Source organism: Mycobacterium sp. IDUB_37 (genome assembly GCF_055419245.1).
Genome location: NZ_JBVAXG010000006.1, coordinates 1 through 57,047, shown reverse-complemented (window position 1 = coordinate 57,047; position 57,047 = coordinate 1). Strand labels below are relative to the sequence as shown.

The window sequence follows — 57,047 nt, the reverse complement described above, 5'->3', positions numbered from 1 at the left end:
GCCGAGTTGGACGGCAAACACCCCCGCGATCAGAACGGTAGCTGCCGCATTGTCGGCCGCCGGACCGGAAGCAGTGCCCGCGGCTGAGCTCGGCCAAGGCGGCCTACTGAGTTCAATGTCGTTGGCCGGCATGGTCGGAGCAGCCGTGGGAGCCGGAGCACCCGGCCCGTTCGCCCGTGCCGGCGTTCGAAGCCGCCTCACACCGGTCAAAGATCTCCAAGACCTCAAATCGCCGGAAAAGCTGCAACGCCTCGTCGCGCAGATCTCCGAGAAGCCCGAGAGTGTCCAGCACCACACCGTCGATCAAGCAGGTCTCGACAGCCTGCTCGAGCAACTGGCGAAGAAACCTGGGATCCATGCGGTGCATCTGGCAAAGAAGAAATCCACAGTCGTGCCACCGGATGCTCAGTTAGGTTGAGGGAGAGAGGATTCCATGTTGTCAATTGCGAAATACATTGCTAGGAAGGGAAAGTACTTCATCGGACTCTTCCTGGTGCTACTCGGTTTGTGTGCCGTGCTCGGCCTGCCGGCGCCGGCATCTGCCGACCCTGACGATGGCCCCGGTGATGACGACGCGGGATTTATTTCATCGCTGCGCAATGCCGATATCGGCGTCACCAATCCCGGTCAGGCGATCGGGTCGGCCCGAGCGGTGTGCACCTGTCTGAACAACGGCGAATCGGGCCTCGAATTGGTGCACGACTTGCAGACTCATAACCCTTCCTTGAATATGGACTCTGCTGCCCAATTCGCGGTGATTTCCGCGAAATATTATTGCCCCCATCATCTTTCCAAGAGCTGACACGAAGATAGAAATCAGAAAAGCCAGATCGAATTTGCCAGGACTGCAGCTATAGCCGCAGTCCTGGCTTTTTCATGTACGATGAGGGCTAGAACTCACCGTTGTCCTTCTTGCTGCCGAGGAGTCCGGTAACAAGGGCCATTCATTCGGGATGTTGCTGTGCTGCGCCACGCCGCCAACCGTAACCACGGTCAAAATCGCTGGTCGGGACGTATGGTTCGAGCACAATTGGGAAACCTGGTGAGTTTCATATGAGGTTAGCCGGTCCTCCGAACACGGCCGTTAACCCCACATTACGATGGCGGCCACAAAGGGGACCGGAGGTAACAGATGGACTTCGGGGCGTTGCCGCCAGAGATCAACTCTGGCCGAATGTATCTGGGGGCGGGATCTGGTCCGATGCTGGCCGCCGCGGCAGCATGGGACGCGCTTGGAGCGGAGCTTCATTACAGCGCGGCGTCCTACGGGTCGACGATCCAGGGTGTCACGGTCGGGTCGTGGATCGGCCCGGCATCGATCGCGATGACGACCGCCGCCGCGCCGTACGTGGCATGGATGACGGCGACGGCGACGCAAGCCGAGCAGACCGCCATGCAGGCCAAGCTCGCGGCGGGCGCATACGAGAGCGCATTCGCCGCGACAGTGCCACCGCCGGTGATCGAAGCCAACCGCGCGCTGTTGATGACGCTGATTGCCACCAACCTGCTCGGGCAGAACACGGCCGCGATCGCGGCTACTGAAGCCCATTACGCCGAGATGTGGGCTCAGGATTCCGCCGCCATGTACGCCTACGCCGGCGCGTCGGCCTCGGCAACTGTACTGACGCCGTTCACCGAGCCGCCGCAGACCACCGACCCGTCCGGGGTGGGCAGGCAGTCCGTCGCGCTCGCTGAAGCTGTTGGCGCCTCCGAGGTCCAGTCGCAGCTGGGACAGCTGATGAGTGCGATTCCCAACGTGTTGCAAACCGTCGGTCCCGCTGCTGCCGCCCCGGCAGCGACGACACCGATCGGGTCGGTCATCGAAGCCATCAATCCATTTGTCGTCGGTCTGCGTCCGTTTTTCGCCGCAATCACCGGTGCCTACAGCCCGATCGTTCCGTTTGTCCTGGGCGGCGGCTGGTGGTTGTTCGCCCTGCAAATCCTCGGTCTGAGCCAGAATGCGCCGGGCGTCGCATCACTGCTGAACACCGGCGGGAAACCGCTCGCCGGCCTGGCTCCACTGCGTGGCGGCTACGTAGCGTCCGTGACACCTGGCGGCGTTTCGGGGTCGATCGGGCATTCCACTCTGGTCGGATCACTTTCGGTGCCACAGAGCTGGGTGACGGCGGCGCCGGTGCTGAGGACGCTGACGTCCGTACTCCCCGGGGTGAGTCCGGGTGCGCTTGCCGCGCTTCCGGCGGCGGCCGAGGGCGGCTTGTTCGGTCAAATGGCCATGTCGAGCCTGGCCGGACAAGCGATGGCGGGAGCCACCGTGCGCACTGTCAGCAACGGTGCCTCCAGCATTACCGGAGGCGCGGTGGCAGCTGAGGAAGTCGCGACCACGGCGACCATCATTGTGATACCGGCGGACTGAGAGGCGGGGCTGATGAGTTTCGCGGTACGACCACCGGAAATCATCTCCGGTCAGATGTACACCGGCCCGGGCGCGGGCCCCATGATTGCGGCTGCCTCCGCCTGGGACGGGTTGGCGACCGAGTTGCAGGCCGCGGCGTCCTCGTACGGCATAGTCGTCGCCGGGTTAGCCGATGAAACATGGACCGGTCCGTCCTCGGTCGCGATGGCAGCGGCTGCGGCACCCTACGTGACCTGGATGTCGGCGACCGCGGCGCAGGCCAAGATGGCCTCCGACCAGGCGAAGGCGGCGGTGAGCGCCTATGAAGCCGCATTCGCCGCGGTGGTGCCGCCGCCGCAAATCGCGATCAACCGCAGCCAGTTGGCTTTGTTGGTGGCAACGAACATTTTCGGGCAGAACACGGGTGCGATCGCAGCTCTCGAGGCGCAGTACGGGGAGATGTGGGCCCAGGACACCGCGGCGATGTTCGCCTACGCCAGTTCATCGGCGGCCGCCGCCGAGCTGACGCCGTACACCGAACCCCCGCAAGTCGCCAATCCTGCCGGGCTGACCAGCCAACAAGCCGCGGTCGGGCAAGCCGGCGCCCTGGCAGCCGGCACCGCGGCGGCGACCGCCGCGCCGACCGCGGCACCGATCTTCCCGTTCGATATCGTCCTGCAGGTTTTGCAAGCTCTCGGCCAGGCCGGCACCTCGTATATGCAAGCTTTTGGCGAGGTGCTCAATGTCTTGGGCGGGACTCCGTTGGCAGCCTCGACGTGGGAGAACCTCTTCGGGATCGAAGCCGACATCGGCCGGTTCAGCACTGTGGCCAACAACGCAATGAGCGGGCCGAACCTCGGCATGACCGAGTTCAAGCTGTTCTGGAAGCCGCCTCTCGAGGACATCCCTAAGTCAGCGCTGGGGGCGGGGCTCGGGATGGCGCCGACTTCCGGCGTAACCAACCTGGCCAGTTCCGTGTCGGCGGGAACCGGCGAGGCCAACGTGGTGGGCAAGCTGTCGGTGCCGCCGAGTTGGGCCTCGGCCACGCCCGCCATCAGGATGGTTTCGAGTGCATTGCCGGCCGCCAGCATGGCCGCAGCCCCCGCGGCGGGCATGCCGGCGGACCTCGTCAGCCAAATGGCATTGGGGAGCATGACCGGTGGTGCCGCGGGCAGCGTCGGCGCCCAGGTCCTCAGCGGAAGCGGCGCGCGAGCCAGAGCCGGCGGGAAAGGCCCGGTGGAGCCGGTCAAGCTGGACAGCGTCATCGCGAAGCTGCAGAAGGAGCCTGAGTCGGTGCAACATTGGAACGTCGACAAGGCCGGACTGGACGGTCTGCTAGAGAAACTGTCGAAAAAGCCCGGCATCCACGCCGTGCACGTCTCCAAGGGGGACAAGCCGAAAATCATGTTGCCCGAGGGGCAGTAGCGATGGCTATCAGGCTCCTCTGCACAGTTGTCGGTGCCGCTTTGCTCGGCTTCGCGGCCCCGGCGCACGCCGACCCCGGCGGCGATACAGGCGGCAGCGACGCGTCGTTCCTTGCCGCCCTCGCCAACGCCGGCATCGCGGTTCCCAACCCAAGTCAGGCCATCACGTCAGCTCAAGCGGTATGCGGGTTGATGCGCAACGGTGAAACAGGTCTGCAGGTTCTGACCGACGTGAAGAAGCAGAACCCGGCGCTGACTCTGGACGGCGCCGCCCTGTTCACGGCCATCGCGTCGAGCACCTACTGCCCCGAGCACCTGGGACAACAAGAGGGCGGGTACTTCTAGGGAGACGTCGGTTTGCCTGTTCTCCACCTGGTGTTAACCCGTTTCTGATTACCTGCCGTAGCGATTGCGACAACCAGATCCGACAAGGAGAGGGGTAGCGCGGTGCAGCTTCTGAGCACTGCCGATTTCGCGCTCCGGCTAGGGGTCGGCGTCGGATGCGGTGCCCTCATCGGGCTCGAGCGGCAGTGGCGCGCCCGGATGGCCGGCCTGCGGACCAACGCCCTGGTCGCGGCGGGCGCCACGTTGTTCGTGCTCTACTCCGTTGCGACCGAGGACAGCAGCCCCACCAGGGTCGCGTCCTACGTGGTGTCCGGTATTGGCTTTCTCGGCGGAGGGGTAATCCTGCGTGAGGGCTTCAATGTCCGCGGACTCAATACCGCCGCCACCTTGTGGTGCTCGGCAGCGATCGGCGTGCTGGCCGCCTCCGGGCATCTGGTGTTCGCCGTGATCGCCACCGGCACCGTCGTCGCCATCCATCTGTTCGGACGCCCACTGGGCCGATTGATCGACCACGACAACTCCGGCGAAGAGGACGAGGGCTTGGAGCCCTATCAGGTCCAAGTGGTCTGTCGCCCCAAGTCGGCAAAGCATGCCCGCGCCGAAATCGTGCAGCACGCCAACCACAACGACATCATCTTGCGCGGTATCCACACCGGGCAGATCGAAGACAACGTCACGCTGACCGCACAGGTGTTGTTGAGTGGCCATTCGCCGGCGAAGCTGGAGCGCCTGGTGGGCGAGCTATCGCTGCAGCCAGGCGTCTCCGCGGTGCACTGGTACGCCGGCGAACATACGAACCCGGTACTGCCGCAGTCCGACTGACTATGTTGCGGGCCTGGTCTGCAGGTCTGGCGCGGCGGCGGCCAGCAGGTCCGCCCGAATTCGGGTCAGCGGCGGGTAGATCCGCCGGCAATTGATGGTCTGCTTGGTGGCCTTGGCCTGCGCGCCGCGGGCCACCACCGTGCGATCCCACCCCTCGGTATAAACCGCATCCGCTGGCCCGAGATCGAGAACTGTTACATACCAAGGGATTCGAAGTGGCAGCAGTGGCTTGGCAAACAAATCGCTGATCACGTTATAGCCCGCGTAGCGCCCCATCGGTCGTCCGTGTTGACACGACATGACCGACAGATGCTCATCGTCCATCCGGGCGGCGGCCACATCGCCGGCGGCGAACACCGAAGGCACTCCGACCACGCGGAGATAGTCGTCGACCTCGACTCGGCCGAGCCGGTCGCGGCTTACACCGAGTTGTTCGGTCAGCACACTGGCCCGCATTCCGGCACACCACACCACCGTGGCCGCTTCGAGTTGCTCGCCCGATGACAGCGACACCGTGTCCGGGCCGACCGCCGTAACGCCCACCCCGGTCCTGGTCTCAACACCGTTGTCTGACAACGCCTTTTCGATTACCGGACGCGCCGAGTCACCCATGTCTGAGCCGACCAGCGGGTTGTGGTCCACCAGCAGGACCCGCGGAGCAACGCCAAGCGCCCGCAATCTGCTGGGCAGTTCGCAGGCCGTCTCGATTCCGGTCAGTCCGGCCCCGACGACCACAACGGTCGCGGCCGAGCGCGTCGGTGGCCGGGAGCCGAGGGTCTGCAGGTGATGTTGCAACCGCATCGCGGCGTCATAGGTGTCGACATCGAAGCCGAACTCGCGCAGTCCCGGTAAATCGGGCCTGCTCACCCGACTGCCGGACGCGAGCACCAGGCGGTCGTAGCCAAATGTCTGACCGGTTGCGGTGCTGACGCTGCGGGCGTCAGTGTCGATCCCGGTCACCTCAGCGCTGACATGCTCGACGCCGGCGGGTTCGAGCACGTCAGCGATCGGGATGCGGCACGAGCTGAGGTCGGCCTCGTAGTTCCGGACCCGGATGTCGTGGAAAGGTGCCGCACTCAACACCGCGATATCGACGCTGCCCGTCGGGACAGCCAGCTCGTCGAGTCTTCTTGCCGCACCCAGCGCCGTCCACAGCCCGGCGAAACCGGAGCCGATCACCAGTACCCGGGTCACGCGGACAGCACCTGGCGAATCTGTCCCATCGTCACCTTGGCCTTCGGGCCGGGCAGCAGCATCCACGTATGCATACCGCCGTCGAGTTCGTACCAGCCGATGTCGAGACCCTCAGCCCTCGCCCGCCGATGAAAGGCACGGGCGTCGGGGTTCAGCACGTCATGGGTCCCGGTGAAGACCGTCAACCGAGGCAGTCCGTTCAGCGGTCCCACACTCGGGCTGAGCAGGGGCGTGTCCAGCGGATCACCTCCGGCGTAGCGGATGGCCGCGGCTCGCAGGTCATCGAGGTTGAGGAACGGGTCGATTTTTGCGACCGCCGGAACATCGGGATCCGGCAGGCCCAGATGCATCCAGGGGGACAGCAGCACCGCGTCGGTCGGCTGAGGCAATCCGGCGTCGCGCAGCGCGTGACACAACGCGAACGCCATTCCGCCCCCGGCTGAATCGCCCATGAATGCAACAGAACCCGGGTCTGCGCTGTCCAAGATGCGACGGTAAACCTGCAGTAGGAACGGAAACACCACGCGGTAACTGTTTTCCGGAGCGATCGGATAGATCGGCACGGTGATCGTGCGGCGCAGCGTCTGCGCCAGCCTCGCGATCGCGGGCCAATGGAAGTGCGGTAGCAGATCCAGCACATAGGCGCCGCCGTGCAGATAGAGCAGATGCCCGTTCAGATCGTTCGGGGCGACGTTCCGGGGGCTGACCTGATAGACGGCACGGCCGCCGATATCTGCCCGGGTGACGTCGACTTTCTTCAGCACCAGTTTTGTCGGCCGTCCGCTGTAGGGCTGCCGGGGGTGCGTGGCCCAGCGTTCCAGCTTCGCCGGCGGGAACATGCGATTGCGCACACCGCTGGCGCGCAGCAACCGTTGGGTGACGTGCGGCTTGCGTATCGGACGGATCATCGCGCTCACCAGCCAGTAGTCTGTCTCATGTGAGTGCTGCGACAGGCTTCATCTCCGCACTGCCCGCGGAGATGCGCGATCCGGTGTTGTTTGCCATTCCCTTTTTCCTTCTGCTGTTGACGCTGGAGTGGACGGCGGCCCGCAAGCTGGAGAAGTTGGATGCAGCCGCCGCGGTCGATGACTCACCGAAAGACCGACCGTCGTCCGGCGCTTACCTCACCCGCGATTCCATGGCGAGTATCTACATGGGGCTGGTGTCGATCGGCACCACAGCTGCGTGGAAGACGTTGGCCCTGCTGGGATACGCCGCGTTGTATACGTACGTCGCTCCGTGGCACCTCCCTGCGACCAAGTGGTACACCTGGGTCGTCGCGATCCTGGGTGTCGACCTGCTCTATTACTTCTATCACCGCGTCGCGCACCGCATCCGGCTCATCTGGGCCACCCATCAGGCTCACCACTCGAGTCAGTACTACAACTTCGCCACCGCGCTGCGGCAGAAGTGGAACAACAGCGGCGAGATCTTGATGTGGCTTCCGTTGCCGCTGCTGGGACTTCCGCCGTGGCTGCTGTTCTTCAGCTGGTCACTGAACCTGATTTATCAGTTCTGGGTGCACACCGAGCGCATCGACAAGTTGCCGCGATGGTTCGAGTTCGTCTTCAATACTCCGTCGCATCACCGGGTGCACCACGGCATGGACCAGCTCTATCTGGACAAGAACTACGGCGGCATCTTCATCGTCTGGGACCGCATGTTCGGCAGCTTCCAAAAGGAGCTGTTCCGGCCGCACTATGGGCTGACCAAACAGGTCGACACCTTCAATATCTGGAAGCTGCAGACGCGTGAGTACGTGGCGATCGCGCACGATTGGCGATCGGCAACGAGGCTGCGCGACCGGCTGGGTTACGTCTTCGGCCCGCCGGGCTGGACACCGAGTGCGACCGCAAAGGCCGAGCAAGCCGCGCGGCTGATCACATCTCGGTAACGCTGCCGACCTTCCGAGCGAAAGCTTTAGTGTTGTAGTTATATCGCCGTGACTTTTGTTGCGGCGCTTTCTCGACACGGCGGAGGAGAGCCATCGTGAGCGGCTTGACAGTGCGCGCATTCATCGCACCAGCAATTTTTGCGGCATTAGCCGGTGGGCTGTTGCCGCCGGCGACCGGTAACGCCGACCCGGTAACCGTGTACCCGGGCATGGAGATCCACCAGGACAACCATGTCTGCACGATGGGGTTCGTCGACACCAGGACCCGAATGGCGTATACGGCCGGACACTGCCGGGGTGGCGGCTTGGTCTACGACGTGAACAACAGTGTGATCGGCCGGATGACGACATTCCGGGACAACACACCCACCGGGTCAACAGTCGCCACCGACCAGTTGATCACCGACTATGAGGCGATTGCGCTGGCAGAAGGTGTCGGCGTGAGCGATGCTCTGCCCGGTGGCCGCGCACTGCACTCCGGCGGTGCGCCGGCGGCGCCCGGTCAGGCGGTCTGCCACTTCGGCATCGCCACCGGCGAAACCTGCGGGACGGTCGAGGGCGTGAACAATGGATGGTTCACCATGACCAACGGCGTGCAGACGCAGCAGGGCGACTCCGGCGGACCGGTCTACTTGGCTGCCAATGGACAGTTGGTCGGAATCTTCAACAGCGTCTGGGGAACGCTGCCGGCGGCGGTGTCCTGGCAGGCGGCCTACCAGCAAATGCGCGAGGACATGGGCGCCAACCCCAGCTAGCGACCAGTCTCAGCCCGGGCTCAGCGCGAACACCGGGATCGACGCGGAAGCCGCCCGCAACTCCTGGCCCCCGGACTGTGGGGTCAGTTCGCCGACGTAGTCCTTGACCTGCCAATACCACCTGCCCAGATACCTCTGCAGGATCTCGGGCTTGTCGTCGTCGGCAACCTCGCTGGCGGTGGCGCGGACACGCCGCCACCGGGGTCCGGTTTCGACAACGCCCGCTGCGCGGACGTTTCGCGCCCACTGGGTGTTACCTCGCGGTGAGACGAGGTAATCGACACCGTCGACGGTCAACAGGTTGACCACCACGTCGCGTGCCTGCCCGGTCTTGCGGCCCCGTACCCGCAGCGCGCGGGTTCCGGCGATGCTGATTCCCATTTCGGCGAGCCAGCGGACAAACGCGTTTGCGACGCGCGCTGCGCGATTCGGTTCCTGGTATTGCGTGGACATGAAGCCTCCCGACAGGTTCTGACGAGAGCAGTGCTCTCTCTTGTGATTACGGTGTCACACCCGTGACGGATAAGCAAGAGCGGTGATCTCGCTTGTGTCACACTTAGCCACGTGGGCAAACGCCAGGAATCGCGGGAGCAAATTGAGGCGCAGATCGTCGAACTCGGGCGCCGCCACCTGGTGGATCACGGCGCGGCCGGATTGTCGCTGCGCGCGATCGCCCGGGATCTTGGCATGGTCTCGTCCGCGGTGTACCGGTACGTAGCGAGTCGGGACGAGCTGCTGACGTTGCTGCTCATCGATGCCTACACCGACCTGGCCGAGACGGTTCGCCAGGTTCGCGAAGATACTGTCACCGACTTGTGGAGCGAAGACGTACTCGCCATCACGCACGCGGTGCGCCGCTGGGCGGTCGCTCACCCGGCCCAGTGGGCGCTGCTCTACGGCAGTCCGGTTCCCGGGTACCAGGCACCGGCGGACCGCACTGTCGCAGTGGGCACGCGGGTGGTCGCAGACTTGTTCGACGCGATTGCGGCCGGCATCACCACCGGCGACATCCTGCTGACAAAAGACGCCGCGCCGCAGCCTATGTCGTCGGACTTCGAGCGGATTCGGCATGAGTTCGGATTCCCGGGCGACGACCGCGTCATGGCCAAGTGTTTCCTGCTCTGGGCGGGCGTGATGGGGGCGATCAGCCTCGAGGTTTTCGGACAATATGGCGCCGATACGCTGACCGACCCGTTGAGCATGTTCGACACGCAGGTCCATCTTCTGCTCGACATGATCGGTCAGCGCTGAGGAGGAATTAGAACGTGTTCACCCGCCGTTGGCGAGCCCTCCCACGCCAGCGACGGCAAAGAGTTCGGCGCTCTTCCAGCCGACGGACGGACTGAGCTATCCTGCGAGGCGATGAACCTTCTCGTTCAGTCACCCATCCAGATCGGCTGGGTCACCTCCGACATCAAGGCCACCGAAACGGCCCTCACCGGGCTTTTAGGCGTCCGAAAGTGGGTTCGCATACCGGAGGTGCATTTTGCTCCCGACAGTTGCACCTTCCGGGGTGAGCCCGCCGACTTCTTTGCCCACATCTCACTTAGCTATCTCGGGGACATGCAGCTCGAGCTAATCGAGCCGATCCGCGGGGAGAATATCTATAGTGAGTTTTTGCGGGACCACGGCCAGGGTCTGCACCACATCTGCGTAGAAGCAGAAAGCCTGGACCGCTTCGACGCCGCACTCGCCGATGCCGCCAGCAACGGCGCGCCGGTGGTACAGCGGGGCGTGATGCCCGGCGGAATGCACTTTGCCTATATCTGCGCGCCCGAGGTGGGCGTGCCGTTCGTGGAGATCGCCTATCTCTCGCCAGAGATGAAAGCGTTCTACGACTACATAAAACAGGAGCAGCGGTGAGCACCGACATCCCAGCCACGATCAGCACCGACACAGTGGAGTCCTGGTCGGACGAGGTCGACGTGTTGGTGATCGGATTCGGCATTGCCGGTGGCTGTGCGGCCGTCACCGCGGCGGCCGACGGCGCCCGGGTGCTGGTATTGGAACGCGCGGCCGCGGCCGGCGGCACCACTTCGATGGCGGGCGGGCACTTCTACCTGGGCGGCGGCACGGCCGTCCAGGAAGCGACCGGCCATGCCGATTCACCGGACGAGATGTACAAATACCTCGTCGCCGTCTCGCGGGAGCCAGAACTCGACAAGATCCGCGCGTACTGCGACGACAGCGTCGAGCACTTCAATTGGCTTGAGGCACTGGGATTTCAGTTCGAACGCAGCTACTACCCCGGGAAGGTGGTCGTGCCGCCGGGAACCGAGGGGCTCAGCTATACCGGCAACGAGAAGGTGTGGCCGTACTGCGAGCAGGCGCAGCCCGCACCGCGTGGACATTCCGTGCCGGTGCCGGGCGAATTGGGCGGCGCAGCGATGGTCGTCGACCTACTGGTCAAGCGCGCCGACGAATTGGCAGTGCAGATCCGCTACGAGACCGGGGCAACCAACCTCATCGTGAACGACGACGGCGCGGTGGTAGGCGTCGCGTGGAAACACTTCACCGAGACGGGCGCGATCAAGGCCAAGGCAGTTATCGTCGCCGCCGGTGGCTTCGCAATGAACCCGGACATGGTTGCCGAGCACACCCCGGCGTTGGGCCAGCAGCGGCGGACCAAACACCACGGTCTGGTCGCGCCCTACATCCTCGGCAACCCGAACGACGACGGACTGGGGATCCGACTCGGCGTCTCGGTAGGCGGCGCGACCAAGAACATGGACGAGTTGTTCATCACGGCGGCCGCGTACCCGCCGGCGGTGCTGCTGACCGGGTTGATCGTGAACAACGACGGCAAGCGCTTTGTCACCGAGGACTCTTATCACTCGCGCACTTCCGCATTCGTACTCGAACAACCGGAGCAGACGGCCTACTTGATCGTCGACGAGGACCACATGCAGATGCCCGAGATGCCGCTGATCAAGTTCCTCGACGGCTACGAGACCATCGGTGAGATGGAGACCGCGCTGGGCATCCCTGCGGGCAACCTGGCCGCAGCGCTGGAGCGCTATAACGAGTCCGCGGCCAAGGGCGAGGACCCAGACTTTCACAAGCAGTCGGAGTTCGTAGCGCCGCAGGTCAAGGGGCCGTGGGCGGTGTTCGACCTGTCCCTCGGCCGGGCGATGTACTCGGGTTTCACCATCGGTGGACTCGCGGTGTCGCTCGATGGGGAAGTGCTCCGGGAAGACGGTTCAGTGGTGGCCGGCCTGTACGCCGCCGGAGCCTGCGCGTCCAATATCGCCCAGGACGGCAAGGGGTATGCCAGCGGGACACAGTTGGGTGAGGGGTCCTTCTTCGGGCGCCGCGCCGGAGCCCACGCGGCGGCTGCCGCGGGGGAGTAGGCGCGCTGACAGACCCTGCGCCGGAGCCCACGCGGCGGCTGCCGCGGGGGAGTAGGCGCGTTAGAACGTCCGCCCTACTCAGCCGTCTTGCTGATCGAGACGCCGCCTCCGGCCTTTTCGACCGGACCGAGGCGCCACTGCCCACCGCCGAGCAGTTCGAGGTGGCGGTCGTGATGCTGTTCGACCGTGGGTCGGTGACTGACGCTGACCACGACACAGTCCGGTAATTCGCTGCGCACCAACTGATACAGCGCAAATTCCAACCCGGGATCCAGCGCCGAAGTGGACTCGTCCATGAAGACCGCCTTCGGTTTTGTGAGCAGGACTCGCGCGAACGCGACCCGCTGCTGCTCACCGGGGGACAGCACCTTGGCCCAGTCCTCTTCTTCGTCGACGCGGGCGATCAGCGGCGCGAGCGCCACGCTGGTCAGCACGTCATGCAGGTCAGCATCGGAGACTTCCTCCGCGGCCCGTGGGTAACACACCACCGAACGCAGATTCCCCAACGGCACGTACGGCAACTGCGACAGGAACATCGTCTCGTTCTCGCCGCTCGGGCGACGAAGCGTCCCGGATGCGTACGGCCACAACTCAGCCAGACTGCGCAGCAGGGTGGTCTTACCGCCGCCGGACGGCCCGGTGATCACCAGCGACTGGCCGGCTTTCAGCCGAACGTCCAGCGGGTCGATCAGGCGGTCACCGTCCGGCTTGCGAACTTCGACGTTCTCGATCTCGACCGCACCGTCCTTACTGGATGTGGCCAGCACCGCCGGCAACGCACGTCCCCGCTCGTTGGCTTCGACCAACCCGTGCAAACGGATGATCGCCGCCCGGTAGGACGCAAACTGGTCGTAGGCATTGCGGAAGAACGACAGCGAGTCGGCGATGTTGCCGAAGGACGACGCCGTCTGGCTGACGTCGCCGAAGTCGATCTGCCCGGCGAACAGGCGTGGCGCCTGAATCACCCACGGCAACGGCGTGATCGCCTGGCTCACCGCGAGGTTCCAGCCATAGAAGCCGATGCTGCGGTTGACGTACTTCAGATAGTTCGAGATGACCGGGGCGAAACGTTTGGACAGCTGGACGCGTTCGGCCTGCTCGCCACGGTAGAAGCCCACGGCCTCGGCGGCATCCCGCAACCGCACCAGCGCGTAACGGAATGCGGCGTTGAGCTTTTCATTGCGGAAGCTCAGCCAGATCAGCGGTCGCCCGATGATGAACGAGACGACGGTGGCCACCACCACGTAAATGAGGACCGACCAGAACATGACGCGCGGGAAGGAAATGCCGAAGAAGGTCAGGGTGCCGGACAAGTTCCATAAGATCGCGGCGAAGGAGACCACCGAGATCGCCGACTGCACGGCGCCGAACAATAGGATGCTTGACGTCCCATTGCCCGGTTGGTTCGGACCGTTACCCGTTCCGGCCGTGAAGATGTCGACGTCCTGCTGGATGCGCTGGTCCGGGTTGTCGATGGTGTCATCGATGAACAGGTCGCGGTAGTAGGCCCTGCCGTCCAGCCAGTCCGCGGTGAGATGGTCGGTCAGCCATACCCGCCACCAGACAAGGAATCGCTGAGTCAGATAGACGTCGGCCATCAGCCTCGTTATGTGGATCACGGCCATGATGCTGAAAATGCCGATTGACATCCAAAAGCCATGCACCCCAGAGTTTTTGACGACATCATTGTCGCTGGCGGTGCCCTGGAACGCCTTCTGCAGGGCCGTGTACATGTCGTTGCCTTGGTAACTGAACAACACATTCAGCCGGACCGCGAGCACCACCGAAAGCAGCAGCACGCCCATCATCAGCCAGACGCGGATGCTCTTTCGGCCGACGAAGTACTGGCCGGTGATCCGCCAGAATTGCCGTCCCCACGGTGTCAGGTAGCGGAACAGAATCAGCACGACGAGCGTGCAGACGGCACTGATCGCCCACGCTTTGGCGCACCAAAAAAATGATTCCAGCAGCGCATTCGACCAGTCGATCGACGGCGTAAACGGCTTCGGGCCCAAGGTCGTTGTCTCCTCACAGACGAGGTCTTCGGTGCGGCTGCGCAACGGAAATCCTCCGGCGAACGTACCCGAAGCAGGTGGATAGGCTGCGAAGATGACCGCCCAAGCTGGTTCTGCGCAGAACATTCATGCCGGCCGACTCATTGCGCGGCGGCTCAAGGCCAGCGGTATCGACACCGTCTTCACGCTTTCGGGCGGCCACTTGTTTTCTATCTACGACGGCTGTCGGGACGAGGGTGTCCGGCTGATCGACACCCGCCACGAGCAGACGGCGGCGTTCGCCGCCGAGGGCTGGTCCAAGGTGACCCGTGTTCCCGGTGTGGCCGCGTTAACCGCGGGCCCAGGCGTGACCAACGGGATGAGCGCGATGGCGGCCGCGCAACAAAACCAATCACCGCTGGTGGTGCTTGGCGGCCGCGCGCCGGCCGGCAGGTGGGGGATGGGCTCGCTGCAAGAGATCGACCACGTGCCGTTCGTGTCGCCGTTGGCTCGATTCGCCGCCACCGCGCAGTCCGCCGCAGACGCCGGACGGCTGGTCGACCAAGCACTACAAGCGGCGGTGGGTGCGCGCTCGGGTGTCGGATTCGTCGACTTCCCGATGGACCACGCGTTTTCTATATCTGAAGATGACAACCGCCCCGGTGCGCTCACCGCGCTCCCTGCCGCCCCTGCGCCCGCGGCCGACCAGCTGGATCGGGTCGCCGACCTGTTGTCCAAGGCACAGCGGCCGGTGATCATGGCCGGTACCAACGTCTGGTGGGGGCATGGCGAGATCGCGCTGCTACGCCTGGCCGAACAACTGCGAATCCCGGTGCTGATGAACGGGATGGCCCGCGGCGTGGTTCCGGCCGACCACCCGCTGGCCTTCTCGCGGGCGCGTTCGAAAGCTTTGGGCAATGCCGACGTTGCGCTGATCGTCGGGGTTCCGATGGACTTCCGTCTCGGGTTCGGCAACGTCTTCGGTGAGCAGACGCAGCTCGTCGTCGCCGACCGCGCCGAGCCTGAGCGCAAGCACCCGCGTGCCGTCGCCGCAGAGCTGTACGGCGACCTGACGGCGATCCTGTCCGGCCTCACCGGATCCGCCGCGAGCGACCATCAGGACTGGATCAGCGAATTGCGGACCGTCGAGACCGCGGTGCGCGACCTCGAGAAGACCGAGCTCGCCGAGGACCGCATCCCACTGCATCCGATGCGGGTCTACGCCGAATTGGCTCCGATGTTGGACCGTGACGCGGTCGTCGTCATCGACGGCGGGGACTTCGGTTCGTACGCCGGTCGGGTGATCGACAGCTACCAGCCCGGATGTTGGTTGGACAGCGGCCCGTTCGGCTGCCTCGGCTCGGGCCCCGGCTACGCGCTGGCCGCCAAGCTGGCCCGGCCGGAGCGGCAAGTCGTGCTTTTGCAGGGCGATGGCGCCTTCGGTTTCAGCGGCATGGAATGGGACACCCTGGTGCGCCACAACGTGCCCGTGGTTTCGGTGATCGGCAACAACGGCATCTGGGGTCTGGAGAAACACCCGATGGAAGCGCTGTACGGGTATTCGGTGGTGGCCGAACTGCGCCCAGGCACCCGCTACGACGAGGTGGCCCGCGCGTTGGGCGGCCACGGCGAGCTGGTATCGGCGCCGGCCGAGCTCCGGCCCGCGCTGGATCGCGCCTTCGCCAGTGGTCTGCCGTCGGTCGTCAACGTCCTCACCGACCCCAGCGTCGCCTATCCGCGCCGGTCGAACCTGGCCTGATGAGGTCGACTCCTCTGCGCCCGCCCTGCGGCCGCGTCGTCGTCAACCTGGCCTGATCAGACCTGGGCTGTCGCGTACCGTTGGGCTGTGCCTAAGACCACCCGCTCTCAACCCGGCCGGCTGAGCAGCCGTTTCTGGCGCCTACTCGGCGCCAGCACGGAGAAGGACCGCAGCCGCTCCATGGCCGTCGTGACTGCTTCCGACGAATACGACAAGGAAGCCGCCGACCTCAGCGATGAGAAGCTCCGCAAAGCGTCCGGTTTGCTCAATCTCGACGATCTGGCCGACTCTACGGACATTCCGCAGTTTCTGGCGATCGCCCGCGAGGCAGCGGAGCGCACCACCGGGCTCCGCCCGTTCGACGTGCAGTTGCTCGGCGCGATCCGGATGCTGGCCGGCGATGTGATCGAGATGGCCACCGGCGAAGGCAAGACCCTGGCCGGGGCAATCGCCGCCGCAGGCTATGCGCTCGGCGGCCGGCACGTGCACGTCGTCACCATCAATGACTACCTGGCCCGCCGCGACGCGGAATGGATGAGCCCGCTGATCGAGGCGATGGGTCTCACGGTCGGCTGGATCACCGCGGAATCGAGCAGTGCGGACCGCAAGTCCGCCTACGACTGCGACGTCACCTACGCCTCGGTCAACGAGATCGGGTTCGACGTGCTGCGCGATCAGTTGGTCACCGACGTCGACGACCTTGTTTCACCCAACCCCGACGTCGCACTGATCGACGAGGCCGACTCGGTGCTGGTCGACGAGGCGCTGGTGCCGCTGGTCCTGGCCGGAACCAGCCACCGCGAGACACCCCGGGTCGAGATCATCAAGCTGGTCGGAAAGCTCACGGCAGAGGCCGACTACGACACCGACTCCGACAGCCGCAACGTCCACCTGACCGAATCGGGTGCGCGCAAGGTTGAGAAAGCTCTCGGCGGCATCGACCTGTACTCCGAGGAACACGTCGTCACCACCCTGACCGAGGTCAACGTCGCGCTGCACGCGCATGTGCTGTTGCAGCGCGATGTGCACTACATCGTCCGCGACGACGCGGTGCACCTGATCAACGCGTCGCGCGGCCGAATCGCGCAGTTGCAGCGTTGGCCGGACGGCCTGCAGGCCGCCGTCGAGGCCAAAGAAGGGATCGAGACCACCGAGACCGGCGAGGTGCTCGACACCATCACCGTGCAGGCCCTGATCAACCGCTACTCCACCGTCTGCGGCATGACCGGCACCGCGCTGGCCGCAGGTGAGCAGTTGCGCCAGTTCTACAAGCTGGGCGTCTCGCCGATCCCACCGAACAAGCCCAACGTCCGCGAGGACGAGACCGACCGCGTCTACATCACCGCTGCCGCGAAGAACGACGCGATCGTGGACCACATCGCCGAGGTGAACGAGACCGGGCAACCCGTCCTGGTCGGGACGCGCGACGTCGCCGAATCCGAAGATCTGCACGAGCGGCTGCTGCGTCGCAATGTCCCCGCGGTGCTGCTCAATGCCAAGAACGACGCCGAAGAGGCCGGGGTCATCGCGGAGGCCGGCCAGTACGGCGTCGTGACGGTGTCGACCCAGATGGCCGGGCGCGGCACCGACATCCGGCTGGGCGGCTCCGATGAATCCGACCATGACCGAGTCGCCGAGCTGGGCGGACTGCACGTCGTCGGCACCGGCCGACACCACACCGAGCGGCTTGACAACCAGCTGCGCGGCCGTGCCGGACGGCAGGGTGACCCGGGCTCGTCGGTGTTCTTCTCCAGTTGGGAAGACGACGTGGTGGCGGCGAACCTGGACACCAGCAAGCTGCCCACCGAAACCGACGAGGACGGCCGCATCGTCAGTCCCAAGACCAGCGGACTGCTCGATCATGCCCAGCGGGTCGCCGAGGGCCGGCTACTGGACGTGCACGCCAACACCTGGCGCTACAACCAGTTGATAGCTCAGCAACGCGCGATCATCGTCGAACGACGTAACACTCTGCTGCGCACCGAAGCCGCGCGGTCCGAACTCGAGGAGCTCGCGCCCAAGCGGTACAAGGAGCTTGCGGAGGATTCGTCCACCGAGAAGCTGGCGAAGATCTGCCGGCTGATCATGCTCTACCACCTCGACCGTGGCTGGGCCGATCACCTGGCGTATCTGGCCGACATCCGGGAGAGCATTCACCTGCGCGCGCTGGGTCGGCAGAATCCTTTGGACGAGTTCCACCGGATGGCCGTGGATGCGTTCGCGTCGCTGGCCGCCGACGCGATCGAGGCGGCTCAGCAGACCTTCGAGACGGCGAACATCCTCGAAGACGAGCAAGGCCTGGACCTCTCGAAGTTGGCCCGCCCGACATCGACGTGGACCTACATGGTCAATGACAACCCGTTGTCAGACGACACGCTGTCGACGCTGAGCCTGCCCGGCGTCTTCCGCTGACCACCGGGTGGGCGCGATCCGCCTCGCGGACCGGAGCATAGCGGCGATAGTGTCACGGCTCATGGAGCCAGTGCTCGCACAGAATCGGGTGCTGACGGTGCCCAACGTGCTGAGTGCCGTCCGCTTGGCGCTGATCCCGGTGTTCGTCTACCTGCTGTTGGTGGCGCACATCAACGGCTGGGCGGTAGCGATCCTGATGTTCAGCGGCTTCTCCGACTGGGCGGACGGCAAGATCGCCCGCGTGATGAACCAGTCGTCACGGCTGGGAATGCTGCTGGACCCGGCCGTCGATCGCCTCTACATGGTCACCGTGCCAATCGTTTTGGCGCTGGGCGGCATTGTGCCGTGGTGGTTCGTCATCATCCTGCTGGCCCGGGACGGGGCGCTGGCCGCAACCCTGCCGCTGCTGCGCAGCCGCGGACTCTCCGCGCTGCCGGTCAGCTATGTCGGTAAAGCAGCGACGTTTGCGCTGATGTCCGGCTTCCCGCTGGTACTCCTGGGTCATTGGGACGCGCTGTGGAGCCGCGTGGTGGGCGCTTGCGGGTGGGCGTTTCTGCTCTGGGGCATGTACATGTACCTGTGGGCTTTCGTCCTGTACCTGGTCCAGACGGTCCTGGTGGTGCGCCGAATGCCGAAGGTCAAACATGACCGAACCTGACCGGATGCTCGGTGGGTACGACCCCAACGCGGGTTACAGCGCCCACACCGCCCGGCCGAAGCGCATCCCGGTGCCGTCACTGCTGCGTGCGCTGCTTTCCGAACACCTGGACCCGGGGTACGCCGCGGCGGCGGCAGAACGGAAACGCCGCAGCGAATCGGGCGAACCCGAGAGCGCCGGTACCCGCGCATTCGGCTGGATGTGGCAGGCGCTGGCCGCGACACTGGTCGCCGCCGTGTTCGCCGCCGCGGTCGCGCAGGCCCGCTCGGTTGCCCCGGGCGTGCGGACGGCCCAACAGCTGCTGGTCACCAACGTGCGTTCGACGCAGACGGCCGCCACCAAGATGGCCCAGCAACGCAGCGCGCTGACGGCAAAGGTCGACCAGGTGCAGCGGGTCGCGCTGGCGGACGACGCCGAGGGCCAGCGACTGCTCAACCGGCTCGACGCGCTGAGTCTGGCGGCGGCCAGCAAGGCGGTGATCGGCCCGGGCCTGTCCGTCACCGTCACCGACCCCGGCGCCAGTCCGAACCTGTCCGACGCGTCCAAACAACGCGTCAACGGCAGGCAGCAGATCATCCTCGACCGCGACCTGCAACTCGTCGTCAATTCGCTGTGGGCAAGTGGAGCCGAAGCCATCTCGATTGACGGCGCCCGGATCGGGCCCAACGTCACCCTCCGGCAAGCCGGGGGAGCGATCCTGGTCGACAACAATCCGACCACCAGCCCGTACACCATCCTCGCGATCGGGCCGCCGCACGCCATGCGCGATGTCTTCGACCAGAGCCCCGGACTGCGTCGGCTTAGGCTGTTGGAGGCCTCCTACGGCGTCGGTGTGAGCATCAACAGCAGCGACGGCCTGGCCCTGCCTGCCGGCGCGGTTCGCGAAGTCAGATTCGCCACACAGATCGGGTCCTGAGAGAGAGAATCCTGTGCGGAATAGCGCTTTTCGGCAAACGTGGAGGGGAATCACGCGAGCATGATCGGAATCGCGGCACTTGCTATCGGCATCGTGCTGGGCCTGGTTTTTCACCCCAGCGTTCCCGAGGTCATACAGCCGTATCTGCCGATCGCCGTGGTTGCCGCGCTGGATGCGGTGTTCGGCGGTCTACGGGCCTACCTCGAGCGCATATTCGACCCGAAGGTCTTCGTGGTCTCATTCGTCTTCAACGTCTTGGTGGCCGCGCTGATCGTCTACGTCGGCGACCAACTGGGCGTGGGCACACAGCTGTCCACCGCGATCATCGTGGTGCTGGGAATCCGGATCTTCGGCAATGCCGCCGCGCTGCGGCGCCGCCTGTTCGGAGCGTGACATGAGCCAGGATGCGCCGCAGGAGCCCGAGCAGGCCGCCCGTCGGGGGCGCCACGAGCTGCCATCGGACCGACCGCGCCCGGAGATCGGGCCAGTGCGGCGGATGGGACTCAGTGCACTGTTTCGGGGTGGTCGGTCGCGACTCGGTTTCGGGGTGCTGGCGGTCCTGCTGTGCCTGGTGCTGGGCGTCGCCATCGTCACCCAGGTGCGCCAGAACGAGTCCGGCGACTCTTTGGAAACGGCACGCCCCGCGGACCTGCTGGTGTTGCTGGATTCGCTACGGCAGCGTGAGGCCACGCTGAGCACCGAAGTCGCCGATCTGCAGAACACCCTCAATTCGTTGCAGGCGTCGGGCAACACCGACCAGGCCGCAATCGAAAGTGCCCAGGCCCGGTTGGCCGCGTTGTCGATCCTGGTCGGCGCCGTCGGCGCCACCGGGCCGGGCGTCACAGTGAAGATCGACGATCCAGCTCCTGGGGTGGCACCCGAGGTGTTACTCGACGTCATCAACGAGTTGCGTGCCGCCGGTGCCGAGGCGATCGAGATCAACGACGGACACCAGTCCGTGCGGGTCGGAGTCGATACCTGGGTAATCGGTTCAGCGGGCGCGCTGACCATCGACAACAAGGCGTTCTCCCCGCCGTATTCGATTGTGGCGATTGGCGATCCGCCCACGCTGGCCGCTGCGATGAACATTCCCGGCGGCGCCGAGGACAGCGTCAAACGGGTGGGCGGCCGGATGTCTGTGCAGCAGGCCGATCACCTCGAGGTGACCACCTTGCGGCAACCGAAACCACACCAATACGCTCAGCCCGTCAAGTGAATTCGCCCAACTTCCAGCCGACCAGAACAGGACCATCGTGAGCGATATCCCGTCCGATCTGCACTACACCGCCGAGCACGAGTGGGTTCGCCGCAGCGCAGCAGACACCGTCCGGGTCGGGATCACCGATTTCGCACAGTCGGCACTGGGTGACGTCGTCTTCGTTCAATTGCCCGATGTGGGCACCGCGGTCGGCGCGGGCGATGCCTTCGGCGAAGTCGAGTCGACGAAATCCGTGTCGGACTTGTACGCGCCCGTTGCGGGCAAGGTGTCGGCGGTCAACGGCGATCTGGAGAGCTCACCGCAATTGCTGAACTCCGATCCGTACGGCGCGGGATGGTTGCTGGAGTTGCAGGTAGACAGCACCGAGGTCGGCGCCCTGGACTCAGCGATCGGCGAACTTCTGGACGCGGAGGCGTACCGCGGCACGTTGACCGAATGACGATTGCTAAGGTCCCGAATGCGTTGCGAGGCAGAACGCGGAAGTAATCTGCGGATCCTGGGGAGATCTAGGAGAAGCCGGGGTATGGGGCTTACGATCCTGCAGTGGTCGGCGGCACTGCGCACCTGTGCGCGGTACGGTCGAGACATCAGTGACTTTTGAGCAGCAGACAGCAGCACCGAGCAGTACACGCGATATATCCGATTGGAAAACCGGCCCGAACGGTCCGGTTAGGTAGCGCCACGGCGGCCAGTGAGGAGCAGCGGGTGACGGACATAAATAACGACCAGAATGAAGAAGTCACTGTAGAAACGACTTCGGTTTTCCGAGCCGACTTCCTCAACGAACTAGATGCGCCCGCTCAGACGGGCGGCGAGAGCTCGGTGTCCGGGGTTGAGGGACTTCCGGCGGGCTCAGCGTTGCTCGTCGTCAAACGTGGCCCCAACGCCGGTTCCCGCTTCCTGCTGGACCAGGCCGTCACGTCTGCCGGCCGGCATCCCGACAGCGACATCTTCCTCGACGACGTCACGGTGAGTCGGCGGCACGCCGAATTCCGTTTGGACAGCGCCGAGTTCAACGTCGTCGACGTGGGCAGCCTGAACGGCACCTACGTCAACCGCGAGCCGGTGGACTCCGCCGTGTTGGCCAACGGTGACGAAGTCCAGATCGGCAAGTTCCGCCTGGTCTTCCTGACCGGCCCCAAAGGTGACGACGACGGGGGATCCGGGGGCCAGTGAGCGCACCCGATAGCCCCGGGCTGGCCGGGATGTCGATCGGGGCGGTCTTGGACCTGCTGCGATCGGACTTTCCTGATGTCACAATCTCCAAGATTCGATTCCTGGAGGCCGAGGGGCTGGTCACGCCGCAACGTGCGGCGTCGGGCTATCGGAGGTTTACCGCGTACGACTGTGCGCGGCTGCGCTTCATCTTGTTGGCGCAACGCGATCACTATCTGCCGCTGAAGGTGATCCGGTCTCAGTTGGAGGCCCAACCGGACGGCGAGTTGCCGTCGATCGGATCTCCTTACGGTGTACCTCGATTGGTGTCGGTGCCGGGTGCCGACGGCGCACCCGACGCCGCCGCCGTCGGACCGGATCCAGGTGCCGTCGCGCCCACCCGGATCCGGCTCAGTCGAGACGATCTGCTGGACCGCTCGGGAGTGGACGGCGAGCTGTTGACGGCTCTGCTCAAAGCCGGGGTCATCACCACCGGACCGGGCGGTTTTTTCGACGAGCATGCCGTCGTGATTCTGCAATGTGCTCGGGCACTTGCCGATTACGGCGTCGAGCCAAGACATCTGCGGGCGTTCCGTTCCGCGGCAGATCGCCAGTCGGACTTGATCGCCCAGATCGCCGGACCGCTGATCAAAGCCGGCAAGGCGGGCGCCCGTGATCGTGCCGATGACTTGGCACGTGAGGTCGCCGCGCTCGCAATCACCTTGCACACCTCGCTAATCAAGTCGGCCGTTCGCGACGTACTGCACCGCTGAGGACTAGACTTCCTTCGACAGCTTGGTGTCCGACGGCGGGGTCGTTTTTTAGGTGTCCACCGCTTCGTTGCGCCGAGTGTGTATCGGACACGGCGGCATGTGCGGAGGACAGACACAGATGGGCGAAGTTCGTGTTGTCGGCATTCGCGTCGAGCAGCCGCAGAACCAGCCGGTGCTGCTGCTGCGCGAGACTGACGGTGACCGGTACCTGCCGATCTGGATCGGCCAGTCGGAGGCCGCCGCGATCGCTTTGGAGCAGCAGGGGGTTGAACCACCCCGGCCACTCACCCATGACCTGATCAAAGATCTCATTGCCGCGCTTGGGCATTCGCTCAAGGAAGTGCGCATAGTCGATCTGCAGGAAGGCACCTTCTACGCGGACCTGATCTTCGACCGCGACATCAAGGTGTCGGCCCGGCCGTCGGACTCCGTAGCGATCGCGTTGCGGGTCGGTGTGCCGATCTACGTCGAGGAGGCCGTGCTGGCTCAGGCCGGCCTGCTGATCCCCGACGAGGGTGACGAATCGGAGAGCAGCGCCGTCCGCGAAGACGAGGTGGAGAAGTTCAAGGAATTTCTCGACAGCGTGTCGCCGGATGACTTCAAAGCCACCTGATCGGGTACCCACCCAACGTCACGGATGCGTCTCATATCACATAACGGATTCTCGACACGCCTAGCAGATATCGCCGACTAATCGCTGCGACGGCCATACTTTGATCACGAGTTAATGATCGACCGAGAGCACGGCAGCCAGCCAACAGCGTATGCTCTCAAGCACTCGGGCCTGAGATTACGGAGCTGCTAGCGCAGCACGTGACGCAGCTACTGACCACAGCGCGATCGGCGAGAGGATGCACCGTGAGCGACCAGCCACGTCAAGGACAGCTGGATCTTGCCGAGCAATCGGGCAAGGCGGCTAGCCCCGCGCCCCGTGCGGCGGTACAGCAGGGGTTGTTCCCCGACGATTCCGTACCGGACGAACTAGTGGGTTACCGCGGGCCAAGTGCGTGCCAGATCGCCGGCATCACTTACCGCCAACTCGACTACTGGGCTCGTACATCTCTGGTGGTGCCCTCGATCCGCAGCGCGGCCGGCTCCGGCAGCCAGCGTCTGTACTCGTTCAAAGACATCCTGGTTCTCAAGATCGTGAAGCGGTTGCTCGACACGGGCATCTCGCTGCACAACATCCGCGTCGCGGTCGACCACCTACGTCAGCGCGGCGTGCAGGACCTGGCCAACATCACGTTGTTCTCCGACGGCACCAGCGTGTACGAGTGCACGTCAGCCGAGGAAGTCGTTGACCTGCTGCAAGGCGGTCAGGGCGTGTTCGGCATCGCCGTCTCCGGCGCCATGCGAGAGCTGACCGGCGTGATCGCCGACTTCCCGGGCGAGCGCGCCGACGGTGGCGAATCGATCGCGGCGCCGGAGGACGAGTTGGCCTCCCGGCGCAAGCACCGCGACCGAAAAATCGGCTGAAGCGCCCGACAGCGTAAACTAGAACCCGCATCGACCTCGCGCGGGAGAGTTCTGCAGTCGCCAGCTGCAGACGCCGAAGGAGCAATACCTCTCCATCAACCTCTCAGGCACCCGGACCGCGCCAGACAACGATGCCTCTGGAAAGCGGTGACAACTCTTCGTGGTTGTCGCCCGCCGATGGGGAAAGGCGCTTTCTATTGCGCCGAATCTCTCAGGCGCCCGGTGCACGGGTGAAGACAGAGGGAGAGGGCCCCTAGTCACGTCTAGTCGCGTCCTCTGTCAGGAGAAGCATGTCTGAGCCAACATTCGCCGACCGGCACATCGGCCTGAACGCCGACGCCGTCGCCACCATGCTCGCCGTGATCGGCGTCGACTCTCTCAACGAGCTGGCCGCCAAGGCCATCCCGACCGGCATTCTGGACGAGCTGAACAGCGCGGGCGCCGCGCCTGGCCTCGACCAGCTGCCACCGGCCGCCAGCGAAGCCGAAGCCCTCGCCGAACTCCGTGCCCTGGCGGACAGCAATACGGTCGCGGTGTCGATGATCGGTCAGGGTTACTACGACACACTCACGCCGCCGGTGCTGCTGCGCAACATCATGGAAAACCCGGCCTGGTACACCGCTTACACGCCATATCAGCCCGAGATCAGTCAGGGCCGGCTGGAAGCGCTGCTGAATTTCCAGACGATGGTCACCGATCTGACCGCCCTCGAGATCGCCAACGCGTCGATGCTCGACGAGGGGACAGCCGCCGCCGAAGCTATGACGTTGCTGCATCGCGCATATCGCGGGCCCAGCAACCGACTGGCAGTCGACATCGACGTTTTCGCCCAGACCGCAGCGATACTGGCCACCCGGGCCAAGCCGCTGGGGATCGAGATCGTCACCGCAGACTTTCGCGACGGGCTGCCGGACGGCGACTTCTTCGGCGTGATCGCCCAACTGCCCGGAGCCAGCGGCCGGATCACCGACTGGAGCGCCTTAGTGGCGCAGTCGCACGACCGCGGTGCACTGGTAGCGATCGGCGCCGATCTGTTGGCGCTGACACTGGTGGCGCCGCCCGGCGAGATCGGTGCCGACGTCGCGTTCGGCACCACCCAACGATTCGGCGTGCCAATGGGATTCGGCGGGCCGCACGCGGGCTACCTGGCGGTGCACACCAAGCACGCGCGCCAGCTTCCCGGCCGGCTGGTCGGGGTATCGAAGGACGCAGACGGTAGCGAGGCATATCGGCTGGCGTTGCAGACCCGCGAACAACACATCCGGCGCGACAAGGCGACGAGCAACATCTGCACCGCGCAAGTGCTGCTCGCCGTGATGGCGGCCATGTACGCCAGCTACCACGGTCCCGACGGACTGTCCGGAATCGCGCGTCGGGTGCATTCCCACGCCGCAACGATCGGCGCCGCTCTGGGCGAATCATTGGTGCACGACGCCTACTTCGACACCGTCCTGGCGCGAGTCGAGGGCCGGGCCGACGAAGTGGTGGCCGCGGCCAAGGCCAACGGCGTCAACCTGTGGCGGGTGGACGCCGACCATGTGTCGGTGGCCTGTGACGAAACCACCACCGACACGCATGTGGCGGCGGTGCTGGAGGCGTTCGGCGTCGCGTCCGGTGAGCTTTCGACGGTCGACATCGCGACCCGCACCTCGGAGTTCCTCACCCACCCCGCGTTCCATCAGTACCGCACCGAGACCTCGATGATGCGTTACCTGCGCACGTTGGCGGACAAGGACATCGCGTTGGACCGCAGCATGATTCCGCTCGGCTCCTGCACCATGAAGCTCAATGCCGCCGCCGAGATGGAGTCGGTCACCTGGCCCGAGTTCGGGCGCCAGCATCCGTTTGCTCCAGCATCGGACACCCCGGGACTGCGTCGACTGATCGCGGACCTGGAGAACTGGCTGATAGCCATCACCGGCTACGACGCGGTCTCGCTGCAGCCCAATGCGGGTTCGCAGGGGGAGTACGCGGGTCTGCTGGCCATCCACGACTATCACGCCAGCCGCGGCGAAGCGCACCGCGACATCTGCCTGATCCCGTCCAGCGCGCACGGCACTAACGCGGCGTCGGCCGCTTTGGCCGGGATGCGCGTCGTCGTCATCGGCTGCCACGAGAACGGTGACGTCGACCTCGACGATCTGCGCGCCAAGGTCAGCGAGCACGCCGATCGTCTTTCATCGCTGATGATCACCTACCCGTCCACTCATGGCGTCTATGAGCACGACATCGCCGACATCTGCGCGGCCGTGCACGACGCCGGCGGCCAGGTCTACGTCGACGGCGCCAACCTCAACGCATTGGTCGGACTGGCCCGGCCCGGCAAGTTCGGCGGTGACGTCAGCCATCTGAACCTGCACAAGACGTTCTGCATCCCACACGGAGGTGGCGGACCGGGCGTCGGGCCGGTGGCGGTGCGTTCGCACCTGGCTCCGTTCCTGCCCGGTCACCCGCACGCGACCGAGCTGCCGCAGGGGCATCCGGTGTCGGCGGCGCCCTACGGGTCAGCCTCGATCCTGCCGATCAGCTGGGCCTACATCAGGATGATGGGCGGCGACGGCCTTCGCGCCGCATCGCTGACCGCGATCACCTCGGCCAATTACATCGCCCGTCGCCTCGACGAGTACTTCCCGGTGCTCTACACCGGCGAAAACGGCATGGTCGCCCACGAGTGCATCCTGGACCTGCGCGGTATCACCAAGGCAACCGGCGTGACGGTCGACGATGTGGCGAAACGCTTGGCGGACTACGGTTTTCACGCGCCGACAATGAGCTTCCCGGTGGCCGGAACACTCATGGTCGAGCCGACCGAAAGCGAAAGCCTGGCCGAGGTCGACGCGTTCTGCGAAGCCATGATCGGCATCCGCGCCGAGATCGACCGGGTCGGCAAAGGGGAGTGGCCGGTGGACGACAACCCGCTGCGCGGCGCGCCACACACCGCGGAGTGCCTACTGGTGTCGGACTGGGATCACCCCTACACCCGGGAAGAGGCCGCCTACCCGCTGGGCAAGGGCTTCCGGCCGAAGGTGTGGCCGCCGGTGCGCCGCATCGACGGCGCCTATGGCGACCGCAACCTGGTCTGCTCGTGCCCACCCGTGGAGGCCTTCGCCTGATCCGGGGCCAGGTCTAGCCGAACCGGTCGACGATCGCCTCCGCGATGCGGTCGGCAGCGTCCTCCTGGATGAAGTGCTTGGCTTTGGGTAGCTCAACCACGACGTGGTCCGGAAAGGCCGCGCGCATCCGCGGGATCGCTGGACCGGGTCGGAACGCGACGTCCTTCATGCCCCAGACCAGCAAGGCGGGTTTGGGGCCCAGGTTGGCGGGCACCTCACGGGCAAGTCGATCCAGCAATGGCCGTGCGGCCAGGATTTCCTTCGGGAATTCGGCCACCCCCACCCGAGCGGCGGGGTCAGGCTGCACCTGACGGTAGTGCTCCATCACCTCTTCGGCCAGCAGAATTTCGGTCCCGGCCGGGATCATCTTCTCGACGAAGAAATTCCGCTTGAGGATCGCGTACTGCATCGGGCCACTCGACATGACCTTGCTGAAGAACTTGGTCGTGAGCTCGTCCGTCGGCCAGAACCAGGTATTACCCAGCACGATTCCGCGGACCCGGTCGGCACGCTCGACCGCTACTGCCAGGCTGATCGGGCCGCCCCAGTCCTGGCCCATGCTCACATAACCGTCCAGACCGAGGTGGTCGACGAATTCGCCGACCACGCCGGAGTGCTCATCGATCTTGTATCCGAAGCCCGGCGGCCGCTCAGACAGCCCGAAGCCCAGGTAGTCCGGTGCGATGCAGCGGAATCGGTCCCGCAGCGCCACGATGATGTCGCGGTACAGGAAGCTCCAGGTCGGATTGCCGTGGCAGAACAGGATCGGTGGGCCGTCCCCCTCGTCGATGTAGTGAATCCGGCCCGCCGTGCTGTCGAACCAGCGCGACTCGAACGGATAGAGCTCGGGATCCGGCGTGAAATCGAGCGTCATCGCGACTCCTTCGGGAGCGATTCTTTACGTGTCTCTTTATTGACGAAAGAGTCGCGCGTAATCCGACAGCCGATAGCCGGCGGTTCAGCTGAGAAAGCTGTTGACCGCCGTAGCGAGCTCGGGGGTAGCCGACGTTGGCAGGTTCTGGTAGCTGCCGCCGCTGAGCCGGGCGACCGCTTCCCAGGTAGCCCGGTCCGGGTCGCTACCGAAATCAATGACGTTGACCGCGACTGGCTTGGCCGGATCGGCGCTCGTCTTGATGAAGTCCTGCAATCCCGCCCCGTCCAGAGACTGGTCCGTATGCGGCCCGTTGGTGATCAGCAGTATCGAGTTCTCTTGGCCGGCGCGGTAATTGGCCTGCATTTCCTGATAGATCAGCCGCAGCGTGGTGAACGACACGGCTCCGCCCCCGGACGAATACTGCTTGTCCAGGGCGGCCAACAATGCTGCCGAACGTGGCTGGCCGTTGACCTGGTCGGCCAGTGGCCCGGTCGGCACTTCCGCCCGGCCTTCGTGGCCGTCGAACGTCCACAATCCGACGTTCGCGCTGGGTGGCAGCGCCCTGATGCTGCTGTCCAGCGCCGCGATGACGTTGGCCAGTCGCGTCTTACCGCCGCCGTCGTCATTCGGCAGCGACTGGTCGAGCATGATCGTCGCCGCCACACCTGCCGACGGCGTGGCCATCGTGTCGGCCAGGGTGGCGCGCATCGCGTCGTCGCCTACCGACAAGGTGGACGGGAGTGCCGAGAACCCGGTGACCGGGCTACTCGGCGGCTTGACGCCATTCACCCGGAATCCGGCTTTGGCGAGCTTCGCGACCTGCTCGGTGGAGTGCATGTACCGGGAGAAAGCGCTCGCTGCGGTGGTCTGCTCCTGCGTCAACCAGGGACCGCTGAGCAGCACCGTCGGGTAGTCGGCCACCGGGACCGCCCCAGGCGGAGTCCACGATGCCAACTTGCTCTTGGCATCCGCGGTTGATTGGCCGCGCTGGAACAGCTGCTGCTCGGTGGTGATCACCGCGTGCACCGGAGCGGCTGCCACTTCCTCGGACTTGCCCGGTTTGAGCAGCGCGTTCATTGCCTCGGCCAACGAGTCGTCCGAGAGTTTCGGTTGGGCGCCGGTGAGGGTGCGCACCGCACCGATACCCGCGGTAGGCGGCGCTCCGGCCGGTGCCGCGGCCGCGGCGACCGCTTCGCCCGCTAAGAAGGACGCGTCGCCGTTGCCGTTCACCGGCAGCGCGAGCCGCAGCGACCCCCACGACGGCGCGTTGAGTCCGGCCATGGAGGTCGGGTTGGATTGCAGGCCCGGCAACGACGCCCAATTCTGCTTGGAAAGGGCCTGTTGCATCTCGGGCCGGATAGCCAGCAAGACCGGCGAGGTGACCAGCGAGCGACTGTCACTGATGGTCTTCTGCCCTGTTGCCCCGGATAACCGTGCCGCCGAGACCGAACTACCCGGAATCCACAATCCGGGTTGCTTGCCCAGATCGGCGGGCCATTTGCCGATGAAGCCGCTGATGACGGCATCGGCGTTGGCCGGTTTGACCGTCACTTCGACGCAACGATCACCGATCGGACTCGCTGTGGCGTTGTAGCCGCCGGCAAGTTCTTTGATCTGGTCGGCGATGGAGGGATCGGCGAGGACGGCGACCGAGTCCTTGCCGCCGCAGTGCGCCGCGGCCGTGTGCGAGCGATGAGACAACGCGTCACCGAAGAACTGCCACAAGATCACGCCGGCCACCACCACGACGACGGTGACGAGAGCCACGATCACACCGATGCTGACGCCGCGTCGGCCACTTTTGCTGCGATGACCGCCCTGCCACTCGGCAGCACCACGATGACTGGTGCCGGCGCGGAACAACGGAGGTGCGGTTGCCGGTACCGGTTCGGCGGGGGGTGCGTCCGCGCTGTCCGGGCCCGGGCCGAATGGTGCCTCGAACTGTGTGTAGTCGTCGGCACCCGGCGCCGGCGGACCCGGGTCAGCCGGGTAGCCGGCATCGGTCAGGTAACCGCTGCCTCCGAGATGGCCACCACCCGCGGGGTAACCGGCGTCGGCCGGGGTGTACCCGGCGTCAGCCGGATGCAGCTCCTCGGCTTCCTGCGCAGTGTCGGAGTAGGGGTCCCAGTAGGGACCCTGATCCGCGAACTGGTCCTTGTCCTGGCCCTGCTCGGGGTATGGCTCCGGGTCCGAATAGCGCCCTTCGCCGAAGGCCGCCGGCTGACCCCAACTCGGGTAACCGGCGCCCTCGTCAACCGGCTCGGACGGCCGATCGGGTAGCGAATCCTCGGAGTCGTCGGGTGCGCTGTGCCTACCCATGGCGGTTTCCGCGTCCTCTCAGGGGCAGATCACGCACCCTCGCGAGCCTTGAACTCTCGACGACGGCGGTGCAGGATCGGCTCGGTGTAGCCGTTGGGCTGCTGGCCACCGGACAGGATCAGCTCCTGCGCGGCCAAGAACGCGATGCTGTCGTCGAAGTTGGGCGCCAGCGGGAGATACGCCTTGTCGCCGGCGTTCTGCTCGTCCACCAGCGGTGCCATCCGCTCCAGACTGGCCCGGACGTCCTCGCTGGTAATCACACCGTGGCGCAGCCAGTTGGCCAGCAACTGGCTGGAGATGCGCAGCGTCGCACGGTCTTCCATCAGGGCGACGTTGTGGATGTCGGGCACCTTCGAGCAACCGACGCCGTGGTCGATCCAGCGCACCACATAGCCGAGGATCGACTGGCAGTTGTTGTCGACCTCTTCGCGAATCTCCTCGGACGCCCAGGCCAGCTCCTTGGCCAGCGGGACGCTGAGCAACTCGTCGATGGTGGTGCGCTTCTTGCCCTCGAGTTCCTTCTGCACCGCGAACACGTCCACCGCGTGGTAGTGCATCGCGTGCAGCGTTGCCGCCGTCGGCGACGGGACCCACGCGGTGGTGGCGCCCGCTTTGGGCTGGCCGATCTTCTGCTCGACCATGTCGGCCATCAGTTCGGTCATCGCCCACATGCCCTTACCGATCTGGGCCTTGCCGGTGAAGCCGGCGGACAGGCCGGCGTCGACGTTGGCGTCCTCGTAAGCCTTGATCCACGTGGTGGCCTTCATCGCGCCCTTGCGGATCATCGGGCCGGCCTCCATCGAGGTGTGGATCTCGTCGCCGGTGCGGTCCAGGAATCCGGTGTTGATGAACACGACCCGGTCGGCGGCGGCCTTGATGCACGCCTTCAAGTTGAGCGTCGTACGCCGTTCTTCGTCCATGATGCCGACCTTGAGCGTGGCCTGCGGCAAGCCGAGGACGTCCTCGACGCGGCTGAACAGCTCGCAGGTGAACGCGACCTCTTCGGGGCCGTGCATCTTGGGCTTCACGATGTACACCGAGCCCGTGCGACTGTTGACCAGTGGTCCGTTGTCGCCACTTTCCTTCAGACCGTGAATGGCGGCGAGCCCGGTGAACAACCCGTCCTGAATGCCTTCCGGAATCTCATTTCCGTCCGCGTCCACGATCGCGTCGTTGGTCATCAAGTGGCCGACGTTGCGGACGAACAGCAGGCTGCGGCCGGGCAACGTCAGCTCGCCGGCGCCGTCTGGGGTGGTGTAGGTGCGGTCCGCGTTGAGCTTCCGGGTGAACGACTTGCCGTCCTTGGCGACCTCTTCGACCAGGTCGCCCCTGTTCAAGCCGAGCCAGTTGCGGTAGCCGAGCACCTTGTCGTCGGCGTCGACCGCGGCCACCGAGTCCTCGAAGTCCATGATCGTGGTGATCGCGGACTCCAGGACCACGTCCTTGATACCGGCGGCGTCGGTCTTGCCGATCGGCGATTCCGGGTCGATCAGGATCTCGACGTGCAAACCGTTGTTGACCAGCAGCACAGACCAGTTGGGGGAGCCGAGCTCGCCGGAGTACCCGACGAACTTCTCCGGGCTGGCCAATCCGGTCGACTCTGAACCTGCTTCGACCTGCAGCACTCCGTCAGCAATGCTCAGACCGGTCACGTCGGTCCAGGAACCCGATGCCAGCGGCACGGCCACATCCAGGAACTTGCGGGCGTAGTCGATGACCTTGTCGCCGCGCACCTTGTTGTAGCCCGAGCCCTTCTCGGCGCCACCGCCTTCGGAGATGACGTCGGTGCCGTAGAGGGCGTCATACAACGAACCCCACCGGGCATTGGCTGCGTTCAGCGCGAACCGCGCATTGAGCACCGGCACCACCAACTGCGGGCCGGCCGTGGTCGTGATCTCGTCATCGACCCCGGAAGTAGTGATGGTGAAGTCGTCGGGTTCGGGCTGCAGGTAGCCGATCTCGGTGAGAAACTGACGGTAGGCCTGCGGGTCGAGCGGCTCGATCACTCGTTGCCGGTGCCACTTGTCGATCTGAGCCTGCAGCTCATCGCGGGTAGCCAACAGCTCCTGGTTGCGCGGAGCGAGATCGGTGACGACCTTGTCGACGCCCGCCCAGAAACTGTCCGGGTCAATACCGGTTCCGGGCAGCGCCTCGTTATTCACGAAGTCGTACAGCACCCGAGCGATCCGCAAGTTGCCTTGGGACACACGCTCGGCCACACGATCAGTCATTGTTCTCCTCCGTAACGGCCAAAATGGCCCCTCAACAGCTGCGCCGGAACCCGCTGAGCCCCCTCAGAGACCCCTGCTAGGCCCGACTAGCTACCGTCAGCCTACCGAGCGGTAGCCTGACGAGCCTAGCCCGACCGACCCGCAGTACCAGGTCATGGCGCGCTGAGCGCTTCGCCCACAGCAACGCCGCAGGCCGTGTTAATCGCCTTCTGGCAACGCAAGCAAGCGGCCATTCGTTCCCCCTGCGAGTGCGTGAGCCGCTCAGATCATACGGGCCTTGATCCACGCCCCACGTCAGTCCCTTGCTGTTGCGTCCCGCATGGACCCGAGCAGGTCTTCCACCAGATCCTCCATCGCCACCAGCGCTACGAGCGCGCCGGCGTCGTTGCTGCCACCGGTCACCAACGCCAGGTGGCTGTTGCTGCGGCGCATCCGCGACAGTGCATCCGGCAGGCCCAGCGACGCGGGCAGCTTGGGCAGAGCCCGCACCAGCGACAGATCAATCACCGTCTGCGGATTGTCGCCGAATGCCAGCACATCCTTGATGTGCAGGTATCCGATGTAGTTGCCGGTGCGATCGACCACAGGGAAACGCGAGTATCCGGTCTGGGCCAGGGCCTGCTCGACCGCGCCGATCGTCGGGCCTGATCCCGCCGCGGCCACCGAGACCGCGTGGACCTTTGCCAGCGGCACAGCGACATCGCCGACGACGCGGGTCTGAACCCGCAACGCCCGGGTCAGTCGGACGTGCTCCTCCTGGTCGAGCAGACCTTCGGACAGCGATTGGGCGATCATCTCCGAGAGCTCCACCGTGGAAACCGAGATGTCGAGTTCTTCCTTGGGTTCCACGCCCAGCAACCGCAGCACGGCGTTGGCGCACTTGTTGTAGAGCACGATGATCGGTCGCGCTGCCCGCACATACGGCAGATAGGCCGGCACCAGCAGCATCGCGGTGCGCTCCGGGCCGGCCAGGGCGATGTTCTTCGGCACCATCTCGCCCAGTAGCACGTGCAGCGTCACGACCAGGCCCAACGCCACCACGAATGACAGCGTGTGCAGCAGCGCGGATGGCATGCCGGCCATCCCGAACCACCCCTGGAGCAGCCTGGCAACCGCCGGTTCGGCAATCCGACCGAGCAGCAGTGAGGCCACCGTGACACCGAGTTGGGCCCCGGCCAGCATCGCCGGCAGCTGCTCGCCAGCCCGGATCACTGTCACCGCGCTGGCCCGTCCCTGCTCGGCCAATGCTTCCAGGCGGTCGCGCCGTGCTGAGATGATCGCGAATTCCGCGCCGACGAAGAAGGCGTTGACGGCGATCAGCAGGATCGCCAGAAGTATCGCCAGCACGGGGTTCATCGGTCGCCCCGAGCCAGGCCCTGCTGGCCGTCCGGCCAGTCGCTCAACTCGCTCAGCTCGAGCACGTCGAGGCGGCGCCCGTCCAACTGGACCACCAGGGCCTGCCAGCGCACCGAGTCATCCGGCAGACCATCGCTGTTCAACGCCGGAAGTTCGACCTTCTCGCCGGCCACCGGGATGTGTCCGAGCTGGCGAAGTACCAGTCCACCGATCGTTTCGTAGGGACCTTCGGGTGCTCGATAGCCGATCGCGGTTTCCACCTCGTCGATGCGCAGCAGGCCAGAGACCCGCCAGCCCTTGCCGTACGCCATCACATCCGGCGTTGCGTCGTCGTGCTCGTCGCGCACGTCGCCGACGATCTCCTCGATCAGGTCCTCGACGGTGACCATGCCCGCGGTGCCGCCGTATTCGTCGACCACCATCGCGGTCTGCAGGGAGTTGGCGCGGATCTGAGCCATGACCGCATCGCCGTCCAGCGTTGACGGCACCACCGCGATCGGCTTGGCGACCGTCGTCAACAACGTCTTCGCGCGGTCGGCGGGCGGTATCAGGAACACCTGCTTGACGTGCACGATGCCGACGGTCTCGTCCAGGTCACCCTCCACGACCGGAAACCGGGAGAATCCGGAGGTAGCGACCGCCTCGACCAAGTCGGCGACGGTGTCGTCAGTCTGCAGAGCGACGATCTTCGAGCGCGGCGTCATCAATTCCTCGGCGGTGAGGGTGCCGAACTGCAGCGAACGATGCATCAGGGATGCCGTCATGTCGTCAAGTGAGCCGCTGCTAGCCGATCTGCGCACCAGGGACACCAGCTCCTGGGGCGTGCGCGCGGACCGCAACTCCTCGGCCGGCTCAATGCCCAGTCGGCGCACGATCCAGTTCGCCGCGCCGTTGGTCAGGCGGATGGCCGGGGTGAAAAACACCGAGAACAACCACTGCGGCAAGACGACGGCGCGGGCGGTTCGCAGTGGCCGGGCCACCGCCAGGTACTTCGGCACCAGCTCGCCGAACACCATCGACACCGAAGTCACGACCACTAGCGCGAGGATTCCGGTGATTGCGTCGGCCATCCGCGCGGAGGCGCCCATCGCGTCCAGCCACGGATGCGGCAGGGCGTCCACCAGCGGATCGATCAGGTAGCCGGTGGCCAGAGTGGTGATCGAGATACCCAACTGCGCACCCGACAACTGGAACGAAAGCCGATGGTGGGCCCGTTGGATGAACCGGTCGCGGCGGGCGCCGCCGCGCGCGTTAGCCTCGACGGTGCTGCGGTCCAGCGCGGTCAGCGAGAATTCGGCAGCAACAAAAACCCCGGTGCCGAATGTGAGCGCCAAGATGGCCAGCACACTGAGCACAGTGCCGGTGTGGTTCATTTCTTTTTTCGGGCGCCTTTCACCAGCCGCTGGGCAATGGATGCCCTTCAGCGAAGCCCGCCGCCGACTGCACGCCGACCACCACCCGGTCGTGCAATTCCTCCAGGGTGGTGGCGCCAACATAGGTGCAGGTGCTGCGCACCCCGGAGGTGATGTGGTCGATCAGATCCTCGACGCCGCCCCGGTTCGGGTCCAGCCCCATCCGCGATGTCGAGATACCTTCCTCGAACAGTGCCTTGCGGGCCCGGTCGAACGGGCTGTCCGCTCCGGTCCGCGCCACCACCGCCCGCTTGGACGCCATGCCGTAGCTCTCCTTGAACGGTTGGTCATCGCGGTCTCGCATCAGGTCGCCGGGGGACTCATAGGTGCCGGCGAACCATGACCCGATCATCACATTCGATGCACCGGCAGCCAGCGCCAGGGCCACGTCGCGCGGGTGCCGGATTCCGCCGTCCGCCCACACATGGCCGCCCAATTGCCTTGCCGCAGCGGCGCATTCGACCACAGCAGAGAATTGCGGGCGACCCACTCCGGTCATCATCCGGGTGGTGCACATCGCGCCGGGGCCAACGCCGACCTTGACGATGCCGGCTCCGGCCTCCAGCAGATCCCGGGTTCCCTGCGCGGACACCACGTTTCCGGCCACGAATGGCAGCCCGAGATCGAGGGCGGCGATCGTCTTGATCGCGTCCAATGTCTTGACCTGGTGCCCGTGCGCGGTGTCGACGACAAGCACGTCAACGCCGACTTCGGCGAGCGCCCGGGCCTTGGCCCCGACGTCGCCGTTGATGCCCACGGCCGCACCCACCCGTAGCCTGCCAGCGCTGTCGACCGCCGGGCTGTAGATGCCCGTGCGGATCGCTCCGGTGCGGGTCAGCACGCCGGCCAGTGCGCCGTCGGCGGAAGTCACCACCGCGACGTCGATCGGCGAATTCTCGAGCAGGTCGAAGATCTTGCGCGGCTCGGTGCCCACCGGAGCGTTGACGAAATCGGTGGCCGCGATGTCGCGTACCCGGGTGAAGCGGTCCACCCCGACGCACGAGGATTCCCGCACCACACCGATCGGGCGGCCTTCGAAGACGACCACCGCGACGCCGTGCGCACGCTTGTGAATCAAGGCGGTCGCGTCGGACACCGAGTCGTCCGGTGCCAGTGTCACCGGAGTGTCGAGCACCAGGTCTCGGCTCTTCACGAACTGCACGGTCTGCTGCACAGCGGGGATCGGCAGATCCTGAGGGAGGATCACCAGGCCGCCGCGCCGGGCGATGGTTTCGGCCATCCGCCGTCCGGCCACCGCGGTCATGTTCGCCACGACCACCGGGATGGTGGTGCCCGAGCCATCAGCGCTGGAGAGGTCGACGTCAAACCGCGACGCGACCTCCGACCGATTCGGCACGATGAACACGTCGTTGTACGTCAAGTCGTACGACGGGCGTTGCCCGTCCAGAAATTTCATCCTTTAGTACAACTCGCTAAGCAGGTACTTCAGTGCGGTCTCCGCTCCATAAGGTGTGGAACTTCTTGCCCGGCTCCTCGTCGGTCCGCCCGTAGGTGTGCGCTCCGAAGAAGTCCCGCAGGCCCTGGGTGAGCGCGGCAGGCAGTCGTTCGGTGCGCAATCCGTCGTAGTAGGACAGCGCCGACGAAAATCCCGGGATGGGGATACCCAACTGCGTCGCAGTAACCACTACCCGGCGCCAGCTGTCGATCGCGTCCTCGATCGCGCTGCGGAAGTAGGGCGCCACGATCAGCGACGGTAGGTCGGCGTCGTCGTCGAAGGCTTCTTTGATCCGGTTGAGGAACTTGGCCCGAATGATGCAGCCGCCGCGCCAGATGGTGGCCATGTCGCCCGGGGTGATGCCCCAGTTGTATTCGGCGCTGCCGGCCTGGATCTGGTTGAAGCCCTGTGCGTAGGCGATGATCTTCGACGCGTAAAGCGCCTTGCTGACGTCGTCGATGAACTGCGCTGCATCTGTTGGCTTTTCGCCGAGACCGCCGGATGCCAAGCCGGTGGTGGCCTTGCGCTGGGCCACCGAACCCGACAGCGCGCGTGCGAACACCGCCTCGGCAATGCCGGTGACTGGTACCCCGAGGTCGAGTGCCGACTTCACCGTCCAGCGGCCGGTGCCCTTCTGCTCCGCCTCGTCGACGATCACATCGACCAGCGGCTTGCCGGTCCTGGCATCGGTCTGGCGCAACACCTCCGCGGTGATTTCGATGAGGAAGCTGTCGAGATCACCCTTGTTCCATTCAGCGAACACGTCAGCGATCTCCGGCGCGGTCTTGCCCAGCGCGTCACGCAGTAGCTGGTAGGCCTCGCCGATGAGTTGCATGTCGGAATATTCGATGCCGTTGTGCACCATCTTCACGAAATGCCCGGCGCCGTCGGGGCCGATATGGGTGCAGCACGGTACGCCATCGACGTGCGCGGAGATCTCCTCGAGTAGCGGGCCGAGCGACGTGTAGGACTCCGCCGGCCCGCCGGGCATGATCGACGGACCGTTCAGTGCTCCCTCTTCGCCGCCGGAGATGCCTGCACCCACGAAGTGCAGACCGCGTTCCCGGATCGCCTTCTCCCGGCGGATCGTGTCGGTGTACAACGCGTTGCCACCATCGATGATGATGTCGCCTTCTTCCATGGCGTCGGCAAGCTCGTTGATGACGGCGTCAGTGGGGTCGCCGGCCTTGACCATGATGATCACCCGACGCGGCTTCTCCAGCGCGTCGAGAAACTCCGCAATCGTTTCGCTGCGCACAAAGTTGCCGTCGGAACCGTGCTCCTTGAGCAGTGCGTCGGTCTTGGCGACCGACCGGTTGTGCAGCGCGACGGTGTATCCGTGTCGGGCGAAGTTTCGGGCCAGGTTCGAGCCCATTACGGCGAGGCCGGTGACACCGATTTGCGCGGTCGCGGTCTTCGAATCCGACGAACTCATGTCTTGCCTTTCGGTCGGGCCTTTAGCTTTCGGAAACACTGTGACACAGCGGAGCGGTGGCGCTCCAAAGTGTTTGGCTCGGCGTCAGACGGCGACCAACCGGTGCAGCTCCGTGAGCCACGGTACGGCCAGGGCGAGGGTGGGAACCACCAAGACGGCTGCGGCACCCAGATAGGCCGCCGCGGACAGCAGCGGGCTGTTGCCTTCCCCTGCCAGGCGTCGTACCCGCAACAGAGTGCTCGGCCCGGTCGCCGCCAACGCGCCCTTCGGCGCCCGCCCGGAAGCGCAGGCAACCAGCGCCCGGGCCAGGGGAGTGCGCCCGGTGGCGCGCACCGCGGCATCGTCGGCGAGCAGTTCCACCAGCAGCTGGACCGCGCCCAGCGCGTTGGCGCTGCGCACCAGCCGCGGAAACGCGGCGTGCACAGCGGTGAATGCTTCCAACACCAGATCGTGCCGGGCCCGCAGATGAGCCCGCTCATGAGACAGGATCGCAGCAACCTCGGAGTCAGTGAGAGCGTTCAGTGTTCCCTCACTGACCACGACGCGGCTGCGCACCCCGGGCAGACAGTAGGCGAGGGGTTGCGCGATGTGCAGCACGCGCAGATCACGGGTTCTGGCACACGGCTGGGCCAGCGCGGCGTCGTGTCCGACGCCGACGAGGTCGACGACCATGCGGTGGTGGGCTCGACGGCGCCGGGTTGCGATGGCCACCCGTACGACGGCGACCACCAGTCGCGCTCCGACCAAGACGGTGAGGGCTAGAACCGCGACGTACGCGGCCCACAGCGGCCAGCCGAGACGACCCTCGGCCTCGAGAATTCCGGCTGTCGGCCGCCCGTCCGGACCGGGCATGAGCAGCCTGCTTGCGATCGCGATCCCGGCGCTGAACGCCGACAGGACTGCGGCCAAGGCGATGGCCTGCCAGAGCACCATAGCTGCCCGGGGAGCGCGCAACGGCCAGGTGGCGCGGGCCAACAACGCAGGTGTCGGGCCAGCCAGCAGCACCGCAAGGATGGTGAAGGCCAGCGCGGACACGCTGTTAGTCTCCCTCAGTCGTCGGCCGGAGGTCCAGCGGAATGCGAATTGCGTTGGTTGGCTTCTAGTTCGGCGAGTGCGCGCCGCAGTGCGTCGGCCTCATCGGCACCGACCCGCTCGACGAAATGCACCAGCGCGGCCTGCCTGCTACCGGAGTCTTCTGCCTGAGCGAGTGCATCGACCATGAGCCCGGCGACCAGCTCATCGCGGCCGTGCACCGGCGCGTAGCGGTGCGCGCGGTCGTCGCGCAGCTGAGAAACCAGATCCTTTTTGGCCAACCGCTGCAACACGGTCATCACTGTCGTGTAGGCAAGGTCGCGCTGGGCCGACAACGCTTCGTGGACCTGGCGAACGGTCTGGGGTTCCGGTGAGGACCACAGGTGGTCCATCACGGCGCGTTCTAGATCCCCCAGCCGCGTCTGCTTGGCCATAGTTCATCTCCTGAGCGTTGAGATCAGCGTACCCCGGCTTACTACCGAGTGTCGTACCCAACGCCGGGCGATCGCACGCGAACAGTCGTTTACCGCTGTCAGGCGGCGATGTGATGGTCGTCACACGATGCGTTCGACCCTGATCTATTGGCTCGACACTCCCGCAACACTACGCAACCAAGGCTTGCGAAATTAGGGCAGCCTTGCCTATGCTGAACTCGGTCGAGCGAATAGATGGCCGCGGAGAGTCCTGAGGGCTGCAGTGACCCCGGGCCTACTCGATCGGCGAGCCCCGTGCCTTGTGCACGGGGCTCGCCTGCATTTTCGGCCCGAAATCCGCCGTGGACAACGAGGGTGAGTTCTTGGTCACACTTCTTGGTCCCACGGGGATGGTGTAGACACTGAAGGCGTGTCGACAGCGCCTGACCCGGGATTTGTCGCCGCGTTCGATAGCGAACTCGGTCTGCAATTCACCGAACTCAGCCCCGATGGTGCCCGCGCCCAACTAGAGGTGCAGCCCAAGTTGCTGCAGCCGATGGGCCTGGTGCACGGCGGTGTCTATTGCTCGATCATCGAGAGCATGGCCAGCGTGGCCGCGTACACCTGGCTCGCAGCGAACGGGGGCGGCAATGTCGTCGGCGTCAACAACAACACCGACTTCCTGCGTGCCATCAAGTCCGGCACCGTGTACGGCAAAGCGGAACCCATTCACCGCGGTCGCCGCCAGCAGCTGTGGCTGGTCACCATCACCGACGACACCGACCGGGTGGTGGCCCGGGGCCAGGTTCGGCTGCAGAACCTCGAGGCCTGACCCGACGTCGAATGTCCGGAACATCCCGGGCGCGAAACTCGTAGGGCCAGTATCGCTCTGGCATGGCAGGATCGCTGATCATGCGCCTGACGCCGCACGAGCAGGAGCGGTTGCTGCTCTCCTACGCCGCCGAGCTGGCCCACCGACGTCGGGCCCGCGGCTTGCGGCTGAATCATCCAGAAGCGGTCGCGGTGATCAGCGACCACATCCTCGAAGGGGCACGCGACGGCCGGACCGTCGCTGAGTTGATGATCAGCGGCCGAGAAGTGCTGCGCCGCGACGACGTGATGGAGGGGGTCCCGGAGATGCTGGACGACGTACAGGTGGAAGCGACCTTCCCGGACGGGACCAAGCTGGTCACCGTGCACCATCCGATCTCATGATTCCCGGCGAAATCTTCTCCGGAAGTGGCGATATCGAGATCAATGCCACCGCCCAGATATTGGAGATTCAAGTCGTCAACACCGGTGACCGGCCGGTACAGGTCGGTAGTCACGTGCACTTCGCCCAGTCCAATGCGGCGCTGTCGTTCGACCGCAAAGCGGCCCACGGTCGGCGCCTGGACATTCCGGCGGCCACCGCGGTTCGGTTCGAGCCCGGGGTGATCCGCATTGTCGGCCTGGTTCCGCTGCGCGGCCGTCGTGAAGTGCACGGATTGACCCTCGATCCGCCCGGCCTGCTGGACTCCTGATGACACAGTTGTCCAGAAGCCAATACGCACAGCTGTACGGTCCCACCACCGGCGATCGGATCAGACTGGCCGACACCAACCTGCTGGTGCAGATCACCGAAGACCGCTGCGGCGGACCCGGTCTGGCCGGCGACGAGGCGGTGTTCGGCGGCGGCAAGGTGCTGCGCGAGTCCATGGGCATGGGCCGCGCGACTCGCGCCGAGGGCACGCCCGATACCGTCATCACCGGCGCCGTGATCATCGACTACTGGGGAGTCATCAAAGCGGACATCGGGATTCGCGGCGGTCGCATTGTCGCGATCGGCAAGGCCGGCAACCCGGACATCATGTCCGGCGTCCACCGCGATCTGGTGGTTGGTCCGTCCACCGAAATCATCAGTGGCAATGGGAAAATCGTCACCGCAGGAACTATCGACTGCCACGTGCATCTGATCTGCCCGCAGGTCCTCACCGAAGCGCTCTGCGCGGGCACCACCACGATCATCGGCGGGGGCACCGGTCCGGCCGAGGGCAGCAAGGCCACCACCGTCACACCCGGCGACTGGCACCTGGCGCGGATGCTGGAAGCACTCGACGAATGGCCCATCAACTTCGCACTGCTCGGCAAGGGCAACACCGTCAATCCCGACGCCTTTTGGGAACAATTGCGCGGCGGCGCATCGGGTTTCAAGTTGCACGAGGACTGGGGATCCACACCGGCGGCCATCGATGCTTGCCTGACCGTGGCCGAAGCCGCCGGCGTGCAGGTGGCGCTGCATTCCGACACCCTCAACGAGGCCGGATTCGTCGAAGACACGATCGAAGCGATCGCCGGGCGCTCGATTCACGCCTACCACACCGAAGGTGCCGGCGGCGGGCACGCCCCGGACATCATCACGGTCGCCGCGCACCCAAATGTGCTGCCCAGCTCCACCAATCCGACCCGACCGCACACGGTCAACACCCTCGACGAGCACCTCGACATGTTGATGGTGTGCCACCACCTCAACCCGCGGGTACCGGAGGACCTGGCATTCGCGGAGAGCCGGATCCGACCGTCCACCATCGCCGCCGAGGATCTGCTGCACGACATCGGCGCGATCTCGATGATCGGCAGCGACTCGCAGGCGATGGGCCGCGTCGGCGAAGTCGCACTACGCACCTGGCAGACCGCGCATGTGATGAAAGCGCGCCGCGGTGCTTTGCAAGGAGATCCCTCCGGCGACACCGGCTCCGACAACATCCGGGTCCGGCGCTACGTCGCCAAATACACCATCTGCCCGGCCGTCGCGCACGGTCTGGACCACGAGGTCGGTTCGGTGGAAGTGGGCAAGTTGGCCGACCTGGTGCTGTGGGAACCGGCCTTTTTCGGAGTACGCCCGCACGCGGTGATTAAGGGTGGCGCGATCGCGTGGGCCGCGATGGGGGACGCCAACGCGTCGATACCCACCCCACAACCGGTGCTGCCGCGGCCGATGTTCGGCGCGGCCCCGGCGACCGCGGCTGCCACCTCGGTGCACTTCGTGGCCCCGCAGGCCATCGAGGCGCATTTACCGGATCGCCTCGCGGTGAATCGCCGCCTGATACCGGTGGCCGATTCGCGCGGTGTCGGCAAATCCGATCTCCCGCTCAACGACGCCACGCCCCGCATCGAGGTCGAACCCGACACCTTCACCGTGCGCATCGACGGCGAAGTATGGCAACCACAGCCCGCGGCCGTTCTGCCGATGGCGCAGAGGTATTTCCTGTTCTGATGACCTCGCTTGCCACGCTGCTGGTCCTCGCCGACTCGCGGCTACCGACTGGCTCCCACGTGCATTCCGGCGGCCTGGAAGAGGCGGTGACCAGCCGAATGGTGACCGACCTCGCCACGCTGGAAGCCTTTTTGGTCCGCCGGATACGGACCCACGGGTTGGTCACCGCCTCGATCGCGGTTGCGGTGCAACGCGCGGATCTGACGCTGGACGACGCGGATCGCGAAGCCGACGCGCGCACGCCGGCACCCGCCGCGCGAGACGCATCGCGAACCCAGGGGCGCGGACTCGCCCGCCTGGCTCGCCGGGTGTGGCCGGGGCCGTGTTGGGATCAGGTCGGCCGCAGGCCTCATCTCGCCGTCGTCGCCGGCCTGGTCGGCGCGAACAGTGACCTCACTCCCGAACACAACGCGTTGCAGGTCGTCTACACCACAATGACCGGGTCGGCCACCGCGGCTCAGCGACTGCTCGCGCTGGACCCGATCGAGGTCGCCGCGTTGACCTTTGGGTTGTCCGACCTGTGCGAACACACCGCCGGCGAAGCGTCCGCCGGACTCGCCGACTTGTCCGACCCGCTGCTCGACACACTCGCCCAACGCCATGCCGAACGCGCACGACCCCTGTTCGCCTCCTGAAAGGTCACCGTATGCCCGCCCACAGCCACTCACACGATCACGACCACCCGCATACCCACGGCCACGCGGACCGGCCCAAGCGGGTCCGGCAGCCCGGAGAACCGCTGCGCGTCGGAGTCGGCGGTCCGGTGGGCTCGGGCAAGACCGCACTGGTGGCCGCGCTGTGCCGGGAACTGCGCGACGAACTGTCACTGGCGGTGCTGACCAACGACATCTACACCACCGAAGACGCCGATTTCCTGCGCAAGCACGCAGTCCTGCCGGACGACCGCATCGCGGCCGTGCAGACCGGCGGTTGCCCGCACACCGCGATTCGGGATGACATCACCGCGAACCTGGATGCCATCGACGACTTGGTCGCCGCCCACGACGCTCTCGATCTGATTCTCGTCGAATCCGGGGGCGACAACCTGACCGCCACTTTCTCGTCGGGGCTGGTCGATGTGCAGATCTTCGTCGTGGACGTGGCCGGCGGCGACAAGGTGCCGCGCAAGGGCGGACCCGGGGTCACCTACTCAGATTTGCTGGTGGTCAACAAGACTGACCTCGCGCCGCTGGTGGGTGCCGACCTGGGCGTAATGGCCAGGGACGCCGACGCGGTGCGGGCCGGCCGGCCGACGGTGCTGCAATCGTTGACGCAGGACCCGGCGGCTTCCGAGGTGCAGGCTTGGGTGCGGGCTCAACTGGCCGCCAATGCAGTCTGACGTCCTCATCGTCGCGACTCGAAATCGCTTGCCGCGGATGGAGTGCCGGGGCGCCATCCAGGCTCGCAGCACCACACCCGAAACGGTGCACCTGGTGTCGGCGGCCGCCACCCCGCTCGGCGGCGACACCATCGATGTCCGGCTGGTCGTCGAAGCGGGATCCCGGCTGGTTCTGCGCAGCGTGGCCGCGGCCGTGGCATTGCCGGGTGCGAATACTCCGACCTCACACTCCCGTTGGGAGATCGACGTGACCGGCGAACTCGACGTGGACCTCGAGCCGACGGTCGTCGCGGGGCCGGCCCGGCATCTTTCCCACGTGTCGCTGCGAGTGCACGACGACGGGCAGGTGCGTTATCGGGAGCGGGTACAGATCGGCAGATTTGATGAGCGCGAAGGGTTTTGGTCGGGGACGCTGCGGGCCGACCAAGACGGCACGCCACTGCTGCGTCATCGCGTTGAGCTCGGCGCCGGGTCCGTCGCCGACGACGTCCTTTCGGCACCGCGCGCAACCGTCAACGAGTTGTGTTATCCAGCAACAGCATTCGCCGACAACAGCGAAACCCCGGCCGCCGGTACCACGATCCTGACGTTGGCCGGCGGCGGAACGCTCAGTACCTGGCAGGCCGACCGGCTGATGGGTTAGCTGGCTTTCCTGGTGACCGAGCCAGAGCCCTGTGCCTCGGCCGCCAATTCCGCCAGCTGTTCGAGCCGGGTTCGAGCGAACGCCTGCTGATCGGTGATAGTCAGCTGGCCACGTCGGGTGCTCAGGAACGTCACCGTCCAGGACAGCAACGTGGTGACCTTGGTCTTGAATCCGATCAGGTACACCAGGTGCAGCACCAGCCACATCAGCCAGGCGATGAAGCCGCTGAACTCCAACGGACCGATCTTGGCGACCGCGGAGAAGCGCGACACCGTGGCCATCGAACCCTTGTCGAAGTACTGGAACGGCTCACGTTCGGCCGGATCGGCCCCGGCGAGTTCGGACTTGATGTTGTTGGCGACGTACTTACCGCCCTGGATCGCGCCTTGGGCGACACCTGGCACACCTTCGACGGCGGCCATGTCGCCGACCACGAACACGTTGGGGTGCCCGGGAATTGAAAGGTCCGGCAGCACCTGAACCCGGCCCGCCCGGTCGAGTTCAGTGTCGGACTGCTCGGCAAGGTCCCTGCCCAACCGGCTGGCCTGAACCCCAGCGGACCAGACCTTGCACGCCGATTCGATGCGTCGCTCGGTGCCGTCGGCGTCCTTGACGGTGATGCCGTTGCGGTCCACGTCGGTGACCATGGCACCCAGCTGAATCTCCACACCCAGCTTCTTCAACCGCGTGGCAGCCCGTTCGCCCAGCTTTTCGCCCATCGGCGGCAATACCGCGGGCGCGGCATCGAGCAGGATCACCCGTGCTCTGGTCGAATCGATGTGCCGGAAGGCGCCCTTGAGCGTGTATTCGGCCAGTTCGGCTATCTGCCCGGCCATTTCGACCCCGGTCGGGCCTGCGCCGACCACGGTGAAGGTGAGCAGTTTGGCCCGGCGTTCCGGGTCACTCGACCGCTCTGCCTGCTCGAACGCGCTCAGAATCCGGCCGCGCAGTTCCAGCGCGTCGTCAATCGACTTCATGCCCGGAGCGAATTCGGCGAAGTGGTCGTTGCCGAAGTAGGACTGGCCGGCGCCGGCGGCGATGATCAGGCTGTCGTAAGGGGTCTCATAGGTGTGTCCGAGCAACTCCGAGACGACGCACTGGTTGGCCAGATCGATGTGCGTCACATTGCCCAGCAGTACCTGCACATTGCGCTGCTTACGCAGCACGACGCGGGTGGGCGGCGCAATTTCGCCTTCGGAAATAATGCCGGTGGCCACCTGGTACAGCAAAGGCTGGAACAGGTGGTGCGTGGTCCGGGCGATCAGCTTGATGTCAACGTCAGCACGCTTGAGCTTCTTTGCCGCATTGAGTCCACCGAAACCCGACCCGATGATGACGACGCGATGCCGCTTCCCTTGTTCATGGGGTTCAACTGTGGGTTCTTGCTGGGGGCTCATGTTCCGCTGCTCCTGACGGGGGCTCCTTGACGGGCGACTTCAGTTAGCTAATTCATCTTTGAGTTTAGTCAAATCCATGCCACAAACCCAATTGCCGCCCTGTGCAATTAGCCACACTCAGCGAATTGGCGCAGGCGTCAAGGACGTTTACCAACCGAACAACGGGCGCAGCGCCTCAGCGGCGCTGGTGATCAGTCCCGGGACATGGCCGTTGGGGATATTGATGATCACTCCGTCCACCCCGGCGTCAAGCACCTTGGCTTTGACCTGTTCGGCCACTTGGGCCGGGCTGCCGACCGCCATGCGCGCCCTCATGTTTTCCGGCAGCTGATCCGGGTTGGCGTTCTCGTCGATGATCGTCGTCAACATCATCGAAGTCTCCAGCGTCGACGGGTCCCGGCCGACCTCTTCGCAGCGCGCCCTGGCCGCGTCGATCTTGCCCGGCAATTCGTGAAACGCCGCGATGATGTTGAGGTGGTCGGCGTAGCGGGCGGCGATTCCGAACGTCTTCTTCTCGCCGCTGCCGCCGATCAGCACCGGGACTCGGTCGCGGTAACGCGGTTCAGCCATGGCGGACTCGGCTTTGTACCAATCGCCGGCAAAGGTCGGTCGCTCGCCTTTGATCATCGGGTCGAGGATCCGCAGCGCCTCCTCGAGCCGGTTGAATCGGTCGGTGAAAGTGCCGAATTCGAAGCCGAGTTGGCGGTGTTCCAGCTCGAACCAACCGGCCCCGAGACCCAGGATCGCCCGGCCTGCGCTGACCACGTCCAGTGTGGTGATGACCTTGGCCAGAAGTGTCGGGTTGCGATAGGTGTTGCCGGTCACCAACGTGCCCAGTTGCAGACGCTCGGTCGCGGTGGCCAATGCGCCCAACGCTGTATACGACTCCAGCATCGGCTGATCCGGCGTGCCGATCATCGGCAGTTGGTAGAAATGGTCCATCACGAAAAGCGAGTCATAACCGGCCGCTTCGGCTTCTCGCGCCTGTGCGATCACGGTCGGGAACAGGTTTTCTACGCCGGTCCCGTAGGAGAAATTGGGAATCTGAAATCCAAGCCGAATAGCCACGCTATCTACCGTAGCGATCGGCTGGAAAACCCGAACAGACTCAGGCGAACTGAGCGAGCGCCCCGTGGCTGACGTGCAGCGTCTGGCCGGTGATGTGGCGGGCGGCCGGTGTGGTCAAGAACAGCGACAGCCGCGCGATTTCCGCCGCGGCGGGTGCGGGGGTGCGGGAGAGACCCTCGTAGCCGGCCTGCACACTGCGGCCGCAGGCGACTGCGTTGACCGTGATGCCACGGGTGCCGTACACCTCGGCCTGCCCACTGATCCAACTGGACAGCGCGGCCTTGATGCCGGCGTCGACGCTGCCGGTGGCCGGGTTCTCGGTCAGCACACTGATGATGTTGCCGCCGGAGCGCAGGTGGTCGCCGACGCACTGCACGGTCAGGACCGCGGAGAGCAGCGTCGCGTCGAGCGTCCGGCGCCACGCGGCGGCGGTGTCGGACAGCGAAAAGGTGCGCGGGTCACCGGCCTCCCAGGTGGGTGCCGGGATGTTGACGATGGTGTCGAGATGATGGGGAAACAAACTCCGAGCCTCATTGAGGCTGGCGGGGTCGGTGATGTCGCAAACGATCGCGTCCACGTCGAGTTCTTTGGCGATGACCTCGAGATCGCTACCGCGGGCGCCGACAAGGGTTACCTTGTGGCCGTCGTCGCGGAAGCCCTCGGCTACGGTGCGTCCCAGATCGGTGTCTCCGCCGGTGACCAAAACCTCCACTGCCACGACCTCCTCGTGCGTCGGCGTCAATCGCGGTTCATGTTACTGGACAGTAGCTATTCGGCGAAACTCCGCGCCGATGCGACGCGCTGACGATTGCATTACTATTCGGCGGCCTTACGCCAGCGCTACGTTTGACCGATGCGTCGCGTCGGATTGGTCGCTGTTGTCAGCACGATGCTGCTATGCGCCGGCTTGACCGGTTGTAGTTCGGCATCCCGGCAGGGGCAGGGTTCCCCGATGATCGTGGTTTTCGCGGCCGCCTCACTCAAGCAGACCTTCACCCAGATCGGGGAGCGGTTCAAGGCGGACAACCCTGGCGCCGGCGTTGAGTTCAGTTTCGCGGGCTCGTCAGAATTGGCGACTCAATTGACTCAGGGCGCTAGCGCCGACGTGTTCGCCTCCGCTGACACCGCGCAGATGGACAAGATCGCCAAGGCCGGCCTGCTGGCCGCCGACCCGACCAACTTCGCGGCAAATACGCTGGTTATCGTCACCGCGCCAGGTAATCCGAAGAACATCGGATCGTTCGCGGACCTCGCCAAACCAGGGCTCAACGTCGTGGAGTGCCAAAAGCCGGTGCCATGCGGCGCGGCGACCTTGCGCATCGAAGACAGCACCGGGGTGCAACTCCACCCGGTCAGCGAAGAGCCGAGCGTCAGCGATGTGCTCAACAAAGTGACCACCGGACAGGCCGATGCCGCGCTGGTTTATGTGACCGACGCGCTCAACGCCGGCGCCAAGGTGGCGACCGTCAAGTTTCCGGAGTCCGCGAGCGCGGTGAACGTCTATCCCATCGCCGTGTTGAAGAAGTCGTCCCAATCGGCGTTGGCGCAGAAGTTCCAGGCTCTGGTGACGGCTGAAACCGGGCAGCAGATACTGACCAAGGCCGGCTTTACCAAGCCCTGACGCAGCGTCCGAAGAGCTCAGCATGTCCACGCCAACCGATCTGCCGCGCTGGGTGTATCTCCCCGCCGCGGCGGGGACGGTGTTTGTCGGACTACCGCTGCTAGCGATCGCGGTCAAGGTCGACTGGCCGCATTTCTGGTCGTTGATCAGCAGCGAGTCGTCGGCGACGGCCCTTCTGCTGAGCTTGAAGACGGCCGCGGCGAGCACGACGCTGTGCTTGCTGCTGGGCGTTCCCATGGCATTGGTACTGGCCCGCAGTCGACTGCGGGTAGTGCGGTTGCTGCGACCTGTGATCCTGTTGCCGCTGGTTCTGCCGCCGGTGGTGGGCGGCATCGCGCTGCTCTACGCGTTCGGCCGGCTCGGATTGATCGGGCAGTATCTGGAATCCGCGGGCATCACCGTCGCGTTCAGCACGACCGCCGTGGTGCTCGCGCAGACCTTCGTCTCGTTGCCCTTTCTGGTGATCTCCCTGGAAGCCGCCGCACGCAGCGCCGGTGCCGACTACGAGGTGGTAGCGGCGACACTGGGAGCGCGGCCCAGCACGATTTGGTGGCGGGTGACCCTGCCGCTGGTGTTGCCGGGCCTGATCTCCGGGGCGGTGTTGGCGTTCGCCCGCTCGCTGGGTGAGTTCGGCGCCACTTTGACATTTGCCGGCTCCCTGCAGGGGGTGACTCGCACGTTGCCACTCGAGATCTATCTGCAGCGGGTCAGTGATCCGGATGCTGCTGTGGCGCTTTCACTTTTGTTGGTGGCGGTGGCGGCTTTCGTGGTGTTGGGACTGGGCGTCCGCCGGCTGACCGGGATTCAGGGCGGCAGCCGTCGATGAGCGACTTGCAGCTGCGTGCGGTGGTGGCCGACCGCAATCTGGACGTGGAGTTCTCGGTGTCCGCGGGTGAGGTGCTGGCGGTGCTCGGCCCCAACGGCGCCGGCAAGTCGACGGCTCTGCATGTGATAGCCGGACTGGTCCGTCCCGACGATGGCCGGGTACGGCTGGGGGATCGGACGCTGACCGACACCTCGGCCGGTGTGAATGTGGCGACGCACGACCGCCGGGTGGGGCTGCTTCTGCAGGATCCACTGCTGTTTCCGCATCTCACCGTGGCGGCCAACGTGGCCTTCGGACCGCAGAGCCGTCGCCGCCTGTGGCGGATGTCCGCGTCAGCCCGTGCTGCGGACAAAGCAGCTGCGCTGCATTGGCTCCGCGAGGTCGACGCTGAGCAGTTCGCGAACCGCAAGGCGCGGCAACTGTCAGGTGGGCAGGCTCAGCGCGTCGCGATCGCGCGAGCGCTTGCGGCCGAACCCGAGATGCTGCTACTCGACGAGCCGTTGACCGGGCTCGATGTTGCCGCGGCGGCATCGATTCGTGCGGTGCTGCGCGGGGTGGTCACCCGCAGCCGTTGCGCGGCAATCTTGATCACCCACGATCTGTTGGACGTGTTCACCCTGGCCGATCGGGTGCTGATCCTCGAGGCCGGGAAGATTTCCGAAATTGGCCCGGTAGTTGAGATTCTGGCGGCACCACGCAGTCATTTCGGCGCCCGGATCGCGGGCGTCAACCTGGTCAGCGGAACGGTCGGCCCGGACGGCTGCTTGCACACACCCGCTGGGCAGCACTGGCACGGCGCGGCAATTGGAACTTCCGCGGCCGAGCTCACCGGAGGTCGGGCGGCGGTCGCCGTGTTCTCACCGGCGAGTGTGGCTGTCTATCCAGAACCGCCGCACGGCAGTCCGCGCAATACCGTCGAGGTGACCGTCGCTGAGCTGGACACCCGCGGGTCCGCGGTGCTGGTGCGCGGTGCAGAACAAGCCGACGGGGCACCGGGGCTGGCCGCCAGCGTCACCGTTGAAGCCGCCGCCGAATTACGGCTCACGCCCGGACGCCGGGTGTGGTTCAGCATCAAAGCCGTCGAAGTTGCGTTGCATCCGGCCCTGCCTCGGCACGCAGGGCTTTGACCAGATCGAACGACACCAGGCGGGCCGTCCTTGCTTCGCCGCGGTAACACGGTAGGTTCGTCGCCATGCATCAGGTGGACCCGAACCCGACCCCTCGCAAGGGACTCCGCAAAGGACTGTGGGCGTCGCTGGCGATCGCCGCGGCAGCCAGCGCCAGCGTGGTGACAATTGCCTTGCCGGCAACCGCTGGCGCCGACCCGGAGCCAGTACCCCCGCCGAGCCCGACGGTCGCGCCTGCACCCGCCCCGGCATCCCCGGCTCCCGTTCCGGGATCGACGCCTACGCCGGCCACGCCGCCCCCCGGTGCTCCCACGCCCACCGCTGCGCCGGGTGACCCGAATGCGGTACCGCCGCCGGCCGACCCGAATGCGCCACCGCCCGATCCGACTGCGCCCCAGCCTGGTCGGGTTACCAACGCCGTCGGCGGATTCAGCTTCGTCATTCCCGGCGGCTGGGTGGAGTCCGACGCCTCCCACCTCGACTACGGGTCAGCACTACTGAGCAAGGCCGCCGGTGAGGCCCCGGCGCCCGGACAGTCGCAACCGGTAGCCAACGACACGCGGATCGTGCTGGGACGGCTGGACCAGAAGCTCTACGCCAGCGCCGAAGCCACCAACCCCAAGGCCGCGGTTCGGTTGGGCTCGGACATGGGCGAGTTCTTCATGCCTTACCCAGGCACCCGGGTCAACCAGGAGACCGTTCCGCTGAACGCCGCAGGCGTAGCGGGCAGCGCGTCGTACTATGAGGTCAAGTTCAGCGACGCCACCAAGCCGACCGGCCAGATCTGGACCGGTGTGGTCGGCACGCCGGCCGGCGCGGCACCTACCGCCGGACCGCCGCAGCGTTGGTTCGTGGTGTGGCTGGGCACGTCGAACAATCCGGTCGACAAGAACGCCGCCAAGGCGCTGGCTGAGTCGATCCTGCCCTGGGCGCCGCCGGCCGCGCCGCCCGCGGAAGGCGCGGTTCCTGGCGCCCCGGCACCGGCTGCTCCCGGCGCACCCGCGCCTGCTGTTCCGCCCGCACCCGCACCCGCGCCTGCCGTTCCTGGCGCACCTGCACCTGCACCTGCGCCCGAGGCCGGCGTGCCGGCACCGGCGCCGGCACCTGTTCCCGGCCAGGCTCCGGCCGCGGGAACTCCGCCAGTGACGCAACCGAGGGGCGACCAACCAACCTGACCTGCACCTCGGGGGGATACCGACATCACAGTCCAGTAATTGCGCTCGACACCCCAGTGATAAGGAGAACCCCGATGGACGTCACTGCAACAACCCACTACCTGGCTTTCGCACCGCCCACCGCGGTGAGTTGGCTCGCGTACATCGTCATTGGCGGATTCGCCGGCTGGATCGCCGGGAAGCTCGTCAATGGCGGAGGATCCGGCATTCTGCTGAACATCATCGTCGGCGTGATCGGCGGATTCATCGGCGGGATGCTCCTCACCTGGCTGCATGTCGACGTCGAACATGGACGCAAGTGGTTCACGTTCTTCGTCTCGTTATTGGGAGCTGCGATCCTGCTCTGGATCGTCGGACTGGTACGTCGTCGCTGACGAACACCGTGGCGCCACGATGGGATTGACGACACCCGCACGGGGTATTCACTGCGCGTCCTTGCACAAATGAAACCCCGAAGGAGCTAGCCGTGGTCCTGCATGTCATTTGGATGATCATCCTTGGCCTCGTCGTCGGCCTGATTGCGCGACTCCTTGTTCCCGGCAGGCAGCCAATGGGCTGGATCGCGACGGCATTGCTCGGCATCGTCGGGGGATACGTCGGCGGCACCCTGGGCAGTGTGGTCTTCCCGCCGCACCAATTCACCATCACCCCACCGATCAACCACTCATTCCTGGGAGCGTTGGTTGGCGCGGTGCTGCTGCTCTTGGTGTTCAGGGCAGTCACTTCCCGGACACGGACCCTGTAGCGGCAAAATGGGGTGATGCCGCCACCGTCGACTACCTCGATGATGACGGCATGGCAGGTCCGTCAACCAGGACCGATGCTCACTCACCCGCTCGAACGCGTCACCGCCGGTGTTCCGGTGCCTGGTCCGTCCGAACTGCTGGTCGCCGTGCTGGCGTGCGGAGTTTGCCGCACTGACCTGCATGTCGCCGAGGGTGACCTACCGGTACACCGCGAGCGAGTGACTCCCGGCCACGAAGTGGTAGGGGAGGTGGTGGAACTGGGATCAGCGGTCGACGGCGGTTTCAGCGTGGGGGATCGGGTCGGCATCGCCTGGCTACGCCACACCTGCGGAGTGTGCACGTACTGCCGGCGGGGCGCCGAGAACCTCTGCCCGGAATCCCGGTACACCGGTTGGGACGCTGACGGGGGCTACGCCGAATTTGCCACGGTCCCAGCGGCTTTCGCTCATCACCTGCCCAGCGGCTACAGCGACAGCGAGCTTGCTCCGCTGCTGTGCGCCGGAATTATCGGCTATCGATCGCTTATGCGCGCGGAGTTGCCTCCCGGCGGCCGTCTGGGTCTCTACGGATTCGGTGGCAGCGCGCACATCACTGCGCAGGTCGCGCTCGCTCAAGGCGCGGAGGTGCACGTGATGACGCGAGGCGCTCGGGCCCGTGAGCTGGCCCTTGATCTGGGAGCCGCGTCGGCCCAAGACGCCACCGACCCGCCGCCTGTTCACCTGGACGCGGCGATCCTGTTCGCCCCGGTCGGCGATCTCGTGCTGCCCGCGCTAGAAGCACTCGATCGGGGCGGCACCTTGGCGGTTGCCGGCATCCACCTGAGCGACATCCCGTCGCTCAACTATCAGCGGCACCTGTTTCAGGAGCGCCAGATCCGCTCGGTCACATCGAACACCCGCGCCGATGCACGTGCGTTCCTCGATTTCGCAAACGCGCACCACATCGAAGTGACCACGCCCGAATATCCGCTCGGCCAGGCCGATCGCGCGCTGACCGACCTCAGCTCCGGCCGGATCGCCGGGGCCGCAGTCCTGCTGACCTAACTCGACAGCTGCCAGACCAGGGCAGCCGCCAGGGCGCCCACGCCATTGAGCGACCAGTGCAGCGCGATCGGCGCGATCAAGCTGCCACTGCGCCGGCGCAACCAGCTGAACACGAATCCGGCCACGCCGGTGGCCAGAACCGCCAGCGTCACTCCGGCGGCCATGCCGGCAAATCCGCCCCCGAACAGGCGGGTGAATCCCACGTTGTTACTTGTCAGCCCAAGTGATGTCGCGACGTGCCACAGGCCGAACAACAGCGACCCCGCGAGGGCGACTCCGCGAAATCCCCAGGCCCGATCCAGCGCGCCGTGGAGTACACCCCGAAAGGCGAGTTCCTCGGGGATGACGGTCTGCAACGGGATGATCACCATCGACGCGATAAGCGCTCCAGAGACAGTTGCGTAGTGGTTGTTCAGGAACATCGGCCGGGTCAGCGGCAGCAACACACCGACAGCGATCACTGACACCACTACCGCAACGGCGGCCAGCGCGTAGCCCATTCCCGTCTTCCACTGCTCGCGGCCGAGGCCGAGTTCGGACCAGTCCAGACCTCGCCAGCGAAGCAGCGCCACCAAACCCACCGCGGCCGCCGGGACCGTCGCGACACTCGCCCACGGGGTGGTGAAGTGCGCGATCAGGTTCGTCAGTACCAAGACCGTGACGACCACGGCGATGTCGACGTAGATCCGCAATCGGTCGATGGCTTGCTCCAGGGCCGGAACCGCCGGCGCATCGAACTGAGCGCCGGCGAAAGCTGGTTCCGGGGTTTGGGCGTGCATCGTCGCAATTCTACCTGCGAACGGCTGAGCACCCGCTCAGTTTGATGGGGCCGCCGCTTCAGCTTTCGAGCTTTGCGACGCGGCGGCGCGCCAAGGCCTTCAACTCCGCGGAGAGCGCATCGGCGGCCAGTAGCCGGGGGAGCAGGTCCGGATCGGCCATCTTGGCGCGAAAGACCAGACCGATGGTCACATCATGGTTCGGTCGGTACTCGATCTCGATTGCATCGCCGACGCGCACGGTTCCCGGCGCGATGACCCGAAAGTACGCGCCCGGTTTTCCGGCTTCGGTGAAGGTCTTGATCCACTGATTGAGATTGAGGAAGGCCGCGAATGTTCGGCAGGGCGTCCGGGGCGCGGACACCTCCAGCACTAAACCGTCGGAGCCGACGCGCCAACGTTCGCCGATCAGGGTCTCCGTCAGGTCGACGCCTTGCGTGGTCAGGTTCTCGCCGAAAATCCCGTCGGTGAGGGTGCGCCCGAGCTGCGCCTCCCAGGCGTCGAGGTCTTCCCGGGCGTAGGCATATACGGCCTGGTCGTCGCCGCCGTGGAGCTTCTGATTGCCGATCGTGTCGCCGACGAGTCCGCTACCGAGACCGCCTCGAATCGGCCCCGGCGCGCGCACCAGGACCGCATCCGCCGCGGCCACTTTGTCGATACCGGTCAGCTTGGAGTGCGCGCGCGGGTCGGGATTGGTACGCCCGCGAGCCAGGTTGACGGACAACACTTTCGGCACCCGGACAGCGTAACTCTGGCGGTCGACCGCACTTGGTGCCGCCTTTGACGGGGGCGCCGGCAACGCACGCTACTGGTGCTTCAAGTGCTCCTCGACGAGGTAGAGGAACGCATCAACCTCTCGTTCGTCATAACCACGTCTTCCGATGGGTGGCTTCCCGAATGCGACCCTCCGGACCCGCTCTGAGGTCAGCGTGCTTTCCGCCGGGTCCTGCAGCGCTGCCTCGATGACATCGAGAAACGCGTCGACCTCGTCTTCGTTGTAGCCGCGCTTGCCGAAGGGTGGCCTCGCGAAAGCCACATTGCGGACGTGTTCCGGGCTGAGGCGTTCGCTTCCGCCGTCAGCCGCAGCTCGCCGCTCAGCTAACTGGCGCTCGAGATCAGAGATGCGTCTCTCTCGATCTTCACGCTTCATCAGCAAATCTTCTCACCGGCAGGGTTGCAAGGGAACCGATCAATGTCAGTGGGTTCGTTTAGAATCGAATGTATGTTCGAAGAATCCTTTCCCGCGGATCGGAAGGCGCGGATTCGTGCGGCGGCGCGGTTAGAGAATCAGGCCACCGCGGCGCAGTTGGTGATGATCGGGGACTGGTTCGCCGACTCGCTGGCCGATTACGCCGAGACCGAGGACTGGGCGATGGACACCATGGACGCCGTCGCGATCGAGGTCGGGACGCTGTTGCGGATCAGCAAAGGCCGCGCCGAAGGCCGGGTCCACACCGCCCGCGCGATGCGCGAACGACTCCCCAAGGTCGCGGCCGTGTTCTGCAACGGTGACATCGACCTGCAGGCGTTTCGCACCATCGCCGGGCGCACCGATCTGATCACCGACTCTGCGGTGCTGGCGCGCGTCGATGAGAAAGTAGCCACCCAGGTGCTGCGGTGGCCGTCGCTGACCCGCGGCCGCCTGGCCGGCAAGGTCGATGCGATCGTGGCCCGCGAAGACCTCGACGCCGTGCACCGCCGCCAAGAACAGGCGAAAAGCCGTGAGGTGTGGGTCGGCGGCGATTGTGAGGGCACCACCGACATCCATGCCACCGTGCACACCCTGGACGCGATCGCTGTCGACCAGGCCCTAGACAACCTCGCCGCCACCGTCTGCCCACACGATCCGCGGACCAAAGCCCAGCGCCGCGCCGATGCGTTCGGGCCGCT

The 57,047-nt window shown here is 65.6% G+C and carries 57 protein-coding genes and 2 riboswitches (1 of these 59 running past the window's edge); of the genes, 38 read left to right on the top strand and 19 right to left on the bottom strand.

The features are described 5' to 3' along the window. The 6 genes from ACZY1I_RS20670 to ACZY1I_RS20645 form a co-directional block, all read left to right on the top strand. Positions 1-418, top strand: partial view of a PPE family protein gene (locus ACZY1I_RS20670; RefSeq protein ID WP_463756443.1) — the 3' portion only. Its footprint begins 944 nt before the window's first position; the window shows 418 of its 1,362 coding nt (coding positions 945-1,362); the start codon falls outside the window, past its left edge; the stop codon is at positions 416-418. A gap of 15 nt (positions 419-433) precedes the next feature. Further along, positions 434-802, top strand: coding sequence for a DUF732 domain-containing protein (locus tag ACZY1I_RS20665; protein WP_463756439.1), 369 nt, complete (start codon positions 434-436; stop codon positions 800-802). Positions 803-1,132: 330 nt separating this feature from the next. Further along, positions 1,133-2,374, top strand: coding sequence for a PPE family protein (locus ACZY1I_RS20660; RefSeq protein ID WP_463756436.1), 1,242 nt, complete (start codon positions 1,133-1,135; stop codon positions 2,372-2,374). A gap of 12 nt (positions 2,375-2,386) precedes the next feature. Next, a complete protein-coding gene (locus ACZY1I_RS20655) occupies positions 2,387-3,778 on the top strand; it encodes a PPE family protein (protein ID WP_463756434.1) in 1,392 nt (463 codons plus the stop codon). A gap of 2 nt (positions 3,779-3,780) precedes the next feature. After that, positions 3,781-4,122 carry a DUF732 domain-containing protein gene (locus ACZY1I_RS20650; protein WP_463756430.1) on the top strand — a complete coding sequence of 114 codons (342 nt, stop codon included), beginning with the start codon at positions 3,781-3,783 and terminating at the stop codon, positions 4,120-4,122. 102 nt (positions 4,123-4,224) lie between these two features. Then, positions 4,225-4,944 (top strand): MgtC/SapB family protein, encoded by a 720-nt coding sequence (locus ACZY1I_RS20645; RefSeq protein ID WP_463756428.1) that lies wholly within the window; start codon positions 4,225-4,227, stop codon positions 4,942-4,944. Here the strand turns inward: ACZY1I_RS20645 and ACZY1I_RS20640 are convergent, their stop codons facing one another. Together ACZY1I_RS20640 and ACZY1I_RS20635 are read right to left on the bottom strand one after the other, a co-directional pair. Further along, positions 4,945-6,138: an NAD(P)/FAD-dependent oxidoreductase gene (locus tag ACZY1I_RS20640; protein WP_463756425.1), complete on the bottom strand. Its 1,194-nt coding sequence runs from the start codon at positions 6,136-6,138 to the stop codon at positions 4,945-4,947. Further along, positions 6,135-7,046, bottom strand: a complete 912-nt coding sequence (locus ACZY1I_RS20635; protein WP_463757139.1) for an alpha/beta hydrolase fold domain-containing protein — start codon at positions 7,044-7,046, stop codon at positions 6,135-6,137. Before ACZY1I_RS20635 ends, ACZY1I_RS20640 begins: the two co-directional genes overlap by 4 nt. A 29-nt stretch (positions 7,047-7,075) precedes the next feature. Here ACZY1I_RS20635 and ACZY1I_RS20630 point away from each other — a divergent pair, with 29 nt between their 5' ends. Together ACZY1I_RS20630 and ACZY1I_RS20625 are read left to right on the top strand one after the other, a co-directional pair. Next, complete coding sequence (locus ACZY1I_RS20630; protein ID WP_463756423.1) at positions 7,076-8,032, top strand: sterol desaturase family protein; 957 nt, start codon at positions 7,076-7,078, stop codon at positions 8,030-8,032. Between the two features lie 92 nt (positions 8,033-8,124). Further along, the gene (locus ACZY1I_RS20625) at positions 8,125-8,787 is read left to right on the top strand and encodes an Rv1815 family serine proteinase (protein ID WP_463757137.1); all 663 of its coding nucleotides are present in this window, start codon (positions 8,125-8,127) and stop codon (positions 8,785-8,787) included. A gap of 9 nt (positions 8,788-8,796) precedes the next feature. Here ACZY1I_RS20625 and ACZY1I_RS20620 read toward each other — a convergent pair whose 3' ends face one another. Next, a complete protein-coding gene (locus ACZY1I_RS20620) occupies positions 8,797-9,240 on the bottom strand; it encodes a nitroreductase family deazaflavin-dependent oxidoreductase (RefSeq protein ID WP_463756420.1) in 444 nt (147 codons plus the stop codon). A gap of 111 nt (positions 9,241-9,351) precedes the next feature. On the opposite strand from ACZY1I_RS20620, the gene ACZY1I_RS20615 reads away from it, so the two are divergent. From ACZY1I_RS20615 to ACZY1I_RS20605, 3 genes are all read left to right on the top strand, one after another. Continuing rightward, positions 9,352-10,038, top strand: coding sequence for a TetR/AcrR family transcriptional regulator (locus ACZY1I_RS20615; protein ID WP_463756418.1), 687 nt, complete (start codon positions 9,352-9,354; stop codon positions 10,036-10,038). Positions 10,039-10,149: 111 nt separating this feature from the next. Beyond that, positions 10,150-10,650, top strand: a complete 501-nt coding sequence (locus ACZY1I_RS20610; RefSeq protein WP_463756416.1) for a VOC family protein — start codon at positions 10,150-10,152, stop codon at positions 10,648-10,650. Further along, the gene (locus ACZY1I_RS20605; RefSeq protein WP_463756414.1) at positions 10,647-12,137 is read left to right on the top strand and encodes an FAD-binding protein; all 1,491 of its coding nucleotides are present in this window, start codon (positions 10,647-10,649) and stop codon (positions 12,135-12,137) included. Before ACZY1I_RS20610 ends, ACZY1I_RS20605 begins: the two co-directional genes overlap by 4 nt. Positions 12,138-12,211: 74 nt before the next feature. Here ACZY1I_RS20605 and ACZY1I_RS20600 read toward each other — a convergent pair whose 3' ends face one another. Next, positions 12,212-14,152, bottom strand: a complete 1,941-nt coding sequence (locus ACZY1I_RS20600) for an ABC transporter ATP-binding protein/permease (protein WP_463757135.1) — start codon at positions 14,150-14,152, stop codon at positions 12,212-12,214. A gap of 94 nt (positions 14,153-14,246) precedes the next feature. Between ACZY1I_RS20600 and ACZY1I_RS20595 the strand changes: the two genes are divergently transcribed. The 12 genes from ACZY1I_RS20595 to gcvP all read left to right on the top strand — a co-directional run bounded on the left by ACZY1I_RS20595 (position 14,247) and on the right by gcvP (position 27,612). Then, positions 14,247-15,890 (top strand): acetolactate synthase, encoded by a 1,644-nt coding sequence (locus ACZY1I_RS20595; protein WP_463756412.1) that lies wholly within the window; start codon positions 14,247-14,249, stop codon positions 15,888-15,890. A gap of 87 nt (positions 15,891-15,977) precedes the next feature. Further along, entirely contained in the window at positions 15,978-18,302 is a 2,325-nt protein-coding gene (gene secA2, locus ACZY1I_RS20590; protein WP_463756410.1) for an accessory Sec system translocase SecA2, read from the top strand. A gap of 61 nt (positions 18,303-18,363) precedes the next feature. Beyond that, positions 18,364-18,960: a CDP-alcohol phosphatidyltransferase family protein gene (locus ACZY1I_RS20585; RefSeq protein ID WP_463756408.1), complete on the top strand. Its 597-nt coding sequence runs from the start codon at positions 18,364-18,366 to the stop codon at positions 18,958-18,960. Next, a complete protein-coding gene (locus ACZY1I_RS20580; protein ID WP_463756405.1) occupies positions 18,947-19,876 on the top strand; it encodes a DUF881 domain-containing protein in 930 nt (309 codons plus the stop codon). Before ACZY1I_RS20585 ends, ACZY1I_RS20580 begins: the two co-directional genes overlap by 14 nt. A 60-nt stretch (positions 19,877-19,936) precedes the next feature. Beyond that, a complete protein-coding gene (locus ACZY1I_RS20575; protein ID WP_083111365.1) occupies positions 19,937-20,269 on the top strand; it encodes a small basic family protein in 333 nt (110 codons plus the stop codon). A 1-nt stretch (position 20,270) separates the two neighbouring features. After that, a complete protein-coding gene (locus tag ACZY1I_RS20570; protein ID WP_463756401.1) occupies positions 20,271-21,092 on the top strand; it encodes a DUF881 domain-containing protein in 822 nt (273 codons plus the stop codon). A 37-nt stretch (positions 21,093-21,129) separates the two neighbouring features. After that, positions 21,130-21,534, top strand: a complete 405-nt coding sequence (gene gcvH, locus ACZY1I_RS20565) for a glycine cleavage system protein GcvH (RefSeq protein ID WP_463756398.1) — start codon at positions 21,130-21,132, stop codon at positions 21,532-21,534. Positions 21,535-21,800: 266 nt separating this feature from the next. Continuing rightward, entirely contained in the window at positions 21,801-22,271 is a 471-nt protein-coding gene (garA, locus tag ACZY1I_RS20560) for a glycogen accumulation regulator GarA (protein ID WP_463756396.1), read from the top strand. Next, positions 22,268-23,023 (top strand): transcriptional regulator FtsR, encoded by a 756-nt coding sequence (ftsR, locus tag ACZY1I_RS20555; RefSeq protein WP_463756394.1) that lies wholly within the window; start codon positions 22,268-22,270, stop codon positions 23,021-23,023. Before garA ends, ftsR begins: the two co-directional genes overlap by 4 nt. Positions 23,024-23,141: 118 nt before the next feature. Further along, positions 23,142-23,636: a bifunctional nuclease family protein gene (locus ACZY1I_RS20550; protein WP_463756390.1), complete on the top strand. Its 495-nt coding sequence runs from the start codon at positions 23,142-23,144 to the stop codon at positions 23,634-23,636. 245 nt (positions 23,637-23,881) lie between these two features. Beyond that, entirely contained in the window at positions 23,882-24,499 is a 618-nt protein-coding gene (locus ACZY1I_RS20545) for a MerR family transcriptional regulator (RefSeq protein WP_463756388.1), read from the top strand. 31 nt (positions 24,500-24,530) lie between these two features. After that, positions 24,531-24,628, top strand: a riboswitch (glycine riboswitch). Next, positions 24,629-24,749: riboswitch (glycine riboswitch) on the top strand. 40 nt (positions 24,750-24,789) lie between these two features. Next, entirely contained in the window at positions 24,790-27,612 is a 2,823-nt protein-coding gene (gcvP, locus tag ACZY1I_RS20540; RefSeq protein WP_463756385.1) for an aminomethyl-transferring glycine dehydrogenase, read from the top strand. Positions 27,613-27,625: 13 nt separating this feature from the next. Here gcvP and ACZY1I_RS20535 read toward each other — a convergent pair whose 3' ends face one another. From ACZY1I_RS20535 to ACZY1I_RS20495, 9 genes are all read right to left on the bottom strand, one after another. After that, a complete protein-coding gene (locus ACZY1I_RS20535; RefSeq protein ID WP_463756383.1) occupies positions 27,626-28,486 on the bottom strand; it encodes a haloalkane dehalogenase in 861 nt (286 codons plus the stop codon). An 84-nt stretch (positions 28,487-28,570) separates the two neighbouring features. Further along, a complete protein-coding gene (locus tag ACZY1I_RS20530) occupies positions 28,571-30,805 on the bottom strand; it encodes a substrate-binding domain-containing protein (RefSeq protein ID WP_463756381.1) in 2,235 nt (744 codons plus the stop codon). Between the two features lie 29 nt (positions 30,806-30,834). Next, a complete protein-coding gene (locus ACZY1I_RS20525; protein ID WP_463757132.1) occupies positions 30,835-33,024 on the bottom strand; it encodes a malate synthase G in 2,190 nt (729 codons plus the stop codon). 306 nt (positions 33,025-33,330) lie between these two features. Next, on the bottom strand, positions 33,331-34,392 hold the full coding sequence (locus tag ACZY1I_RS20520; protein ID WP_463756379.1) for a hemolysin family protein: 1,062 nt from the start codon (positions 34,390-34,392) through the stop codon (positions 33,331-33,333). Next, complete coding sequence (locus tag ACZY1I_RS20515) at positions 34,389-35,765, bottom strand: hemolysin family protein (protein WP_463756377.1); 1,377 nt, start codon at positions 35,763-35,765, stop codon at positions 34,389-34,391. The genes ACZY1I_RS20520 and ACZY1I_RS20515 overlap by 4 nt, the downstream gene beginning before the upstream one ends. Positions 35,766-35,784: 19 nt before the next feature. Beyond that, positions 35,785-37,221 (bottom strand): GuaB1 family IMP dehydrogenase-related protein, encoded by a 1,437-nt coding sequence (locus tag ACZY1I_RS20510; protein ID WP_463756375.1) that lies wholly within the window; start codon positions 37,219-37,221, stop codon positions 35,785-35,787. A gap of 16 nt (positions 37,222-37,237) precedes the next feature. Then, a complete protein-coding gene (gene gndA, locus ACZY1I_RS20505) occupies positions 37,238-38,695 on the bottom strand; it encodes an NADP-dependent phosphogluconate dehydrogenase (protein ID WP_463756373.1) in 1,458 nt (485 codons plus the stop codon). Between the two features lie 84 nt (positions 38,696-38,779). Continuing rightward, the gene (locus ACZY1I_RS20500; RefSeq protein WP_463756369.1) at positions 38,780-39,730 is read right to left on the bottom strand and encodes a M56 family metallopeptidase; all 951 of its coding nucleotides are present in this window, start codon (positions 39,728-39,730) and stop codon (positions 38,780-38,782) included. Positions 39,731-39,744: 14 nt separating this feature from the next. After that, positions 39,745-40,161, bottom strand: a complete 417-nt coding sequence (locus ACZY1I_RS20495; protein WP_463756366.1) for a BlaI/MecI/CopY family transcriptional regulator — start codon at positions 40,159-40,161, stop codon at positions 39,745-39,747. A gap of 409 nt (positions 40,162-40,570) precedes the next feature. Here ACZY1I_RS20495 and ACZY1I_RS20490 point away from each other — a divergent pair, with 409 nt between their 5' ends. The 7 genes from ACZY1I_RS20490 (at position 40,571) to ACZY1I_RS20460 (ending at position 45,378) form a co-directional block, all read left to right on the top strand. After that, positions 40,571-40,972: a PaaI family thioesterase gene (locus ACZY1I_RS20490; protein ID WP_463756364.1), complete on the top strand. Its 402-nt coding sequence runs from the start codon at positions 40,571-40,573 to the stop codon at positions 40,970-40,972. Positions 40,973-41,052: 80 nt separating this feature from the next. Then, positions 41,053-41,355 carry an urease subunit gamma gene (locus ACZY1I_RS20485; RefSeq protein WP_463757130.1) on the top strand — a complete coding sequence of 101 codons (303 nt, stop codon included), beginning with the start codon at positions 41,053-41,055 and terminating at the stop codon, positions 41,353-41,355. Next, entirely contained in the window at positions 41,352-41,663 is a 312-nt protein-coding gene (locus tag ACZY1I_RS20480) for an urease subunit beta (protein WP_463756362.1), read from the top strand. Before ACZY1I_RS20485 ends, ACZY1I_RS20480 begins: the two co-directional genes overlap by 4 nt. Next, complete coding sequence (locus ACZY1I_RS20475; RefSeq protein WP_463756360.1) at positions 41,663-43,396, top strand: urease subunit alpha; 1,734 nt, start codon at positions 41,663-41,665, stop codon at positions 43,394-43,396. Before ACZY1I_RS20480 ends, ACZY1I_RS20475 begins: the two co-directional genes overlap by 1 nt. Next, entirely contained in the window at positions 43,396-44,031 is a 636-nt protein-coding gene (locus tag ACZY1I_RS20470) for an urease accessory protein UreF (protein ID WP_463756358.1), read from the top strand. Before ACZY1I_RS20475 ends, ACZY1I_RS20470 begins: the two co-directional genes overlap by 1 nt. Positions 44,032-44,042: 11 nt before the next feature. Then, on the top strand, positions 44,043-44,735 hold the full coding sequence (gene ureG, locus ACZY1I_RS20465) for an urease accessory protein UreG (RefSeq protein WP_463756356.1): 693 nt from the start codon (positions 44,043-44,045) through the stop codon (positions 44,733-44,735). Further along, the gene (locus tag ACZY1I_RS20460) at positions 44,725-45,378 is read left to right on the top strand and encodes an urease accessory protein UreD (protein WP_463756354.1); all 654 of its coding nucleotides are present in this window, start codon (positions 44,725-44,727) and stop codon (positions 45,376-45,378) included. The genes ureG and ACZY1I_RS20460 overlap by 11 nt, the downstream gene beginning before the upstream one ends. On the opposite strand, the gene ACZY1I_RS20455 is transcribed toward ACZY1I_RS20460, so the two are convergent. From ACZY1I_RS20455 to ACZY1I_RS20445, 3 genes are all read right to left on the bottom strand, one after another. Further along, complete coding sequence (locus ACZY1I_RS20455) at positions 45,375-46,775, bottom strand: NAD(P)/FAD-dependent oxidoreductase (protein ID WP_463756352.1); 1,401 nt, start codon at positions 46,773-46,775, stop codon at positions 45,375-45,377. The genes ACZY1I_RS20460 and ACZY1I_RS20455 overlap by 4 nt on opposite strands. 147 nt (positions 46,776-46,922) lie before the next feature. Next, positions 46,923-47,843, bottom strand: a complete 921-nt coding sequence (locus ACZY1I_RS20450) for an LLM class F420-dependent oxidoreductase (RefSeq protein WP_463756349.1) — start codon at positions 47,841-47,843, stop codon at positions 46,923-46,925. 40 nt (positions 47,844-47,883) lie between these two features. Next, a complete protein-coding gene (locus ACZY1I_RS20445; protein WP_463756346.1) occupies positions 47,884-48,561 on the bottom strand; it encodes an SDR family oxidoreductase in 678 nt (225 codons plus the stop codon). Positions 48,562-48,696: 135 nt separating this feature from the next. Here ACZY1I_RS20445 and modA point away from each other — a divergent pair, with 135 nt between their 5' ends. The 7 genes from modA to ACZY1I_RS20410 all read left to right on the top strand — a co-directional run bounded on the left by modA (position 48,697) and on the right by ACZY1I_RS20410 (position 54,381). Continuing rightward, on the top strand, positions 48,697-49,464 hold the full coding sequence (gene modA / locus ACZY1I_RS20440) for a molybdate ABC transporter substrate-binding protein (RefSeq protein ID WP_463756342.1): 768 nt from the start codon (positions 48,697-48,699) through the stop codon (positions 49,462-49,464). A gap of 22 nt (positions 49,465-49,486) precedes the next feature. After that, complete coding sequence (locus ACZY1I_RS20435) at positions 49,487-50,290, top strand: ABC transporter permease (protein ID WP_463756340.1); 804 nt, start codon at positions 49,487-49,489, stop codon at positions 50,288-50,290. Next, on the top strand, positions 50,287-51,417 hold the full coding sequence (locus ACZY1I_RS20430) for a sulfate/molybdate ABC transporter ATP-binding protein (RefSeq protein ID WP_463756337.1): 1,131 nt from the start codon (positions 50,287-50,289) through the stop codon (positions 51,415-51,417). Before ACZY1I_RS20435 ends, ACZY1I_RS20430 begins: the two co-directional genes overlap by 4 nt. A 65-nt stretch (positions 51,418-51,482) precedes the next feature. Further along, positions 51,483-52,592, top strand: coding sequence for an alanine and proline-rich secreted protein Apa (locus ACZY1I_RS20425; protein ID WP_463756335.1), 1,110 nt, complete (start codon positions 51,483-51,485; stop codon positions 52,590-52,592). A 74-nt stretch (positions 52,593-52,666) separates the two neighbouring features. Continuing rightward, positions 52,667-52,966: a GlsB/YeaQ/YmgE family stress response membrane protein gene (locus ACZY1I_RS20420; RefSeq protein ID WP_463756332.1), complete on the top strand. Its 300-nt coding sequence runs from the start codon at positions 52,667-52,669 to the stop codon at positions 52,964-52,966. Positions 52,967-53,058: 92 nt separating this feature from the next. Beyond that, entirely contained in the window at positions 53,059-53,337 is a 279-nt protein-coding gene (locus ACZY1I_RS20415; RefSeq protein ID WP_463756329.1) for a GlsB/YeaQ/YmgE family stress response membrane protein, read from the top strand. 15 nt (positions 53,338-53,352) lie between these two features. After that, positions 53,353-54,381 carry a zinc-binding alcohol dehydrogenase family protein gene (locus tag ACZY1I_RS20410; RefSeq protein WP_463756328.1) on the top strand — a complete coding sequence of 343 codons (1,029 nt, stop codon included), beginning with the start codon at positions 53,353-53,355 and terminating at the stop codon, positions 54,379-54,381. On the opposite strand, the gene ACZY1I_RS20405 is transcribed toward ACZY1I_RS20410, so the two are convergent. The 3 genes from ACZY1I_RS20405 to ACZY1I_RS20395 all read right to left on the bottom strand — a co-directional run bounded on the left by ACZY1I_RS20405 (position 54,378) and on the right by ACZY1I_RS20395 (position 56,307). Then, positions 54,378-55,160: a lysostaphin resistance A-like protein gene (locus tag ACZY1I_RS20405; protein WP_463756325.1), complete on the bottom strand. Its 783-nt coding sequence runs from the start codon at positions 55,158-55,160 to the stop codon at positions 54,378-54,380. The two genes, ACZY1I_RS20410 and ACZY1I_RS20405, sit on opposite strands and share 4 nt — an antisense overlap. Positions 55,161-55,218: 58 nt before the next feature. Beyond that, positions 55,219-55,884 carry an MOSC domain-containing protein gene (locus ACZY1I_RS20400; RefSeq protein WP_463757126.1) on the bottom strand — a complete coding sequence of 222 codons (666 nt, stop codon included), beginning with the start codon at positions 55,882-55,884 and terminating at the stop codon, positions 55,219-55,221. A gap of 78 nt (positions 55,885-55,962) precedes the next feature. Continuing rightward, positions 55,963-56,307 (bottom strand): DivIVA domain-containing protein, encoded by a 345-nt coding sequence (locus ACZY1I_RS20395; RefSeq protein WP_463756323.1) that lies wholly within the window; start codon positions 56,305-56,307, stop codon positions 55,963-55,965. A 72-nt stretch (positions 56,308-56,379) separates the two neighbouring features. Here ACZY1I_RS20395 and ACZY1I_RS20390 point away from each other — a divergent pair. Next, a partial coding sequence (locus ACZY1I_RS20390; RefSeq protein ID WP_463756321.1) for a DUF222 domain-containing protein occupies positions 56,380-57,047 on the top strand: 668 nt, incomplete at its 3' end.

Bases quoted from the DNA above. Each gene is read 5' to 3' on its own strand.
- ACZY1I_RS20620 (WP_463756420.1), bottom strand. From the start codon at position 9,240: ATGTCCACGCAATACCAGGAACCGAATCGCGCAGCGCGCGTCGCAAAC.
- ACZY1I_RS20480 (WP_463756362.1), top strand. From the start codon at position 41,352: ATGATTCCCGGCGAAATCTTCTCCGGAAGTGGCGATATCGAGATCAAT.
- ACZY1I_RS20510 (WP_463756375.1), bottom strand. From the start codon at position 37,221: ATGAAATTTCTGGACGGGCAACGCCCGTCGTACGACTTGACGTACAAC.
- ACZY1I_RS20410 (WP_463756328.1), top strand. From the start codon at position 53,353: ATGCCGCCACCGTCGACTACCTCGATGATGACGGCATGGCAGGTCCGT.
- ACZY1I_RS20665 (WP_463756439.1), top strand. From the start codon at position 434: ATGTTGTCAATTGCGAAATACATTGCTAGGAAGGGAAAGTACTTCATC.
- ACZY1I_RS20425 (WP_463756335.1), top strand. From the start codon at position 51,483: ATGCATCAGGTGGACCCGAACCCGACCCCTCGCAAGGGACTCCGCAAA.
- ACZY1I_RS20580 (WP_463756405.1), top strand. From the start codon at position 18,947: ATGACCGAACCTGACCGGATGCTCGGTGGGTACGACCCCAACGCGGGT.
- ACZY1I_RS20660 (WP_463756436.1), top strand. From the start codon at position 1,133: ATGGACTTCGGGGCGTTGCCGCCAGAGATCAACTCTGGCCGAATGTAT.
- ACZY1I_RS20395 (WP_463756323.1), bottom strand. From the start codon at position 56,307: ATGAAGCGTGAAGATCGAGAGAGACGCATCTCTGATCTCGAGCGCCAG.
- ureG (WP_463756356.1), top strand. From the start codon at position 44,043: ATGCCCGCCCACAGCCACTCACACGATCACGACCACCCGCATACCCAC.
- ACZY1I_RS20430 (WP_463756337.1), top strand. From the start codon at position 50,287: ATGAGCGACTTGCAGCTGCGTGCGGTGGTGGCCGACCGCAATCTGGAC.
- modA (WP_463756342.1), top strand. From the start codon at position 48,697: ATGCGTCGCGTCGGATTGGTCGCTGTTGTCAGCACGATGCTGCTATGC.
- ACZY1I_RS20475 (WP_463756360.1), top strand. From the start codon at position 41,663: ATGACACAGTTGTCCAGAAGCCAATACGCACAGCTGTACGGTCCCACC.
- ACZY1I_RS20530 (WP_463756381.1), bottom strand. From the start codon at position 30,805: ATGGGTAGGCACAGCGCACCCGACGACTCCGAGGATTCGCTACCCGAT.
- ACZY1I_RS20470 (WP_463756358.1), top strand. From the start codon at position 43,396: ATGACCTCGCTTGCCACGCTGCTGGTCCTCGCCGACTCGCGGCTACCG.
- ACZY1I_RS20635 (WP_463757139.1), bottom strand. From the start codon at position 7,046: ATGATCCGTCCGATACGCAAGCCGCACGTCACCCAACGGTTGCTGCGC.
- ACZY1I_RS20485 (WP_463757130.1), top strand. From the start codon at position 41,053: ATGCGCCTGACGCCGCACGAGCAGGAGCGGTTGCTGCTCTCCTACGCC.
- ACZY1I_RS20650 (WP_463756430.1), top strand. From the start codon at position 3,781: ATGGCTATCAGGCTCCTCTGCACAGTTGTCGGTGCCGCTTTGCTCGGC.
- ACZY1I_RS20575 (WP_083111365.1), top strand. From the start codon at position 19,937: ATGATCGGAATCGCGGCACTTGCTATCGGCATCGTGCTGGGCCTGGTT.
- ACZY1I_RS20495 (WP_463756366.1), bottom strand. From the start codon at position 40,161: ATGGCCAAGCAGACGCGGCTGGGGGATCTAGAACGCGCCGTGATGGAC.
- ACZY1I_RS20535 (WP_463756383.1), bottom strand. From the start codon at position 28,486: ATGACGCTCGATTTCACGCCGGATCCCGAGCTCTATCCGTTCGAGTCG.
- ACZY1I_RS20655 (WP_463756434.1), top strand. From the start codon at position 2,387: ATGAGTTTCGCGGTACGACCACCGGAAATCATCTCCGGTCAGATGTAC.
- ACZY1I_RS20405 (WP_463756325.1), bottom strand. From the start codon at position 55,160: ATGCACGCCCAAACCCCGGAACCAGCTTTCGCCGGCGCTCAGTTCGAT.
- ACZY1I_RS20610 (WP_463756416.1), top strand. From the start codon at position 10,150: ATGAACCTTCTCGTTCAGTCACCCATCCAGATCGGCTGGGTCACCTCC.
- ACZY1I_RS20515 (WP_463756377.1), bottom strand. From the start codon at position 35,765: ATGAACCACACCGGCACTGTGCTCAGTGTGCTGGCCATCTTGGCGCTC.
- ACZY1I_RS20420 (WP_463756332.1), top strand. From the start codon at position 52,667: ATGGACGTCACTGCAACAACCCACTACCTGGCTTTCGCACCGCCCACC.
- ACZY1I_RS20460 (WP_463756354.1), top strand. From the start codon at position 44,725: ATGCAGTCTGACGTCCTCATCGTCGCGACTCGAAATCGCTTGCCGCGG.
- ACZY1I_RS20435 (WP_463756340.1), top strand. From the start codon at position 49,487: ATGTCCACGCCAACCGATCTGCCGCGCTGGGTGTATCTCCCCGCCGCG.
- gndA (WP_463756373.1), bottom strand. From the start codon at position 38,695: ATGAGTTCGTCGGATTCGAAGACCGCGACCGCGCAAATCGGTGTCACC.
- ACZY1I_RS20455 (WP_463756352.1), bottom strand. From the start codon at position 46,775: ATGAGCCCCCAGCAAGAACCCACAGTTGAACCCCATGAACAAGGGAAG.
- ACZY1I_RS20550 (WP_463756390.1), top strand. From the start codon at position 23,142: ATGGGCGAAGTTCGTGTTGTCGGCATTCGCGTCGAGCAGCCGCAGAAC.
- ACZY1I_RS20520 (WP_463756379.1), bottom strand. From the start codon at position 34,392: ATGAACCCCGTGCTGGCGATACTTCTGGCGATCCTGCTGATCGCCGTC.
- ACZY1I_RS20585 (WP_463756408.1), top strand. From the start codon at position 18,364: ATGGAGCCAGTGCTCGCACAGAATCGGGTGCTGACGGTGCCCAACGTG.
- ACZY1I_RS20570 (WP_463756401.1), top strand. From the start codon at position 20,271: ATGAGCCAGGATGCGCCGCAGGAGCCCGAGCAGGCCGCCCGTCGGGGG.
- gcvP (WP_463756385.1), top strand. From the start codon at position 24,790: ATGTCTGAGCCAACATTCGCCGACCGGCACATCGGCCTGAACGCCGAC.
- ACZY1I_RS20595 (WP_463756412.1), top strand. From the start codon at position 14,247: ATGACCGCCCAAGCTGGTTCTGCGCAGAACATTCATGCCGGCCGACTC.